The sequence below is a fragment of the Candidatus Phycosocius spiralis genome, assembly GCF_030158815.1.
Classification (GTDB): Bacteria; Pseudomonadota; Alphaproteobacteria; order Caulobacterales; family Aquidulcibacteraceae; genus Aquidulcibacter; species Aquidulcibacter spiralis.
Genome location: NZ_BPFZ01000002.1, coordinates 228,630 through 285,104, shown reverse-complemented (window position 1 = coordinate 285,104; position 56,475 = coordinate 228,630). Strand labels below are relative to the sequence as shown.

Here is a 56,475-nt window from a genome sequence, read left to right as displayed (position 1 = left end):
GTTGCCAAAAGGCGGGGTTCATAGCGGCCATATCCATCCCCATAGCGTGATTTCTGGCACCTATTATGTTAGCGTGCCCGATGGGGCATCGACATTAAAGTTTGAAGATCCGCGTTTAGCCATGATGATGGCGGCACCGACCCGTCGGCCCGATAGCGCCCAGGATTTACAGCCCTTTATCTTCCTGACGCCTGAAGAGGGGGAAGTGATATTGTGGGAAAGTTGGCTACGCCATGAGGTGGTGATGAACCGCTCAACACACAGCCGTATTTCCATCAGTTTTAATTATGCTTGGACATAGCGCCTAGGTCTTTGTACCAGCTAGATAAGATTGCGAATGACCAAAAGAGACCCCCAAAAGACCTTAAGTCATTTCCTCATCATCGATAATTAAACGAGGCTAAGCTGCTTCAGTGGAAAACCCCTGACTTGTAAAAGCGTAGATGGCAGCTGCCGATCTTGCTGAACGTAAGCCATCGCGAACATCTTGGCGACGCAGCAAGCGAGACAGCCGCGCCAAGGCTTTGAGATGGTCAGCACCAGCCTCGTCAGGTGATAAGAGCAGGACAACAACATCGGCGGCGCGGCCATCAGGGGCTTCAAAGTCAATCGCAGGGTCAAGGATCGCCAAAACCGCTTTTGGGGTATCAAGCCCTTTGAGCCGTGCGTGGGGAATAGCCACACCTTCGCCAACCCCTGTACTGCCTAGACGCTCCCGCTCTAGGGTGGATTCAAGTGTTGCTGAAAGCTCAACCCCATAGGCTTTAACGGCAGCTTCGGCCATGGCCAAGAGAACTTCATTTTTAGTTTGGGCTTTGATCCGATATACAATGGCATTAGGATGGATAAGGTCTAAAAGATCTTGCATAGTGTCTTTCTCACGCCGACCTGCGCCCCCGCACAGCTCGGCTGGGTTAGAAAAATCAGCGTCGCGGTCAGCCCGATACACCAGTGGCTGGCTCAATCCAACCAATATTCCCATCTAAACGTCTATACACAACGTTTAGACTGCCAGAACGGGGATTTCGGAACATAACCACCGGGGCTTCACCTAGTTCCAATTGCATCACCGCAGTTGCCACAGCCATTGTGCGGATCACAGCCTTTGTCTCGGCAATAACGGCTGGTCCTGCAACAGCTGTTTCATCCTGGCCATCAGCACCATCATCCATTTCAGCTGGTTCAATGACATTGTATTGGGCTTCTTCGCGCGGCATCGGGCTATGGTGGCGGGCGTGATGGTCTTTGAGGCGACGCTTATAACGACGAACCCGTGTTTCAATTTTTTCCAAGGCAGCAGCAAAAGCCCCATGGGGTTCTGATGCCTCTCCATTGGCTTCAAGTGTAATCCCAGAATCCAAATGGACAATCGCTTCGACATGATAGAGGTGACGCTGTTTATCTAACGTTACTATAGCTTCGCCATCGCGAGTAACATAACGGGCTATTCCGGCTTGGAGTTCATTTTGGATTTTGCCGCGTAATGCCTCACCTACATCAATATTACGGCCGGTGACTCGTACTGTGAGTTTGCCCATGTGAGGTGCCTCCATAATGGGTGATACTGGAAAAAGGAAACCAGACATCCATAGTGTTACATTCCATAACGGCTTTGGGAAGCGAATTATCCCTTGACTTAAAGATTTTAGGGCTGAGCTCTAGCCCGCTCTATGTGAAGCCCTGCGTCGCTGCACGGAGGAGGGTATGCGCAAAGTTTCGCGATATTTTGCAACCGTACGGCGGGCAATATCAACCCCGGTTTCACGCAAGATTTCTACGATACGGTCGTCAGACAAAGGTTCTGCCTGCACCTCACCTTCAATCAAACATTTAATCTGGTGACGAACCGCCTCAGCTGAATGCGACTCCCCGCCATCAGAAGCATGCAGGGCGGTTGTAAAGAAGTATTTTAGCTCAAACACCCCGCGCGGTGTGGAAATGAATTTATTACTGGTTACCCGAGAGACCGTAGATTCATGCATGTCAATGACGCTTGCGACATCCTTAAGGATCAGGGGGCGTAAATGCGCAACCCCATAGGTCAAAAACCCATCTTGTTGGCGTACAATCTCTTTAGCAACCTTCAAAATGGTGCGCGCCCTTTGATCCAAGCTTTTGACAAGCCAAGTTGCATCAGAATGTACTTCCGCAAGGTAAGAGCGTTCTTCCTCCGACCGTGCTGAGCGCGAAACCCGCTCGGCGTAAGCATGATTGACAAGCACGCGCGGCAAATGATCTGTATTGAGTTCAATAAGCCAGGTGCCGTGGGGGCCTTCACGAACAAATATATCAGGGATCACCGCACTAGAAGATTGTGTGCTATAGGCAGCACCAGGCTTGGGCGACAAGGCGCGGATTTCGCCGATCATGTCAGCCAGATCTGCCCCATCTACCCCACAAAGATCATAAAGGCTTTTAAGATCATGCCGGGCCAATAATGCAAGGTTAGCAACCAAGACTTGCATGGCAGGGTCATAACGGTCGCGCTCTTTCAATTGTGCCGCCAAACATTCCTCAATCGAGCGGGCACAAACACCTGTTGGCTCAAAGGTCTGTAAAGTCGAAACAATCCGCTCAAGCGCTTGGCGATCAAATCCTAAGCGCTCAGAAACTTCGTCCAGATCAGCGCGTAGATAACCACCCTCATCTACATGGTCAATCAAATAGCCTGCGACCAAACGATCAGCTGGATTTGAAAAGGCTAAGGTGGCCTGACTATCCAAGTGGTCGTGCAGAGACACCGTCTTAGTCAGCCAATTTTCAACATCCTCGAGCTGGTCAAAGCCCCTATGGCCCCCACCGGCTTGGCTCCAATCCACATTTGCACCTATGGCTTCACTGGCTGGCATATCGGCATCGGTGTGCACATCATCATAGCTGGCATCCAGCGCTGCCTCTGCATAAGGGTTAGGCCCATCGCCATACGCACCCAATTCCTGAGGGCCTTCTGATTCGGTAATGGCTTCTCGTGGATCTGTGCCGTTTAAGTCTGCAATTCCGTAATCATCAACTTCTTCAAGGCGATCAAGGATTGGATTGCGTTCTAGCTCCTGTTCGAGATAGGCCGCGAGTTCAAGGCTTGACATTTGCAAGAGCTTGATCGCCTGCTGCAATTGGGGAGTCATGACAAGGCCTTGACCCTGACGAAGCTCCATGCGCGGTGCGATAGCCATGCGTATCTTTCCTATCAAGCTTTAAAGTCCTCACCGAGATAGACCCGGCGGACATCAGCTTGGCTTAAAACTTCATCGGGAGAACCTTCAAAAAGGACTTTGCCTTCAACAATGATCGTTGCGCGATCTATAATAGTGAGCGTATCCCTCACATTGTGGTCGGTGATGAGCACACCTATGCCACGTTGCTTTAAAAAGCCAATCAAATCACGGATATCGGCAATGGCTAACGGGTCAATTCCAGCAAAAGGTTCGTCAAGTAAAATAAAAGAAGGGTCGGTTGCGAGCGCGCGCGCAATCTCTAAACGCCGTCTTTCCCCACCTGAGAGTGAGGTTGCACGTTGTTTACGCAATGTATCGATGCGCAATTCGCTGAGCAGTTCGTTAGCGCGCTCTTGCCGGAGGCTAGGGTCGTCTAAAACGGTTTCAAGCACAGCCAGCACATTATCTTGCACACTCATCCCTCGAAAAATGGAGGGTTCTTGCGGCAGATAACCTAAACCCAAACGGGCGCGCACATACATGGGCAAGGGGGTCACATCCTGCCCATCCAGAGTAATGTCACCCTTATCTGGTTGAATAAGGCCTGTTACCATATAAAAGCAGGTAGTTTTGCCAGCGCCATTGGGCCCAAGAAGACCCAAAATTTCTCCACGTTGGAGGGACAAAGATACGCCATCAACCACGTCGCGTCCTTTGTAGGATTTTACAAGTTTATTCGCGATCAGTCCACTGGTCTGGTTCGCTTCGATGCGAAGAGATCGGTGCGCGAGGTTCATGGCGAGGGCCTTAAAGTACTGAGGTCTATCATGTTGTTGTTCTTAGAAAAACGAAGTAAACAGACCCTAAAGAAATTTGCAAATTTGCTGTTTTATTCGATAGAGTTCAGCTACAAGCAGGTAAGTTGACATCGCCAGTATCAACGCTTGGATGTACCGCCTTTGGACGGTGGTGCATCATTTGGAAAAATTACCGCTTTGACCCGCCCGTCCAATCCCCGCATCGTGGACGCCCGCGTTTTGGTATTGATGGTCAGCATAGAGCCTTTGAGAACATTTTGACCTTGAACGGCCACGACATTGCCAAAAAACTGAACAATATTGGCCTGTGTATCAAAGACGGCACGGTCACCTCTGATTTTTTCGGTCGGTGTAACATAAAAGGTTTCCCCCTCTGTGAACACTTTATCGATGGTATCATTACTTCCATTTGCTGATCGCACATAAGTGATGCGAATGCGTGGTGCACGCAAAACAGCACCGTCTTGAGATACCGAAGCATTCCCTACCAATGTACTAAACCCTGCTTCTGGATCATACACTAAATCATTGGCAGAAATTTCAATCGGCCCTCCCCGGCTTGATGCTTGGGCGAAAGAGGGTGTGGACATAAAGTTAGAACCACTTAGAGCTAACACAAGCAAAATAAAAAAAGTGGGTGTTTTGGTCATCATGCTTCCATAGCTACACAGGGGTGAAATTGGTCATACATAGGGGCAACTTAATCAGCCTGACTAGTTCATCTTCGCGCGAACATTTCCAGAAAGTGTCAATCGCTTAGTTGTGGTTAAATACTCATACCGATCCGCATAGCTCAGTCCGCGATCTGAGCGGATGCTTGTATTGCCTATTCCAATAACAGTTTTTGCATCTTGGTCATAGATAGCGCGATCAGATATGGCTTGCCCGCCTTTCAATTCAATCATGGCCTGACCAATCAGAATAAATTGCCGCTGTGCTTCATACCATTGCAAGGTTTGGGCAATTGCCTTTTCCCCATCCGAAAACGTAACTTCAATGCCACCTTCGAGGGTCAGTAAAGAAGGGTTGGAAGTCCAAGTCGCCGTTGCGCCACGAGCTTTTTCGCCGCTTTTGCGAGAAAAAACTACATCACCCTCCAATGTCACCTTCTGCTGGGTTTGTGACCATATGCCTTGGTTTGCAGTCAGTGTTGATTCGTCTGCCGTCTCAATTCTAGGTTTTTCCAGACGCACGACCCCATTGGGATCTTTTACGCTACGCAATGCTCTCCGTCCGGTAACTTTAAGTCGTTTTCCTTCTTTGGTTGTTCCGATAAATTGAGGATTCTCAATCACAAATTGATTATCTTGCACCAATTTGCTGGTATCTATCCCGGCACTTTGAACACCGCGTAAGACGACACTGCCTACCAATAGGAGGGTCGATAAACCTGCGCCTGCAAGAAAAATCATGCGAATGGCTTTCACGCGAATCGAACGTCGTCGCGCAGCTTGTGGTGTTAGACGTTGGCGCAATTGGGGTCTTAATGAATGTGCTTGGCTTGTCATGAATGAGCAAAAATATCCATGTCGGACCAGCCCATTAAATCAAGTTCAGCCCGTGTCTGCAGGAATTCAAAACAAGCTTTTGCGATATCAAGCCGCCCTTCGCGTTCAAGCATGGTGATCAGGCGTTCTTTGGCAGCATGGAGATAAAGCACATCAGAAGCAGCATAGGCCAATTGGGCATCGCTCAAGGTTTCAGCTCCCCAGTCGGAGCTTTGTTGTTGTTTGTTGAGTTCGACGCCGACCAATTCTTTTACCATATCCTTCAAGCCGTGACGATCCGTATAGGTTCTAGCGAGCTTTGAGGCAATTTTGGTGCAAAAAAGCGGAGCCACCACAATATCTAAATGCCGCTTACACATGGCGACATCAAAACGCGCATAATGAAAGATTTTTTCAATTTTTGGGTTAGAAAGTAAGGCTTTAAGATTTGGGCAATCGTAATCGGGCCGCCGCAGCCTGACCACATGCGCGTGGCCATCCCCAGCACTTAATTGCACGACACATAGGGCGTCACGAGAAAGCGACAAGCCAAGCGTTTCTGTATCCAACGCCACAACCGGGCCAAGATCTAGGTGCGCCGGTAAATCGCCCTCATAAGAATGTACAGTCACTGTATTGGCCTCATTTCGTCAAAACTCTTGTATTAAAGCGGTGAACCGCTGCCCGATTATCAATTTTATTCTTCTCTAAGCTCTTTTGCGCCACTTCGCAAAAGGGGGGAGGTAAAATGGGAAAGATAATGACAAGAAGAAGAGGTGAACCTTAAACGCCCAAAAACGCCAACAAGGCTTCCCTGAGCGCTTGAGTAGACATTTTCTCAATGAGCCCAATTATGCAGGCACCCACGGCTAGAAGATGGATGATGAAAGGGTGTTGGCACCAAAACCATGGTGTCTTAGCGGGTTCAACCATGCAAGACCGTGGTGCCCAGAAGAGGACTCGAACCTCCACACCTCGCGGCGCTGCTACCTGAAAGCAGTGCGTCTACCAATTCCGCCATCTGGGCTTTGGTGCGCGATGTAGTAGACGCAGATAAAAGCGTCAATGCCTATCATGTGGTGTCATGTTGGCGCCTAGCTTGATCGCGCGCTAAAAGATCACCATGACACGATTATTGATTATGGGTGTAGCTGGGGCTGGCAAGTCCACGTTGGGCCTTGCTTTGTCACAAGCCTTGGGCTGGCGATTTTTAGACGCCGATGACGTTCACACACGCGCTGCAAAGGATAAGATTGCCCGGGGTATCCCTTTAACGGAAGCCGATCGATCCAAATGGCTAGCGGCGATCAAGCCCATATTCTTTGATACTCGCGCCTCAATTGTTTTAGCTTGTTCAGCATTGAGGGCGGCCCATCGACATATGCTAAAGCCTGACCATCTTGTTTTTCTCCACATTGAGCCGGCTTTAGCGCATCAGCGCCTGTTCGAGCGGCGCGGTCATTTTGCAGGGCCAAATCTGGTACAAAGCCAGTTTGCTACTTTAGAAGAACCTTCTCAGGGATTAAAGTTGGACGCGACAATGCGCACCGACTTGCAAGTCCAAACCATCATGGATTCATTAAGTTTGAACCCCAGCTAAGGCGTTAAAACGGCAAAGGACGCCGCTTCTTAGAATAGGCCGTATAGCCCGCATTAACCCCTGCGCGAAAGCCAATCCCTGTGCGCATCGGGGCCAATGTTACGCCTTCCGCACGCTGATATGTTACCGCTATACCAGCGATGAAAAAGGCCGCACCCTCAACACCTGGATAGCGCCGATAAATCCCGTCGGGATTTTGCAAATTATAAACCAAGGTAAATACCTTGCTCGCATTGCCGCCGGTGTCAAATCCAATTGAAGGGCCTTGCCAAAAGATCTTGCGCTCTTGCCCGTCCTTCATAATCAAATTGCCTTGGCCATAACGCACCCCAAAACCCACCGCTGCGGCGAATTCTTCACCCCTTATATAACCTACAGGGCTGCCTTGATCCTTAAATATATGCTCAACGGCTTGTCCAACATTGCCAGAAACATTGCCGAAAAAAGTTTCGGCCGCGCCGATGATTTCTTGCTCGCTAAACCCATTTTGATTGGTTGGGTTCACGGTCTCAACTGGCGGGGGTGGCGATATTTGCTCATCTTGGGAAGGACCAGTGGATTGTGCAAAAGCGGGTGCACCCATAGTTACAATCACGGCGCAGATTAAACTAGCTTTCCAATGTGACATCTTGTGGCTCCAAAATCACCCCAATTCCCATTTCAACCCTAACATGATTAGTTTATGGTTAATAGATCAGTGAGTTATAGAGCTTGAATTCAATCTATTGAAAGCTCGTAAGGCAGATGAACGGGTGGGTCATCGGTCTCATGAACAAGCCTAAGGTCGCGGGTGATTAATAGCCGACCTGTGGCTTGCGCCGTGGCCACGATCAGGGCGTCGGCTAAATCAAGTCGGCGTTCGGCGCGCAGAGCAGCAGCGTACACAGCGATGTCTGCATCTATGGGAACAAGATGAAATCGATCGAGCCATAGGCGGACCGCTGCTTCTTGGCTTGCATCAACCCCGGTCATAATTTCAACCCATGAAATGACCGATATTGCAGCCCCAAAGTGACGATTAAGTTCAACCCCTGCTTCGCAGACGCCCGCTAAATGATCGATCAGAATGTTCGTGTCGAACAAAACTTTCATTTGCTTCATCCAAAGAACGCTTTCTATTGGGCTTTGGGCCATTGGGCTTTGGGCTTTGGTTGCAAGTATTGCGATAGACAGCTGCGTTAGGAACCTCAAGTCACCGCATTCAAAACCCTTCCCCTTCGCGCTTGCGTCAGCTAAAAGCCCGCACGCAATCCCAATGCAACAGACTCACCTTAATGATAGCGAGAAAAACCCGTGGCGCATCAGCATATATTTCAAATGCAAGGACTGACCAAAGCTTATCCTGGTGGAAAAAAAGTTTTTGAGAACATTTGGTTGTCTTTCTATCCAGATGCAAAAATTGGGGTTGTTGGCGTCAATGGCTCTGGTAAATCCAGCTTGTTGAAAATTATGGCAGGTCTTGACAAAGACTTTACTGGCGAAGCGCGTCCGGCCCAAGGCACTAAAATGGGGTATTTGGCGCAAGAGCCCGAATTAGACCCCACAAAATCCGTTTGGGAAAATGTAATTGCCGAATGCCCTGAGAAGATTTTGTTTGACCGCTATGGCGCTGTATCCATGAAAATGGCGGAAGATTATTCAGACCAACTCATGGAAGAAATGACGTCTCTGCAAGAGCAAATCGATGCAGCCGATGCGTGGGATATTGACGCTAAAATCGAGATGGCGATGGGAGCTTTACGTTGTCCTGATAATAATGCTGATATTTCCAAGTTATCGGGCGGTGAAAAGCGGCGTGTGGCGCTTTGCCGACTGTTGTTGTCCAAACCAGATATGATGATGCTGGATGAGCCAACCAACCATTTAGACGCTGAATCGGTGGCTTGGCTCCAACACCATTTGGAAGAATTTCCAGGGTGCGTGATCCTAGTTACCCACGACCGCTATTTCCTCGATCAAGTAACCAAATGGACATTAGAACTCGATCGCGGCAAAGGCATTCCCTATGAGGGCAATTATTCAAGCTGGCTAGAACAAAAAGCCAAACGCGTTGCGCAGGAAGAGCGTGAAAGCGATGCCAAGTCCAAAATGATGGCAAAAGAATTGGAATGGGTTCGCCAAAGTCCTAAAGCCCGTCAAGCTAAGTCAAAAGCCCGTCTTGCCCGCTATGAAGAAATGGCAGAGGCAGCAGAGCGTGAAAAGCAAAGCTTTGCCACCATTCAAATTCCACCCGGCCCTCGCCTTGGTACCAATGTCATCCGGTTTGACAACATCTCCAAAGGCTATGGCGACAGGATGCTGATCAAAGACCTCACCTTTAAACTGCCGCAAAACGGCATTGTTGGCGTCATCGGCCCAAACGGCGCGGGTAAGTCCACCTTGTTTAAGATGATTACAGGTCAAGAAATGCCCGACGGTGGGACCATTACCATTGGGGAAAGTGTTAAGCTTGGTTTTGTCGATCAAAGCCGTGATCACCTAGATGATCGTAAAAATGTCTGGGAAGAAATCTCCGGTGGCCTTGATATCATTGAAGTTGGTGGTCGCGAAGTACCGTCTCGTGCTTATGTTGGCACGTTTAATTTCAAAGGCTCAGATCAGCAAAAAAAAGTCGGCCTTTTATCTGGCGGTGAACGCAACCGCGTGCATTTGGCAAAAACCTTGCGCTCGGGTGCTAATGTCTTATTGTTGGATGAGCCGACCAATGATTTGGATGTTGAAACCCTCTCTGCGCTTGAAAACGCGTTGGAAGTCTGGCCGGGGTGCGCGGTAGTGATCAGTCACGATCGCTGGTTTTTAGATCGTTTAGCGACCCATATTCTCTCTTATGAAGGCGAAAGCCATGTTGAGTGGTTTGAAGGAAACTTCCAAGCCTATGAAGAGGATAAAAAGCGCCGACTGGGCTTAACCGAGATCATCCCAAGCCGGATTAAATTCCAGAAATTTGCTCGTTAGTTGGTTAGTCGCTTCGATCTCTTTTTATCGCAGATTTGGTTTGCTTAGACTTGACCATTTCGTCCATCACAATAGCGCGTCGCGGGGGGTGAGGCGGTCAGGGATGCAAATCACCAGAAGTGTCATGCATAGATATGACGGTTTTAGGCTAGGCGAAGTCTGCGCAACACGATCTTGAACATTGTAACTATTGCACGGGCTGGATAGGGGCGCGCGGTAATGATTCTAGGAGGAGGGGATTCTAGAGGGGGTTGGAACGTGCCGCACTGATCATGGCGGCCTCATCCAAAAAGGCCTGCTCACGCTTGGCTTTGGATTGTTTGATACGACTGAGGCGTCGCTCCTCTAACATCTCGTATTTTTTCTGCTCTTCAAACGCGGCTTGCAGATCGTCCCGCAAGGCATCAATTTGGCGTTGAACGCCTTCTAAGGAGGCATCCAGATTTGCGCGCTGCTCTTGCAGGACTTTAGAATAAGCGACCCAATGGCTGATCATAGTTGCATCTGCTTCTGCGCGTGCAAGCTCACGCTTTTCAATGCCTAATAGTTCAATTTTCTTGCGTTCAATATCTTCGCGTGTGCGCTCAGCTGCACTGATTAATATTTGAACGCTGTCGACTTTATGCTTGGCCAATTTGATGAGCGTCGAACCGGTCTTCATTCTTGCTGTTCCCTACTTGTCGCGCAGGTCATATACCACGGGGGGTTAAGAAAACGCTCTTTTGTTGTGTAGAAAGTATAAATTGATCTTAGTCTAGCATGTTAAGGCGTTGCTGGTCCGTGTAGAATGTCGGACAAGCGCCCAAAAGTCTCCTCAAACGTTGAGCGTTCATGCTTGGCTTGTGTTAAAAAAGCCTCTAAGGGTTCGGCCAATTCGATCGCACGATCTGTGGTAGCATCGGCCCCACGCCGATATGCCCCCAAACGAATGAGTTCTTCCATATCTGCGTAAGCGGCAAGCGCACGTTTGGCGTCTTTGACTAAAAGTTGTTCTTCGGGGCTGTGACATTCTGGCATCAGTCGAGATACTGATTTTAAAACATTAAGTGCGGGAAAACGACCTCGCTCGGCTATGGCGCGCTCCAGTACCAAATGACCATCCAAAATGCCACGTACCGCATCTGCTACCGGCTCATCATGATCACCGCCATCAACCAAAACCGTGAATAGTCCCGTGATGGAACCTGCAATGCTGCTTGGATTGGGTGCACCAGGGCCTGCGCGCTCAAGAAGTTTGGGCAGCTCAGCAAAAACGGTGGGTGTGTAGCCCTTGGTGGTGGGTGGTTCCCCAGTTGCGAGGCCAATTTCGCGTTGAGCCATGGCAAAGCGTGTGACACTATCAAAGAGACATAGAACTTGGAGTCCTTGATCGCGAAAATGTTCGGCTACCGCCAAGGTGGTATAGGCAGCTTGGCGCCGTTTCAGACTACTTTCATCCGATGTCGCCACGACTACCACTGAGCGTCGCAGACCTTCAACCCCCAATGTGTCTTCTATAAACTCATTGACTTCGCGGCCCCGTTCGCCGATCAGGCCAATGACAACAATATCGGCAGCGGCCCCTTGGGCTAGTTGCGACATTAAGACGGATTTCCCTACCCCCGAGCCTGAAAAAATACCCATACGTTGACCTGTACACAGAGCACAAAAGGCATCTAAAGCACGTATGCCAGTTTCCATTCTGGTGCCAACGCGGACCCGGGTATGTGCTGGGGGTGGGATGCCCTTTAATAGGCGTGGGTGCGAACCGTCTGCCATTGGTGGGCCGCCATCTACGGGGCCCCCAAAAGCATCAACAACTCGGCCGAGCCAGGATTGGGAGGGTGAAATCATCGGTGAAGTGCCCTCAAACACCAAACGTGCCCCTGCCCTTAACCCCTCTACCGTTTCAAACGGCATGAGAAGGGCGCGACCATCACGATAACCCACAATCTCAAGCCGAGCAGCTCCTTCGGCTGCTTCGACTGTGGCGCGAGCACCCAGCGCCATAGCCTGAGGTGGACCACTGGCTTCCACCATCAGCCCTTTAACGGCAACAATGCGGCCTTCATAGCGTGTATGGTCTTGACGTGACAAGGTTTCGGCCAAATCAGCAAGCCGGCTGCGGGTCGATCCCAAATGGTGTACCTCTGGTCGCATGCGTCATCTTACTCTCAAGGGCACAAGTAAGTCACTTTTCTCAACATAATGAAGAAATCCGTGAATATGGTTGATAAACTGACCTCTGAAATGCTTCGCGTTAACCTGTCGTAAAGATGAATGCGGCAGATGTATAATCAGTAAATGGAAAAAAGTCAGGCCAACCGCAAAAACCGGTTAACCATATATAAGCAAATCAGCTTAGGTGTGGTGTGTTAGTACTTAGACCGCCCTTTTGGGCTTGTTGGAGGGGGCTCCATGCGGGTTCTGTTAATTGAAGACGATAGCGCGACATCGCAGTCGATCGAACTGATGTTGAAATCGGAAGGTTTCAATATTTACACCACAGACTTGGGCGAAGAGGGCGTAGACCTCGGCAAGCTCTATGATTATGATATCATCCTCTTAGACCTTTCATTGCCTGACATGAATGGTTTTGACGTATTGCGGCAATTGCGCAACGCCAGGGTCGGCACACCGATCTTAATTCTCTCAGGGACTAGTGATATTGATACCAAAGTACGCGGCCTTGGTGTGGGCGCGGACGATTTTGTTGCCAAGCCGTTTCATAAGGATGAGCTTGTCGCGCGTATTAATGCCGTGGTGCGCCGGTCTAAAGGTCATTCACAATCGATGATCCGCACGGGCGATATCTGTGTCAATCTCGATCAAAAGACCGTTGAAGTGAATAATCAGCGCGTACATCTAACCGGCAAGGAATATCAGATGTTAGAGCTTTTATCCCTGCGCAAAGGCACCACCTTGACCAAGGAAATGTTCCTAAATCACCTCTATGGCGGCATGGATGAGCCCGAATTGAAAATCATAGACGTGTTCATCTGTAAACTCAGAAAAAAATTGGCAGCTTCCTCAGATGGTCAACACCATATAGAGACGGTGTGGGGCCGCGGCTATGTACTGCGCGATCCATCCCCAGCTGAGCAATCGGCAGCGGCTTAAAGTACAGCACCTTTATCCCATAACCGTAAAGAGAGCCTGCCACGCGGCAGGCTTTTTTGGGGAAAAAGTGTGAATTTGGATGGATGAAAACCTACATTTTTAGTCTCGCATAATGCATGTAGGGCATTTGCAGATATCGCTTTTCACTTGAGCCTCGTTGGGGTATTTGTTATAACAAATTTCCTGCTGGAGAGCGACCATGACCCCACCGACTTTGGCTTTGCGCAATCATGATGCGGTTGAGCTACGCCGTCTAGATGTCGCTCACCATTTGCCTGCCCAAGCCGATTATGGTGAGATCCGTGATCTCGGCGGTTCGCGCATCATTACGCGTGCTGATGGTTGCCAGTTTTGGGACATTGACGGCAAAGCCTATTTGGATGGCATGGCTGGTCTATGGTGCGTGGGTGTCGGCTATGGCCGTAAAGAGCTGGCTGATGTCGCCTATGAGCAAATGCTGGAGCTGCCTTATTATAATAGCTTCTTTAAGACAGCGACCGCACCTGCCGTCCGCCTCGCCGCCAAGATCGCCGCCATTGCGGGCGGGGAGCTGCAACATGTGTTCTTTAATTCTTCGGGCTCTGAGGCGATTGATACCATGTTTCGCATGGTGCGTCATTATTGGTCGGTGCAAGGCCAGCCCTATAAGAATGTGTTTATCGCGCGGCGCAATGGCTATCACGGCTCAACCGTCGCTGGTGCCAGCCTTGGCGGCATGAGTGCGATGCATGCCATTGGGTCTTTACCGATCCCCGGCATTGAACATGTGATCCAGCCTTATTCGTTCAACGAAGGTTTTGGCGAGGATGAGGAGGCTTTTGCATGCCGATGTGCCCAAGAGATAGAGGATCGTATTGTGCAGGTGGGTCCCCATAATGTCGCCGCTTTCGTGGGTGAGCCCATTCAAGGAGCAGGAGGGGTGATTATCCCGCCCAAGGGCTATTGGCTAAAAGTCGAAGCCATCTGCAAGAAATACAATATTCTTCTGGTTGCGGATGAGGTGATTTGTGGCTTTGGTCGCACCGGCCAATGGTTTGGCCATAACACCTTTGGTTTTACCCCCGATATCATCACGACAGCCAAGCAATTGTCATCGGGCTATGCCCCGATATCTGCGACCATCGTGAGCCGCGCCATCGTTGAAGTGTTGCGCGAAAAAGGTGGCGATTTCGTCCATGGCTTTACCTATTCAGGCCACCCCATGTGTACGGCTGTTGCCGAGCGCAACCTTGAGATCATTGAGCGTGAAGACCTTGTTACCCGCACCCGCGATGTGACCGGCCCTTATCTTGCAAAAGCACTGGAGCGATTGAAGGATCACCCACTCGTAGGCGAGGTGCGCTCTAAAGGCTTATTAGGGGCGGTTGAAATCGTCTCAGAACCCGGGACCAATCATCGCTTTGGCGGCAAAGAGGGCAAAGCAGGCCCAATCGTGCGCGATGCTTGCATTCAAAATGGTCTGATGGTGCGTGGAATTCGCGATAGCCTCGTCATGTGCCCGCCTTTAATCGTGTCCTACGACCAGATCGATTTCATGATCGATACAATCGAGAAGTCACTGGATCAGAGCACAGCTGCCCTTCGCGCCATCTAGCCCTTTGCCGATGGTATCAGAGGCGCTAGAAGGGCGTCATGGAGAAGCATCATGGGATTGAGAGTCGCCGTCGTCGGTGCAACAGGTAATGTTGGTCGTGAATTGCTTGCATTATTGGCAGAGTTGAATGTTCCTGTTGCTGAAGTGGCCGCGATTGCGTCGCGCCGCTCCATGAACCGCGAAATTTCCTTTGGGAACAAGACACTAAAATGCCAAGCGCTCGACTATTTTGACTTCTCCGGCTGGGACATTTGTCTCATGAGTGCGGGCGGGAAAACATCCAAGGAATGGTCACCAAAAATCGCGGCGCAAGGCTGCATCGTCATCGATAATTCCAGCCAATGGCGGATGGACCCCGACGTGCCTTTGGTGGTGCCTGAGGTCAACCCAGATGCGGTGATGGATTACAAAAAGAAGATGATCATCGCCAATCCCAATTGCTCAACCGCGCAATTGGTGGTGGCCTTAAAGCCCTTGCATGATCTGGCTAAAATCACCCGTGTGGTGATAGCGACCTACCAATCTGTGTCCGGCACCGGCAAGGAAGCCATGGATGAGCTATGGACCCAAACGCGGGGTATCTTTGTCAATGATCCTGTCAAAACAGAAGTTTATCCCAAGCAGATCGCGTTCAACGTGATCCCGCATGGAGGCGACTTTATGGAGGATGGCTATACGTCCGAAGAGTTGAAGCTGACCGCCGAAACCAAGAAAATACTCGACCCCAAGATCAAAGTTACCGCTACTGTGGTGCGTGTGCCAGTCTTTGTTGGCCATTGTGAAGCTGTCCATATAGAGTTTGAAAGTCCGATCACAGAAGAGCAAGCGCGCGAAGCCCTAGAAGAAGCCCCAGGCCTCGTGGTTTTGGATCGACGTGAGGCGGGCGGTTATATGACACCGGTTGAATGCGTGGGCGACTTTCCTGTCTATGTCTCGCGCATCCGTACCGACCCTACCGTTGCGCATGGCTTGGCGATGTGGGTGGTGGCAGACAATTTGCGCAAAGGGGCAGCCCTAAACGCCATCCAAATCGCCCAGCTTTTGGTTGAGCGCGGGGTGTTTCAACAGCGCTTAGAAGTGGTCAGCGCCTAGGCTTCCCGTTTTGCCTTTTCCAGCGCGGTCCAATGGGCCGCGCACCTTATTTGTTTGAGTTTTAAATGTCCGATACCGCCCCTACCAAGCTGCCGTCAGCCCTTTGGGCGGCCCTGTCGGCCTATATTCTATGGGGCCTGCTACCTGCTTTTTTGCATCTATTCTCAAATATCCCGTCCTTGGAAGTCACCGCGCAGCGAATCGTATGGACCCTGCCTTGCGCCTTTATGGCTGCTTTAGCTTTTGGCGGCTTTAAGTCTTTAAAAGTCAGTCCAAGGACCTTTGCTCTCTTAGGACTTTCAGCCGTACTGATTGGTGGCAATTGGCTCTTATATGTGTGGGCGGTCGGCCAAGATAAGATCCTTGAGTCAAGCCTCGGCTATTTCATCAATCCCTTGATCAATGTTGTCATGGGTGTGGCGTTTTTCAGTGAGAAATTGACCAAGTGGCAAATTGGTGCCTTAACTTTAGCAGGGCTTGGCGTGGCCAATCAGACCTTTCTGGTTGGGGCGTTTCCCTTTGTTGCCATAGGGCTTGGCTTTTCCTTCGCGCTTTATGGTTTGATAAGAAAACTGGCCCCAGTCGGGCCTGCTTCCGGGCTATTTTGGGAATCAGCCATTCTATTCTTACCAGCCTTAACCATTGTGTTTTGGCACTTTCAAACCGGCGGACCTGTCATGGGTGGGACACCCACTATGGCAGGGCTATTGTTGCTTTTGGGCCCGGCAACCTCCATCCCCTTGATCTTATTTGCTCAAGGCGCGCGTGGGCTTAAGCTAAGCACTTTGGGTCTACTCCAATACATCGCGCCGACATTGCAATTCTGCACTGGCTTGGTATTGGGCGAGCATTTCACCCCCGCCCACGGCCTGACATTCGCTTTGATTTGGGGCGGTTTGGTGCTTTATAGTTTTGCCTCCTTGCGGGGCGAAGGTTAAACCGGCTTTTGTTCGGATAGCGGCTTCAAAATGCTAAATTTTTCGATCTATCCTTGATCGTTCAAATCATACTAATGATCAAATAGGCCGGCTTGGGGATTCGCTTTGGGTTCGGGCAAGCCGAAAAGGGCGTAGGTGCGTGGCGCTGCCGTCCTACCCCTAGGCGTGCGCACAATAAAGCCTTGCTGCATCAGATAAGGCTCGATCACATCTTCAACCCCGTCTTTGGCCTCACTTATCGCTGCGGCTAAAGTCTCAACTCCAACCGGACCACCGCCATAGGTATCAACCAAAGCCCGCAAATAGCGGCGGTCCAACATGTCCAAGCCATCGGGATCAATATCAAGGCGGGCGAGGCCGTGGGCCGCGGTTTGGGCATCAAGCGGGCTGCCAGAGGCATCGGCAAAATCACGGACGCGCCGTAAAAGCCTAACAGCAATGCGGGGTGTTCCGCGCGCGCGGCGCGCGATCTCAGTGGCTCCATCGGGGGTTAAAGCTGCGCCCAATTTCTGGGCGGCGCGCTTAAGAATGATTTCCAAGTCCGTGACACTATAAAAGTCCAAGCGGGACACAATGCCAAATCGATCCCGCAATGGTGTAGACAATAATCCCGCACGCGTCGTGGCACCAACTAAAGTAAAAGGTGATACATCAATTCGGATTGATCGGGCCGAAGGGCCTTCGCCAATAACCAGATCCAGCGCATAATCTTCCATCGCTGGATAAAGAATCTCTTCAACTGCGGCAGGTAGGCGATGGATCTCATCAATAAATAACACATCGCGTGGCTCAAGATTGGTAAGCAGAGCTGCAAGGTCGCCCGCTTTGGCGATAACGGGGCCAGAAGTAGTCTTTATACTGACCCCAAGTTCACGCGCTGTAATCTGGGCAAGGGTTGTTTTACCAAGTCCAGGTGGACCAAACAGCAACAAATGATCCATGGCGTCACCACGGCCTTTGGCCGCTTGTACAAAAACCTCAAGATTTGATTTTAACTCTGTTTGCCCAACAAATTCGGCAAAGCCAGAAGGTCGCAGCGCCCGGTCATGCGTGTCGCCGCTATGCATCATAGGTGAAATCAGCCTTTCATCATCGATCGGATTTATGCTATCGTTCACCGGCCCAATTCCTTCAAGGCAGCTTTAACCAGCTCTGACACACTGGCATTTTGGTTTAAATCACGGCAAGCACCCGCAACGGCGCGCAAGGTTTCAGATTGGCCAATGCCTAGATTGTGTAAAGCCGAAATGGCTTGACTGCGTGCCATCATGGATTGGGGACCCATTTCAGGCGCACTATAGGCCTCATCCTCCACCGGCGCTGGGCCCCCACCTTCACTAAACCCTTGCGTACTGGCGTGCCCCATTAAGCTTGTGGGTGGTGTGCGACCTTTCAATTCGGTTGCGATCCGAGCTGCCAATTTTGGGCCCACACCATTGGCGCGTGCAAGGGTGACTTTATCTTCAAGTGCTGCTGCTTCCATCAATTGGCTAGGCGTTAAAAGATCGAGGATTGACAGGGCAACCTTCGCCCCAACACCGCTAATTTCTTGCAACTTGGTAAACCATGCCCGTTCAGCATCGGACATAAAGCCATATAATTTGAGGGAATCTTCACGCAATTGGGTTTCAATAAACATATGAACAGCGCCACCTTGGCCTAATCGCGACAGTGTTCGCGCCCCAGCAAAAACCAAGTAACCAACCCCGCCAACTTCAATCACGGCGCGATCTTCTCCAGTTGCAGCAACAATACCTTTGAGCGAGCCAATCATGGGTGTTTTACCTTTAACAAACGGTTGGTTTTGCGCTCGGTACCATGGCATAAAGCCGCAGCCAAAGCGTCGGCTGCATCGGCACTGACTGTACCTGCTTGGGGCAATAAGCGGCGAACCATAAAGGCCACTTGCTCCTTTTGCGCCCCACCAGTACCAACCAATGCTTGTTTTATATGGCGGGTTGCATATTCGGTGACTCTCATTTTGTTGTGTGCCAATATCGCAAGAGTGGCACCGCGCGCATGGCCAAGCAATAAGGCTGATTGGGCGTTTTTTGCCATAAACACTTCTTCCACCGCCGCTTCTGTAGGACAATAAAAATTTAGAACGTCTTGAATGCCTTGCGACAGAACACCCAACCGCTCTGCCAATGCCAAGTGGGTGGGTGGGGTGATAACCCCATGTGCGATCCAGCTCATCTTTGCGCCTTCACAGGCAATAACCCCCCACCCAGTTCGCACAAGGCCAGGGTCAATACCAAGCAAGACTGTTTGAAGTGACATGTTCTTGGTCCCAATCCACGAATCAAACCCCTTGTTGAAGCAATGATCTTAACAGAACATAACCTGAACGGCAAAGAAGCATAATTTTCTTAGACCAAACCTATTGTGCGTGGTTTTGCTGTGTGTGCTTGCTGACATGGACCATGGAACGACCACTTGTGGATACAAATCAACCCATCAATCAGAAGGTTTGAAATTTTATGCCAGCCGCAGACGATTTGCGCACTTCAACCTTCCCTTGCTAGTGGTGTAGCATGGGGTAGGCCCGCCCCATTGGCGCGTAAACGAGTTGAAGAAAGCGGGTTCCATCGTGTGGATATATACACCCACACAGGGGGTTTTGAGCGTGGACACACCCTTGCATTATCTAGGCTTTTGCGTGCATTGGGAAAGCGTTTGGCCAAACGACCAAGCCTAGCCCGTGGCCCAGCACCAGGTCTTGATACCACACATAAGGGGATTGATCGGGCAATATCCTGCCAGCCCCGCCATTGCTCAAAGCCTGCCAGATTATCCTCACCCATCAACCACACAAAGAAGACGCCTGGAAAGCGTTTTTTTAGGGCTTTCAACGTATCGATCGTAAAGCCGGTGTGCAAAATAGTCTCAATATCCGTGACGATCATGCCTCGACCCTTGGCAACAGACTTGGCCGATGCCAAACGCCCCTCAAGCGGTGTGGAGGCAGGTTTTAAAGGATTTTGTGGTGAAACGAGCCACCACACATAATCAAGCCCCAAACGTGCGCGCGCTGTTTCTGCCACATGGGTATGGCCCAAATGGGCGGGATCAAATGAGCCGCCAAGCAACCCGATTTTCATCCCTCGATAAGCCCTAAGTGCAAGTCGCATTCTAATCGATTAGGGCAGTGTTAAAGATAGGGGAAGCCATTATGCTCACATGGACAATCGCAGATGTGGCTATGTGACACACACGATTTCACGATTGGGCTATACACTTGCTTAACTGGCGACTAGGGCGCATAAGGAATTGTCTAATGACGGTTTATGCTTGTCTGTTCACCGAAGCTTTCGGTGTTGCGCTCAAAAATATCTCCCGAAATGCTGACGTCATACACGCCTGCACATGCTGGCATAACTTTCTCTTTGAACGGAACGATTCTATGACTACCGGAACAGTAAAATGGTTTAATGGCCAAAAAGGCTTTGGTTTTATCGCACCTGATGATGGTGGCCCAGATGCCTTCGTACACATCAGTGCCGTTGAGCGCTCAGGAATGAGCGATCTACGTGATGGCCAGAAGGTGAGCTATGACCTCGTGGCAGACCGCAAGAGCGGCAAAATGTCGGCTGAAAATCTGCAAGATCGCGCCTAATCATTGGTTTTTGCTTCTCTTGTTGTCGCCGTCTCAACTTGAAAACACGAAGACCCCAGCGAAAGAAGACCCCAGCGAAATTCGATGAAACAATCTGTTGTGGCCGGTACATGCTTGGCTGGCCACAACACAAATCTTATCCTTCACCGCATTTTGGAATATCATGTGCACTAGGCTTAGAAGAGCTAGTTGTGCGCATGGGCAACATTTGACCAAAGAGCAGAAAAAAGGAAAAAGAAATCAGCAAGCAAAGGCGGTGAAATCTAAAACCGCAGCACCAAAATCCCTATTTCTAAAAGCGCTACGTCGGCTGAAAAGTTTCCTATCGGCAAAGGCTGAGGTCTTGTGCAGCGCTTCCCAATGATCATTCATGTTTAGTCAATGGGTGTTTGGTATGCCCTCGTCTTTGATGACTTTGGTGCAGGTTTGGCCTACCCCAAAGGCCTAAGTTAATTGTTTGTGGGTGAGATTACGGGTCAAGTCCGCTTTAAGTCGCCTCGCGGCAGATTTTTAGGAAAGCTGGAGTTGACGCGACGATACGCCAAAAAATCTGCATAAATCGGATTTGCATCAAACTTGCGACCAAATGCATCTAAGCTCGATAGTCAAACATTTAAGAACTTGTTTACCTGATGAATTTCATCACAATCGCGACAATGGACTACAGATTACCAAGCTTGAATGCGCCATGAGCGGGTGGTTCAGAGTTTGATCCCTGTCCAGGATCCACCCGTCGATAAGCTAAGGCTTCGGCTATATGAATGCGCTTCACATGATCTAAGCCATCAAGGTCTGCGATTGTTCTGGCGACCTTTAAAGTCCGATGATAAGCACGTGCTGACAAGCGCATGGCATCGGCCGCTTTGACCAATAAGTCCCGACCAGGACCGTCAGGGGTGGCAACACGATCCAGCACTGCGCCGCTGGCAACTGCATTGGTTGCAACAGGCATGGCATCGTCCTTATAACGATCCTCCTGAGCGTTTCGGGCCATAGCGACCCGGCTTGCAGCTTCGCGACTTCCCTCCACGCTGGCGGGCATAGAAAGGTCAGCTGCCGTGACGCCTGGAACATCAATCTGTAGATCAATTCTGTCCAAAAAGGGGCCAGAAATCCGCGCTTGATAATTCATCATGCAGCGTGGCGCTTTGCCACAGGTTCTCCCACCAGGTGCACCACATCGACACGGATTCATCGCCGCAATCAATTGGAAGCGCGCAGGATAAGTCACATGCCGATTGGCCCGCGCGACCACCACTTCACCCGTCTCTAAGGGTTGGCGTAAAGCGTCTAAGGCTTGACCTGAAAACTCTGGCAATTCGTCCAAAAATAAAACGCCATGATGGGCCAAAGAAACCTCTCCCGGTTTTGCCCGTAAGCCACCCCCGGTTAAAGCTGCCATACTGGCTGAATGGTGGGGTGCACGAAAAGGGCGTGTGCGTGTCAAGGCCCCACGTTCCAGCATACCGGCAACTGAATGGATCATGGAGACTTCCAGCAATTCCTTAGCACTTAGGGGGGGCAACAGGCCTGGAAGGCGTTGGGCCAACATGGATTTACCAGCACCTGGTGGGCCAACAAGCAGGAGATTATGCCCCCCGGCTGCGGTGATCTCCAAAGCGCGCTTGGCCTGTTCTTGGCCGCGGATATCCTTGATGTCAGCCATGGGAGATGTTTCCAATAAAGCCCCAGGCTTTGCTATCTCCAATGGTCTTGCACCACGTACATGATTGATGAATGCCATTAAGCTTGGCACCGCGATGACGCGCCCACCAGACCAAGCCGCCTCCGCCGCCGATGCCAGCGGACACATTAAGGTCAGACCCTCACCATGGGAGGCCATGGCAGCAGGTAATGCTCCCACAATGGGTTGCCAATCACCATCAAGCCCAAGTTCCCCCAAAACCGCCAATCCGTCTAGAGCGTCAGAGGGTAATACACCCATGGCTGTTAAGAGTGCCACCGCAATAGGCGCATCATAGTGCGACCCCTCCTTGGGCAAATCTGCAGGTGCCAGATTTACCAATACACGTTTGGCTGGAATCGATAGCCCAATAGCAGCAAAGGCAGAGCGCACACGTTCCCGACTTTCGGCAACAGCCTTATCAGCGAGGCCAACAATTGAAAAATAGGGGTTGGCCCCAGCTTCTGTGATTTGGACTTGAACATCCACCCTGCGGGCTTCGGCACCATCAAATGACCAAGTTACCAATCGTGCGACCATTGTTTCGCTTCCGATCTATCCACATTTCAATAAGAAACAGGACAATAACACGAACAAATTAAGAACAAAAGATGTATTTATTTAAAAACTGCTCATGACCACTTTAGCGGGCTGTGTATAAAATAACGTACTCCTATAAGTTGTCTATAGAAGTTTGCCCAAAATGGCGTCCCACATCAGGCTCACGCAATCCACGCCAGTGAATTCTTTCAAGGCTAAGGCACCAGTGGGGGAGGTTACGTTAATCTCGGTCAAGCGGCCTGCAATCACATCAATACCAACAAATAATAATCCACGCTCCTTTAAAGTTGGGCCAATGGCACGGCAAATTGCCAAATCGGTGTCACTGAGTTCAACTGGATGAGCAGTGCCGCCAACGGCGAGATTTGACCGGATATCGTTTCCTTTAGGGACGCGATTAATCGCTCCCGCCGGCTTGCCGTCTATCAAGATGATACGCTTGTCTCCTGCAAACACCCCTGGCACGAAGGCCTGCACCATAATTGGGTCGCGGCTGGTCGAAAAGAAAAGATCGAGTAAAGCGGCGAAATTGCCGTCATCGGGTTTGATTCTAAACACCCCAGCACCAGCATTACCAAACAATGGTTTAACCACAATATCCTTGTGCTTTGCTTGAAAGGCTTTGATTGCCGCTGGATCGCGAGAGACCAAAGTGGGTGGCATCAGATCAGGAAATAATAAAGGGACAATCTTTTCTGGACTAGAGCGCACCCAAAACGGATCATTCACCACCAAAGTCTTATCCTTTAGAAACTCCAAAATATGGGCTGCGGTAATATAGGCCATATCAAAGGGTGGGTCCTGACGCATGAGAATGACATCAACATCGCGTTCTAGGTCTAAGGTCACCGGCTCTCCCAAAGTGACATGATCCCCCTTGATCCGCCGCACAATAGCTGGGCGCGCATGTGCGGTGACTTGACCTTGGCACCAGCTCAAAGTTTCGACCCCATAGACCCAGAGTTCAAAACCGCGACTTTGCGCGGCTTCAGCCATGGCAAAGGTGGTGTCGCCATCAATATTGACGCGTTCAATCGGATCCATCTGGATCGCAACACGTAAGCGTTTAAGGTCTGGGACAGATTGGGAAGGGACTAAGGCCAAAGCGTTACTTTCAATTGAGTTTGTGATGCAAAATGCTTGCCCGGTTACCCTCGTGGGGTTTGCCATTGTTTAATTGGTCTGCGTGGCGTGCCCATTCAAGGGCTAATTGGATTTGACCTAAAGCCTCGGCGGCCTTGGAAAAATCATGGGCGATTTCGTGATTATTGGGTGCCAATATTGCCCGCCTTTGGGCAGTGCGAAACCAAGCTTCATCATCCCCGATGGCCTGTGCACGTACCGCCAGATTGGCTTGTAAGCGTAAGGCTAGCACGCGATCGGAAACAGCAAGAAGTATAGACTTTGAAAAGGCGCTCAACCCTGCGCGTTCCTCCAAACGGGTCACCCCCGCATCGTCAAACACAGCCCCACCCGTTAGGGAATTGATGAAGATTGGGCCTTCTTTAGTCTCCAATCGAAGCAAAAAATGGCCAGGGTTGTCCACGCCTGATACATTGGCTTGTGTCAAACGTGCAACATGACGCCAGATCACGACGCCAAGTCCAACCGGTGGACCCACACGCTTGGTCAAAATATGGATCAGGTCCGCATTGGCTGGGTCATAATTGGTGTGGCCAGCCCCTACAAACCCCAGATCACCATAGATCAATTGCCCGAGCTGTTCGGCCGATGTTGGTTTGCGTTCTTGTGCCAAACACGTTAATTCTTCTAGAGCTGTGAAGGCGCTGGTGATGTCGCGGTCTGGGTTTTCATGAATGGCACAGGCCAAAGCACAAGCTGTCAAATCAAACCTTTCATCTGGCATGTGCGCGCATAGCTTGAGAGCGCTTTGAGCCTCTGGCAACGTTTTGGGTATCATCACCGCCTCCGTCGAAACGCCATTAAGGGCCATCCCTTGTCCCACGCGAAAGCATGGGATCATTACGTGGACGCCAAGCATCGCGCATATGTACAGGCCAGCACCATTGGCGTACGATAATCAAGTCATAGCGCCAAGTAAAATGCTGTGTCCAAGGACGATTGGCACACCAGCCTGTCGCTGACTTTATGATGCGGGACATTTGACTGGAACGCAAAAGGGTAGCTGGATCACTGGCGTTTTGGCGCATCTTGACTTCAATGAAGGCCAAGACCGTGCCACGTCGCGCAATCACATCAATCTCCCCCAAGCCGGTTTGAACCCGCCGTCCCAATATCGCATAGCCTTTAAGTTGGAGAGATAGTGCCGCTAAGGCTTCAGCCCATCGTCCCGACCGCTCTGCCCTAATGCGGTGGGCAGTGCTCATGGTTTTGCGCTTCTTGTTGTGGCAATCAGTGCTAGGGCACGACCATAGACATCCTTGCGCGACAGTCCGGTTTGAAAGGCGATTGCTGCGGCTGCATCCTTAACACTCAGCCGCGTTAGGGCTTCTTTGAGTAAATCATTAACTTCAGCTGCATGTGTGATGGCTTGGTCATGAGACGCCCCTGCCACCACCACCACAATTTCCCCGCGCGGGCTGCTTGCTTTAGCATAAGTGTTGACAAGCTCTTCCAAACTACCCCGCCGAGTTTCTTCATAAAGTTTGGTCAATTCACGCGCGACACAAGCCATACGATTGCCGAAAATCTTAAGCATAGCGGCAAGACTCTCTTGTAGTCGCGGCCCTGTCTCATAAAAAATCAAACTGGCTGGAATCGTTGCGCATTCATGGAAGAAAGCCGCGCGGGCGCTAGCTTTAGCTGGTGCAAAGCCTGCGAAGAAAAACTGCTTAGAAGGCAAACCTGAGACTGTCAGTGCTGCTAAAGCGGCAGAAGCGCCGGGTATGGCGCGCACTTGAAATCCTGCGTCAATGACCCCACGCGCTAGCCGTTCTCCAGGGTCACTGACACCTGGTGTGCCAGCATCGCAACAAAAAGTAACAGCCCCACCCGCATAAAGAACTTGCAGGGCTGCTTGGAGGCCTAACTCAGTTGCGGCTTCATCGCAGCGGATAACCCGCCCTTTAATGCCATGTAAACGCATCAAGCGCTTTGTTACGCGCGTATCTTCGGCCAGCACCAAATCACAATTGTTAAGTGTCTGGGCACCTCTGGGAGAAAAGTCGCCCAAATTACCGATCGGAGTAGCGACCAAATATAATGCGGGTTCTAGAATTTTTTTGAATGCAATTTCCTGCCTTTGCGATTGCGCTGTTACGACCTCATGCCTAAAGTTTGCCGCATGATTGGGAGCGTTATTGGCCATGACATCCATTTCTAGGTGCACAGTTTTGCACAAGTTCTTAACTTTCCCAAGCTTCAAATGCCTACCAAGCCTTAAATCAGGCCTTTGCGCAAGGTTGGGGGCAATAGGGCTGCTTCTCATCACTGCATGCGCCTCAACCTCGACCCAGACAAACAGCCCTGAACAACAGCAAAGCAAACCTACTGAAGGTTCAAGCAATTCTTACTTGATCAAAGCCACCACCAAACTGTCACCCAGCCATATGGTGGGTCGAAAAGTGGTCCGTGTTGCACTTTTAGCCCCTTTTGCCAGTAGCAATCCTGCCATCCAAAATGAAGCCCTTGCCTTACATAATGCCGCCGAACTTGCCCTGTTTGAGCAAGGCGATAGCACCATGCTGCTCATGCCTATTGATTCTGGCGATACGCCAGAAAGCGCACGTACTGCTGCGATCGAAGCGATAAGGTCTGGTGCTGACTTTGTCCTGGGTCCCCTCTTTGCCAGTGGTGTTGGTGCCATCGCGCCTTATTCTAGGGCCAATAATGTTGCGATGTTTTCCTTCTCAACCGACATATCTGAAGCAGGCAGGACAATATATGTCTTGACCTTTTTACCCGAAGATGAAGCGCGAAACATCGTACGCTATGCAGGCCAGCGCGGGATCAAGCGCTTGATCGTTTTGGCGCCCGAAGGACGGTACGGCGATCGGGTAAGTACTGCAGCACGCGAAACGGCATCAGCTATGGGGCTAAAAATATTAGTCGATCAGCGCTATGATCCAAGGTCAAGTGGCTTAGACTCGGCCATAGAAGCTTCAAGACGGGTTGCGCGCATGATTGGAACTGGGCGCGAGAATGCCATTCTCATTCCCGAACGTGGACCTGTTTTACGATCCATTGTCCAAACATTGACAGAAGCTGGTGCATCTTCACGGAATGTGCGCTACCTAGGAACAGGGCTTTGGAATGATGCCGAGGTCCTCAGTGATGTTCGGATGGAGGGAGCGTGGTTTGTAACCCCAGATTTCGGGGCACGCGCTGGCTTTGAAGCCCGCTTTAATGAGGCTTATCAACAAAAACCTACCCGATTGGCTGGTATCGCCTATGATGCCACCGCGATGTTGGCCCGTATGACCAAAGGCGGGAATAAAAGCGGTGCTTCACCCCGTGCGATTGAAGCCCCGGAAGGGTTTTCTGGTGTTGACGGATTATTTCGGTTCAAAGCCCATGTGGTTGAGCGCGGTATGGCCGTGAATGAAGTCGTCGCGCGCAGAAGCAAAGTGGTGCAAGAAGCCCCTCAGTCTTTCCTACCCTAAATCGGCTATGCACCTTTCTAGATTGAGTAACGCAGTTAAAGCGGTCGCTGAAACATCATCAAGGCAGCGTTGGTTGCTTCTTCAAAGATACCATGGTCTTGGATTGCCCAAGCCGTTAACATTGCACCTTGCACGGATGAGAAGAATAAATGGGCTTGGGCCGCACTGAGTTGCGAGCCACTGCTACGGAAAGCGCGCACCAGCCAAGCTTGATTGGCCTTTAAAAACTTGTGAACTTCATCGGCAATCTCAGGACTAAGATCGGCAATGTCGGATGCAAACATTACCCCAAGGCATACCCGGTTATCTGCCAAGCATGCACGATACTGGGCAATAAAATGCGATAGCATCCCCTTTCGCGAATCATCTGTTCCTGAATACAGACGCTCGAAAAAGCTGCTGCTGTATTGTTGCATCATCAGCAAGCATAAAGCCGCTTTGGTTGGGTAATGATGGTGAACGCTGGCTGTTCTAATCCCAACGGCTTCTGCAATATCTTGAAAGCTAAAACCGTTGTAACCACGCGTTTGAGCCAACAATCTCGCCGCAGCCATTATATTTTGTTTGGTATCACTCAATTTCATGTCCCCAGACGGCACGAATCACTTAGGCTTCAGTCGTTACCAATTGTATAGATGATATAAATACGATGTTAACTTAACCTTACCATCTCAACATAGTATTCAAAATCGATCCTGCACAAGAACAACGCACATATTGGCCAATCATGCGTGTGAGTTTGAAATCTGAAATCGTCTTTTGGTCATTCAATCCCAAATCAGGTACCAAACGTGCATTGTGTTAGAGACTTTGGATTTTGTGGCCACCCTTATCGGCATACATGGCTTCATCAGCCCGTGATAAGGCACGTTCCCCGGTATCGTCTGCTTCAAGGCAATAAGCGCCAAAGGCCGCACTAATGGTGAGCCGATGACCCAAATAATCAATCTGGGTCTTGGAAATAGCATCGGCTAATTGGGTTCCTTTACGTACCGCATCCTCTGGGCTTGATTGTGCCAAGATAACCGCAAACTCATCCCCGCCTACGCGGCCAACCAAATCACTGTCGCGCACATTATCGAGCAAAGCTTTGCCAACAGCCTGTAAGATAGCATCGCCAGCAGGATGCCCAAAACGATCATTAATCTGTTTAAAGCCATTAAGGTCAAAATAGACCAAGCTGGCTTGAACCTCATAGCGTGCGGCGAAACTGATGATACGGTCTAATTCACGCACAAAGGCACGCCGATTATACACCGGAACCAACGTATCCCGATCGGCTAATTCCTCCGCCCGCCGTAGACGATCTGCCAAACGGGCACGCTCGGCTTTAAGACTTGAAACCTCATCTGCGAGATGTTTGAGAGCACGACGGACTGCGGGGGTTAATTCTGCTGCTGTCATCGCCAAAGCAGGGTGTTGACTGATAGAATCTGAGTATTGGGCAGAGGCACTGACGGTATCTAAATCGGTTTTGGAAGAACGCGTGACCGCAGATGCGGGCACTTCTTGGCTTGAATGTTGTTGTGCGAGACCCACAGCGCTAACCCCGATTTCTTCGCTTTGAACCAATGCTCAAGCGCTAATCTGTACTTTATACCGGTAAACAAACCAATCCCAAAAAACATAGATGACTTGCTAAATTTCTAAAAGATTTTTTTGATTCTATGAAGCATTGGATGCCAGTATTGGACCCTAAGGTCTTTCCTTTGTGGTCCATTTTGATTAGAAGCTCGGGCTTTCCCAATGGCTTAGGATGATCAGTCCATCCCACAGGTCAGAGCCAATCGGTGTGGTGCAAGGACATGACAACATCAAATCCCCTTATTGGCTTAATCATGGGCTCTAGGTCTGATTGGGAAACCATGGCAGAGGCCGCTCAGATTTTAGATTGTTTGGCGGTTGCCTATGAGGCCCGTGTGATTTCAGCCCATCGTACCCCCGATCGCATGGCCGCCTATGCAAAAGAGGCAAAGGGGCGCGGTTTGAAAGTCATTATTGCAGGTGCGGGCGGGGCAGCTCATCTGCCTGGTATGGTTGCGGCCATGACGACCTTGCCTGTGCTGGGCGTGCCGGTGCGTACATCATCCCTTTCAGGACAAGATAGTCTGTTGTCGATCGTACAGATGCCAAAGGGTATTCCTGTAGGGACTTTGGCAATCGGTCCCGCCGGAGCCGCCAATGCGGCGCTTTTGGCTGCGGCTATCTTAGCTTTGAGTGATGAAGGGTTAGCTGGGCGCTTGACTGCTTGGCGTCAAGAACAGACCGATCGCGTGCAGGACGATCCGCGCGGATGACCGATCCTTTGCTGCAACTCAAACCTGGTTCTAGGATCGGTATTTTAGGCGGCGGTCAATTGGGCCGTCTATTAGCGCTTTCTGCCGCTGAGTTGGGATTTGATTGTGTCGTCTATGAGCCAGAGCAGGATTGTCCAGCTGGTCGGGTTGGTGCGCGCTGTTTCCAGGCAGCTTGGGATGATTGGGAAAGCTTGGCTGCATTTGCGCAAAGCGTCGATGTGATCACCTTTGAGTTTGAAAATGTGCCTGCCGCTGCCTTGGCATTTTTGGCCGAAAAAAAACCGATCCGCCCGGGACTGAGATCTTTGCAACTGACCCAAGACCGCTTATTCGAAAAGCAGTTCTTGCACAGCTTGGGTTTGAAAACCGCGCCATTTGCGGCGGTTGATCATCTCGACGGCCTGAACCATGCGGTGGCACAGATTGGCACCCCTGCCATTTTAAAGGTTCGAACCCTTGGCTATGATGGCAAAGGCCAAGTCAGGCTGTGTACTCTAGAGGATAGTGCTGCGGCATGGTTTAAGTTAAAGGGGCAAGCATGCGTGCTTGAGGGTATTGTACCGTTTGAACGTGAAGTATCGGTGATTGTCGCACGCGGTGGCGACGGTCGTCTTGCACATTTTGATGTTACCGAGAATGTTCATCAAGATGGGATATTGCGCACATCGAGTGTGCCTGCGCGCATATCTACTTCGGTTGAGACAGCGGCCGTTGCTGCCGCAACCCAAATCAGCCATGCTTTGGACCATATTGGAGTATTGGCAGTTGAGTTTTTTGTCTTGGCTGATGGCGGGCTGATCGTGAACGAAATCGCGCCAAGGGTCCATAATTCTGGCCATTGGACCCAAGACGGCTGTGCGGCCAGTCAATTTCAACAACATATTCGCGCAATTGCACATTGGCCTTTAGCCACAACACAGCGTCTCAGTGCCCAAGTGATCATGACTAATCTGATTGGATATGATGTTGATGCATGGCCGCAACTATCACAAAAAGAGAATGGTTATTTACACCTATATGGCAAACGCCAAGTTCGCGAAGGGCGAAAAATGGGCCATATCACTGAGCTTTATGGTTTTGGCGAAGGGCCATAGCGCAAGCGTATCAGAAGACCCAAAGGGTCTGGAAGTTTGTTAAGGGACTGATTGATTTTCGCTTTGGCCCTTTCAAACTCCATAACATGACTGATGCGCCGATTTAAAAATGCCCAAGACTTTTCGTGATCATCGCTATCGTCTTGGAGGCAATAAGCCAAAGTCGCCACATGAATGCCCGATAGAATTGTGCGCTTGGAATAATAGTTGAAATCTGTGGAAGTATCACCTATCGCCATCCAAGCAAGATCGGCCGCCCGCCACGCCATTCTTAGCCCGTGAGGAATATGATTGGGTGCAGCCAGATAAAGCACGGCACGGCGCAAGCTTTCTTTGTGAGGTAATAAAGCCTCTAATCGCACGCGAACTGCCAGCGTCGCTTTAGTGCGGATTTTGGTTGCAGGCTCACACCCAGCCAATGCGCGCACCATGGTCCGCTCAGCGCGGTAAAACCAAGCGTCAATCAGATCAATGGCACCACGTGGTGCCGCCAGCATCGCTTCGCCTACACTCAAGCCAGCTTCCACCCGCGCCCGCTCTAATCCACCCCCAAACCAGCCTGAAAACGCGGCTTCTTCCAAAGCGGCATCTAAATAGCGCTCCTTGAAGGCCTGGACGGGGTCATTGAGACAACAAGTGTCATTTGGTGAGGTGGAACTGATCATGCCGACAAGATAAGTCAAGCCTAGGCATAGGTCCACCTTTGTTTTGCTTACTGACATGAACCGTCACCGTGAGGTGGACAAAGGCATAGGTTTTAGGTATTAGCGCGCCTCACCTTTTCTAGGCCGTGCATTCTTAACAATGTAAGGTCGTTCGAGCAATCATAGGGGGCGTCCCTGGTTCAGATCCTTGTGCGCGATAACAACGTCGATCAGGCGTTGAAAGCACTTAAAAAGAAGATGCAGCGTGAAGGTACCTTCCGCGAGATGAAGCGTCGCAATCATTTTGAAAAGCCTTCTGAAAAACGTGCGCGCGAAGATGCTGAAGCCGTGCGCCGGATGCGCAAGTTGCAGCGCAAGCGTGCGCAGCGCGAAGGCTTGGTTCTCAAGCGCTGAGTGTCCATGCACACTATAGTTGAAGCCGCCGCTTGGTTTGCCAAGGGCGGCTTTTGTGTTTTAGGGGCAAGTATTTGGGGGTTTGAACGTGCAGGACTGTGCCACCAGCGGCCGCTTTGAAGGGCGAACTCATTTATTACCGGTGCGGATTTATTATGAGGACACCGACATGTCTGGCATTGTCTATCATGCCAATTATCTGCGGTATTTTGAGCGCGGACGGTCTGATTTTTTGCGCCTTGCCGGCATAGAGCACACCCATTTATTAGAACGCGACCCACCTTTGGCCTTTGCCATCACTGGCATGGATATCGCCTTCAAGCGCAGAGCGAAAATTGATGATAGCTTGCTTGTACAAACCCAATACAACCACATCAACGGCGCTCGCCTTCTTATCTCTCAAACCATTGTCCGAAACGGCCACACTATTGGGTTAGAGGTCATCGCGACAGCAATGGTTGAAGCAGTTACCATAGACTTGCAAGGACGGCCTAGGCGACCAATACCAGAATTAGTCACCAAACTGAGACCTTATCTCCTTCATCAAGCCACATAGGATAGTTCTGGTTTGGTAGGTCATCTGCCCCAATTGTTCAACCTATATACTTGATGCGACAGGCTGGCCTACATCATGAAAAGCGTGCTTTTGAACCATGAGGCAGCAAATCCACAACCCAATTCTTGTAGCATCATTTTCTTGGCTGAAAGTGCCACTCCACTCTTCTTTAAGGTGAGATGTGGCAGGCGCAAGCTCTGGATGTCAATTTCGCAGCTTGTTTTCAACAAAACTGAGAAGGGCGTGCAGTGACAGGCCCATTAGAGCCAATAAGAATAGGGCTGCAAACATGGTGGCTGTCTCAAGCCGGTTACCCGCTTCAACCAAACGCCAAGCAAGGCCTCCCGTAGCGCCTGTACCTGCCACAAATTCCGCCACCACAACCCCAACCAGCGATAGTCCTGCTGCAGTTTTGGCCCCTGCCAGCAAAAATGGCGCCGCTGTTGGTAATTCCAGCCGCAAAAACCGTTGGCTGCTGGTAGCCCGGTGTAAGGTGAACAAGCGGTCTAAACCCGGGTCCACAGCCTTAAGCCCCGCAAGTGCAGCCGTCAGAACTGGGAATACGGCCACAATAATCGCAAGAATTAAAATTGCGCGACGCGGGTTTTCTATGCCAGTCCAGATGATCACCAAGGGGGCAATCGCAACAATTGGTGTTGCTTGCAGCACCAAGCTATAGGGAGCAAGCCCACGCTCCAACACTGGAAATCGCGCGAAGAGTAAAGCTATCGCGGTGCCAAGACTGATGGAGATCACGAGCGCTAACAGCGCTAAACCCAAGGTTATGCCAGCTGCGGGCAGCAACACAATACTTCGATCGATCAAAGCCATTCCAATAGCGCTGGGTGGTGGTAGGATCACATGGGGTAGGCCAGAAATCCGCGTCAGACCTTCCCAAAGAGCCAAAATGTAGATCCCAGCAATCAAAGGGGCGAAGTCGATCTTGCTCATCTTTATGCTTCTTTCAGGTTTAAACCAGTGCAGGCACCAGCGCCCGGCGAGCTTGTGCTGCAACTTTGGCATACGCAGTGGAAGTCAAAAACTCTGGACCACGTGCATAAGAGGGTACAGTGATTTCCGTCACGATCCGACCGGGCCTTGGGCTTAAGACCAAAATGCGGTCTGCTAAATAAACCGCCTCATCAACCGAGTGGGTGACAAACAAAATGGCGATATTTTGATCATTTTTCGCCTGCAATACCAAGTCGTCGAGTACCCGGCGCCCCAATTCATCAATAGCGGCAAAAGGCTCATCCAAGAGTAAAGCTTTGGGATCATTGACCAAGGCACGGGCCAAAGCGACCCGCATCCGCATGCCTCCCGACAAGGTTCGCGGAAACGCATTGGCATAAGCCAAAAGTCCAACCCGCGTCAGGGCAGCTTGTGCGCGGGCACGCTGCTCTGCCTTTTCAACCCCAGCCAGTGCCAAGGGCAGGGCGACATTATCCAACGCGCGCGCCCAATTCATTAAGTTTGGTTCTTGAAACACAAATCCCGGGATGGCACGGTTAGGGGTGTTCTTGGGCGCTGCATAATCATGTCCATCAAAGGTTACCGATCCACTGGCCAAAGGCTGTAAGCCTGCCAATGCCGACAATAACGTACTTTTACCGCAGCCTGAGGGCCCTAATAATACCACACATTCCCCGGCCTTAACGGCTAAGTCTATCGGCCCAAGGGCCAGTAAATTCCCATAGGAAACAGAAGCTTGATTGGCTGATATAAGGATCGGTTTAGGTGGGATTGAGGTATATGACATCAAGTGGCTTTGGGCAGAAATGATAGGTCAATCCCAGATTCCCAATTCATATCTTTTGGGTAGATACCCGCCGCAGCCATCATCGAAAAAAATTCCCGCCAGCGCTTTAAAGTCATTGTCCCAATTTCACCGGCGGGAGTTTCTACAATGCCATAAGCCAATAATTTATCTCGTGCTTGGGCCAATAGGTCATGTGTCATGTCTGGATTGGCTGTGATAATTAACCCATCACCGGGGGCTGGATCAAAATGGAGGTAGTCTTGCCAGCCTGCTATCGTGGCTTCGACAAAGTCACGCACAGCTCCGCCATCGCGCGCGATAAATCTCTCGCTCACCAAAGTCATGGCCGCATAACCAGGATAGCCCGCATCAGCCAACAAAAAGACCTGCGGATCGATCTTGCCTTGCTTCTTGAGCGTATAGGGTTCGCTGGTGATATAGCCTTGTTGGATGGCGTTGGGGTCGGCAAGAAATGGGGCTGAGTTAAATGTATATTTGCGGACTTGGGCATCACTAAATCCATATTTGGCTTTCAACCACGGCCAAAAGGCGGTGATGGATGCATCGGCCAGCATGATTGGCTTGCCCTTCATATCAGCCAGTGATTTGATGTCTGCGCGTGGATGGGTGATCAATACTTGGGGGTCTTTTTGGAAGGAAGCCATTACTGCGCGTGCTTTCGCGCCTGCTTGAACCATACTCAGCACGATTGGGGCGTTAGAGCCAAGGCCCATTTCAATGGCATTGGCAGCTAAAAGCTGGGGTATATTAACGCTCGGCCCACCTTGGATCAACGTGACATCCAAGCCCTTATCGGCATAAAAGCCCCGCGCCAAGGCCTGATAAAAACCACCTTGTTCGGCCTGTGCGCGCCAATCAGTCGCAAAGCGGATTTGTGTCTTCCCCCCAGCGGATTGTGATTCTTGCGGCCCACATCCGGCCAAGGCCATGGGCGCAACCAAACCAGCCCCCACAATAGATCGACGAGAAATCAACCCCAATCTCCTGTTCGCTTTTCAGCTAATTTGTGTGGCCTTACATTGTGGTGGAAATATATGCACAGGCAAATGATTTTCTCGGGCAAATGATTTTCTCCTGCAATTGAATATTACAGGTAAAAGATTTTACTGTGCAACTCACTCCATCACTTTGACAAAGCCAGATGCGTTTTGGTTGTGCCAAGAGCAAAATGTCCTTGCTATGGACCTTTATTTTACGACAATATAATCAAACAACCCCATCGTAACCTTACGCATGACGCACTAAGCTGTGCAGGAAACAAACATGCAGACCCAGTTGATGCCCAAAATCCCAGTAACGGTCCTGACAGGCTATTTGGGGGCTGGTAAGACCACTTTGCTCAATCATATTTTAAGTGCACCGATTAGCAAAAAATTTGCGGTTATCGTGAATGAATTCGGCGAAATCGGCATTGATCATGATTTGGTTGTCGATGTGGATGAAGAGATTTTTGAGCTAAACAACGGGTGTGTCTGTTGTTATGTGCGTGGTGATTTGATCCGAATGATGGGGGCCTTGTTTAGGCGAGGTCATGTTTTTGACGCCATCTTGATTGAGACCACTGGACTGGCTGATCCTGCCCCTGTCGCACAGACTTTTTTTGCAGATGATGAGATTAGCAATCGCGCCTATTTAGATGCAGTTATTAGCGTCGTGGACGCAGTCCATATTGTCAAGCAGGTACAAATGAGCCGTGAAGCGGTCGAGCAGATCGCCTTTGGCGATGTCATCCTTCTCAACAAAGCTGATGTCGCGAGCCCCATTCAGCTTGAGACCGCCAAAGGGGTTATCCGCCAGATCAATCCTGGGGCTAAAATTATGATCACATCACGTTCTAAAATTGATCCTGAAAGGCTATTCAATCTTGGTGCCTTTTCGTTAGATCGCGCATTAGAACTCGATGCGAATTTCTTAGAAGGGGTAAAGTTCGATCTGGGCCAAGCTCCTGACCATAATCATGGCCATCAACACAAGCACGACCTCTCCCATCATGATACACCCCATTATGCCGGAATTGCCACGATTGGGTTGCGGGTAAAACAACCTTTGTCTGAAGCTTTGTTTGATGCATGGATCTCTGACCTCGTGGACAGACGTGGCCTTGATATCTTGCGCCTTAAAGGAGTTCTAAACATGCAAGATGATCCAAGGCGCTATATCATTCATGGGGTGCATATGATGTTGGAAGGGGGGTATCAAAGGGCTTTTGCCCCCCATGAACCGCGTGAAAGCCGATTCGTTTTGATCGGTCGCAACTTGCATGAACCGACGGTTCGCGCAGAAATTGAGGCTGGATTTAGGGCTTGCGTCGCATAAGATTACACAATTGGCAGCTGAAGAGGCGATTTATCAGCAGATTTGCACCGATCAGGCATATCTCCACCCTTGACCTTTGATCGCGAAATGCCATTGCTGCCCTATGCATGCCTTGGCGCTTCAAGGCATGCGGCAAGCCACTTTGGATTGGACAATCAAGGTGGCCAGAGATTAAGGAAATGACAATGAGTAAAAAAGATTTAATCGACGCAGTCGCCAATGCCGCAGAAATCACCAAAGATAAAGCAAACACAGCTATCGATGCTTTGACAGCTGCCATAGTGAAAACCTTGAAATCGGGTGAGGAAGTGACTTTGGCCCCGCTAGGCAAATTCAAAGTCACCTACCGTGAAGCCCGTCAGGGCCGCAACCCCTCAACAGGTGCTACAGTTCAAATCAAAGCCGCAAAAGTGGCAAAATTTCAAGCTTCTAAAGCATTAAAAGACGCCTTGAACTAACTTGTGACCTCTTAGTGACCCTGAACGCGCTTGACCTGACTAAGCCTGACGCGTTCAGGGATTTAACGTTTTAGAATTGGCATGGGTGATCGCCTCACTGCCTAGCGGATTTGAGAAGGGCAAAAAAAGCTCTTGCCCACGCACCTTGGCCCAATCTTTGAGTGCCCAATAGCCTGTCGGGAATGCAAGGTCATCCCAAGGGATTGTCTCATAGTCAAACCAAGCCGCTTCCAAGCTTTCAGGGCCAGCGCCAAACTCATCGCCAATCAGCACGCCCCGATACATGAAATGGACCTGACTGATGCGTGGAACCTCATAAATGCCCAATAAAGCGTCGATGTGAACCTTTGCCCTAGCTTCTTCCCAAACTTCGCGTAACGCCCCTTGGCTGGTTGTTTCACCTTCTTCCATAAAGCCCGCTGGAACCGTCCAAAAACCGAGACGAGGCTCAATCGCCCGCCGACACAAGAGGACGCGACCGCATGCATCGCCAACAACCACGCCAACGACAATTTTTGGATTTTGATAGTAAATGAACCCGCAAGTGTCGCAAACCTGACGCAAATGGTCATCACCTATTGGCCGTTGTAATGAAAATTTGGCTGGCATAGCTGGCATAGCTGGCATAAATGTGCTCTTCGTTGCAGGATATCAATGCATTTATCTGTGTCGCAAAGCATATAAAAATCAAGTGTAGAAAAATATGGATGGTTAATTGACCCTTATGAAATGTGCATGAAGGTAGGTATCAGAATGAGTGACTTAAATCAGGGCACACCAAAGACCAAACCAGCAAAACTTGAAGAGCAAGCCATTGGCTCATTGATCAGTTATAATCCCAATGAGTCGCCCAGCCATTTGTTACACAGGGCCCAGCAATTTGCAGCAGAACTCCATATTGCCGCCTTGGGTGCCCAAGGCCTAACGCAAAGGCAATTGGCCGTCTTGGCGGTATTAGCGCACCAAGATGGGGTTTCTCAGAGCGATCTGGTTGCCAAAACGGGCATTGATCGATCGACTTTAGCCGAAATGGTTGCACGTATGGTCACCAAAGGTCTTGCCACGCGGGTGAGATCCCAAAGTGATAGCCGGGCTAATGCTGTATCCTTGACCGAGCTTGGACGAACTGTCTTTGAAGCCGCGCTTCCTAAACTTGCCGATAATGATGCCGGTGTACTCGCCCGGCTGCCTTCAAGCAAGCGTGCCTTATTTGTCGATTTACTCAAACGCTTAGCCCTACCCGATCAGACACTTGTTGCTCCAGCTAAGGCTGACAAAAAGAAAAAAGACAAAAAGAAAAAGAAGAAAAAAGACAAACGCTCCAAATAGATTAGCGTTTGATCCATGCCCTTGGTCTGCATAGGGCCGCACGCGCACGCATGCTAAGCCTAATTTGCGCGTGCGATATCCTTGTTATGCGACTTCTAGCCTCTGCAGCTAATACAAGGCTTGGGCCAAATAGAGGTGATGGGGAATGGGGTCTCAAGCTGGTTGAACAGAACTTAAGCCATTGCGCAACTTGATGAAAGCTTGGGCAAAATCTAGCCGTGTTCATATCAATAATCTGTCACTGATATGCAATGCGCATGACAAACTTCCAATCTAACCCCAGCTCCAACGTCGCTGCGGCGTATCGTTTAGGGGATTATGATGGGGCATATGATTTTGCTACGGGGGCAATCATTGGTATCTGCTATGGCTTTAAACCTAATGGCAGGCGCTGCCTTTGCGGATGCTACCGAACCTAAGACCTTCCAAGATAAAGATGCCGACAAGGTGGTGGTTACGGCCCAAATCTCAACGCGGTCAGCCATTTCGATTCAGGCGGTTGAGATCCAAAAAATTATTCCAGGCGTTAACCCACTCAAAGCCATCCAGACCCTACCAGGCGTGCTTTTTGTCACCGCCGATCCCTGGGGCAATAATGAGCAGAACATGTCCCTGTTTGTGCATGGGTTTTCGACCCAGCAATTGGGCTATGCCATGGATGGGGTACCCCTCGGCGACCAGCAATATGGCAATTATAACGGACTTAGCCCCTCGCGCGCCTTGACCAGTGAAAACGTTGCTCGGGTCAATCTGTTCTCTGGCGCAGCAGCCCTTGGCGTGCCCTCGACCAGCAATCTGGGTGGCGCGATTGAGACTTTTTCCCGGGCACCTGCCGCCAATCGCATCTTTACGGTCAACCAGACCCTAGGCAGCTATGAGGCGACCCGGACGTTTTTGCGGTTTGATACGGGCCGGTCCGACGGCGGAGGCAGTGCCTTTGTATCTTATCTGCACCATGATGCCAGGGCTTGGGATTTTGACGGCCACCAAAAGGCAGATCAGATCAATGTGAAATATGTCCATGATGCCGGTCAGGGCAGGCTAACGGCCTATTTCAATGCCCAGAAAAAGGTCGAGCCGAATGAGGACGCAACCGCCTATGGCACTGCCCAGACTGCCAGCTCAACCTATTTTCCTTATACGCGCAAATTCATCTATCCCGACCTGACCGCCTGTAAGAACAATCTGACCAATGGCACGCCGCCGGCCTATCAGGGCAATAATTTCTCCAATTGTTTCAGCGCTGCCCAGCGCGAAGACCTGCTGACCTATGTCAAATATGAGTTCGATCTGGCACCGAAGCTAACCTGGAGCAATCAGGTCTATTATCATTATAATTATGGACGCGGCATTGTGGCGGGCCCGATCAATACGGCGGGCCTGCCCGGCCTATTTGCCGCCTATTATCCAAACCTCGTGGTTGGCGGTGCGACCTCAGCCCAGACCTTGCAAAACATTTCAGCCCTATTTGGCGGTTCCGGTTATGCGGTGCGGACCACGGAATACCGGATTAATCGCAGCGGCGGCCTTTCGACCCTGAATTGGGAAATTGGCGATCACAAGATCGATGCTGGGGTCTGGATTGAGCATAATGAGCCAGCCCAACACCGGGTCTGGTATCCCATGACGGCGGCCAATAATAATCTGTCACCTTATGATGTGCCATCGGGCCCGAAGGCTCTCACCCAATATCACGCCGAGCATTTTGTGAATATTATCCAGCTGCATGCCCAGGACCAGTGGCAGATTCAGCCCAAGCTTCTTTTGCAATACGGCTTTAAGTCGAGCCAGCAATGGGCCAACGGCAAGTTCCCGGTCAATCAGGTCAATCTGCCCACCGCCACCGTGCCCGTGCATTTTCCAAGCGGACGTTTGCAGTCTGGTGAATGGATCTTACCCCAAGCCGGTTTGGTTTGGGATCTAACCGATCAAGAGCAGGTCTTTGTGAATGCTCAAAAAAACCTGCGCCAATTCCTGACCTATGGTGCTGGCAGCGGCTTTTACGGCTTTACGCCTTGGAGCCTCGGAACACAGGCGGCTTTTGATTTGTTCAAAGATACGGTCAAGCCAGAAACTTCCTGGACTTACGAGGTCGGTCTGCGCACCCGCCGCGATCTTGATCTTGGCCCAATCACTGCTATTGAGGGCCAAATCAATGCCTTCCATGTCGATTTCCAGAACAGGCTTTTGAACATTGCGCCCTTTAACTTCATCAACCCGGCCCCAGCTATCCTGGCCAATGTCGGTGATGTAAAAACCGATGGGGTTGATATTGCTGCAACGTTGGATTTTGGCCCTCATTACCGACTTTATAATGCGATCTCCTTTACTGATGCCCAATATGCGCAGGACTATTTGAGCGGCACAAGGGTGGTCAATGGCGTGGTTGAGCCTGTCACAGTGGCCACGGGCGGCAAGTCTGTGCCCCTATCGCCGAAATGGATGAACAAGACGGTGCTAAGTGTCCGCTATGGCGCATTTGAAGGCCAGCTGACCGGAGACTATGTCGGGCGGCGCTATGTAACCTATCTGAACGACTTATCGGTTAAGTCCAATTTCCTAATCGGTCTACAGGCCAGTTGGAACCTAGAGGCGGTCAAGCCTAACTGGGCCAAGGTTGCCAAGATCAGCGCTAATGTCTCTAACCTGGGCAATGTGAAAGGGATTTCGACGGCGGTTGTGACTGGCAATTCGGGCGGCTATCAGGGCTTCCCGATCCCATCGCGCATGGTGTTTGTCACCCTCTCGGCGGATTTTTAAGCTTTACCTTCAAGCTTTGGGGTCGGCACGGCCCAAAGTCTATCCAGACTTCATCCAAAGTGCATCTTGTCTCAGCTTAGCGCATGCACGCTAGGTAGGTACCCAAACTTAGCCGCATTAAGTTGGGTCATGTCATCTTTGTCCTTAATACAGCTCTACTAACGCACTCGACCGATCCACCTATCTCACGATTCACCATCTAGCGCCCGCGTGTGGATGGCTTCTGCAATAGCAAAAGTGCGCTGCGCCATTTCGAGGTGGAGTAATTCGGTCATTTTACCATCGACTTTCAATACCCCCTTACCGGCATTGGCGGGGTCCGCAAAGGCTGCGATGACGGCGCGCGCATGGGCAACTTCTTCCGCGCTCGGCGCAAAAATAGTGTTGCAGGTTTCAAGCTGGCTTGGATGGATGAGGGTCTTGCCGTCAAAGCCAAAATTAAGGCCTTGCCAGCACATTTCCGCAAATCCTTCCACGTTTGAGATATCATTATAGACGCCGTCGATAATCGTCAGACCGTAAAGCCGTGCTGCCGTCACACTGGCAGACAGCGCATAATGAAAGGCGGTTCGATCTGGCGTTAGCCGCGCACGGGTTTCTTTGGCCAGATCATTGGTGCCCATCACAAAAGTTGATAAGCGTGTATCCGTGCTGGCAGACGCAATAGACGCGATTTCCAAGATCGCGCGCGGGGTCTCAATCATGGCCCAGAGGTTCATCGAGGGACGCGCGCCCAAAGCCTCCATCGCCTCATGGGCGGCAATTACCTCTAGGGAGGTGGATAGTTTGGGAAACAAAATCGCGTCTGGGCCAGCTTCAATTGCCGCTTCCAAATCCGCAGGGCCCCAAGGCGAGTTCAGCGCATTAACCCGAATGATGACTTCGCGATTACCATAGCCACCTGCCTTTACCATTCGGGCAACAGCGACGCGCGCCTCTTCTTTGGCTTCTGGGGCAACGGCGTCTTCAAGGTCCAAAATCACGCCATCGGTGGGCAGGGTCTTGGCGCGTTCAAGCGCTTTGGCATTGGTTCCAGGCATATAGAGGATGCTGCGGCGCGGGCGGGCAGTGATCAGGGTCATGGAAGGCCTTTAACGTCAAGTGGGTGTCACCTTCTAGCCACAAGGCCATAGGGGCCGTAAAGAGATAAACATGCCTTTGGTGTTGATTCTTGGGTCGCATGTTGCGGGAAGTCGGGTGGGCGGAACAATCGCCAATCTGGCCATTGGCCTGTCGCCGATGAAGATCGATCCCGTGCATGTTCCCACCACCTTGTTTGGCCGCCACCCTGGCTGGGGGCCGCCCGGGGGTGGACCGGTTGATCCGGCCCTTTTTGAAGGTATGCTCGAAGGCATTAAGGCCAATGGCCTGTTTGGGCTGGTGGACGGAGTTCTCACCAATTATTTTGCAAGTGCCGATCAGGTTCAAATTGCCGCACGCGCGATTGATGCGATTAAAGCCGCTAATCCAAAGGCGATTGTTTTTGTCGATCCGGTATTAGGCGATGCACCAGCTGGGCTTTATGTGCGCCAAGAAACGGCTGATGCTTTGATCGGCGAGCTGATCCCGCGCGCTGACCTCCTCAGCCCGAATTTGTGGGAATTATCCTATCTCACCAACCAACAAGCGAGCGACCCCATTGAGATCGCCAAAGCCGGGATGGGAATGGGTCGGTCCTGCTTGATTTCCTCGGTTGAGACGCAAGCGGGCATTGGTGGCCTGTTGGTCGAAGGGGATAAAGCTTGGTTGGCTCTACATGGGAAAATAACTCACCCGCCGAAAGGGACGGGCGATCTACTCGCTTCCATGATGCTGGCCCATCGGATCGATGGAAAGACTGCACCACAGGCGATGGCGTACGCATTAGCGGGTGTGGCTTATGTCCTTGGCCGCGCGCAAGAATGGCAAGCTCCAGAATTACCTCTTGTCGCCAGCGCTTATGAAGCGTGGCGGGTCCCACCTTTGGCCTTGACCAAGCTCCTTTAAAAGGGTCACAAGGAGCGATGATCGATCTTATACATTCTTATGTCGCCACGGGCTTTGAGCCTGTTTTAGACGCATTTCGTGCTAATTTTAAGGAGGACCTTGAGCTTGGTGCCGGGTTTTGTGCGATCTTAGAAGGCGAGATTGTGGTCGATTTGGTGGGTGGCTATCGCGACCGCGCCAAAACCCAAGCTTGGACCCAAGAGACATTGGTTCCAGTTTACTCCACCACCAAGCCCATCGCCGCTCTCGTGATTGCGCGCCTGCATGATCAAGGCCTCCTGCAGTTCGATGATCCGATTGGAAAGCTTTGGCCTGAATTTAGTGTTCATGGAAAAGACGTTTCGATCGCGCAGGCTTTATCGCATCAAGCAGGCGTTCCGGGTTTCCCTGACCCGATTGATCCAGACCTTTGGCTTGACCCACACGCGTTGGCCGTGGCGTTAGCACAGCTCGTCCCCTTGTGGCCGCCCACGACCGCAAGCGGCTATCATCCATTGACCTATGGCTATATTGCAGGTGAACTTGCGCAGCGTGCGCATGGTACAAGCCTCGGCACTCAATTGCGCAAGGATGTGTGTGATCCCCTCAACATTGATTTTTGGATTGGTCTGCCGCTCCAACATCATGCGCGCTGCGCGGACATGAGCCGCCCAAAAGCGATGCCAAACCTCGGACAGATCACTAACCCCCGCAGAGTGGCTTTTTTAACGCCGTGGGCTTCACCGACTCGCGGTGGAGCCGATTGGCGCCTAGCGGAAATCCCTGCCGCCAATGGCCATGGTACTGCGCGCTCAGTCGCGACTTTATACGGCGTGTTTGCCAATGACGGGAAGATTTGCGGCCACCAGATTGTGTCACCTGCGACCATGGCCGAATTCACCAAGGCGCGTATTCGGGGTCAAGATCTTGTTGTGCCCTATGAAATCGAATGGGCGAGCGGTGTGATGCGCAATAATAATTTGCGCTATGGACCTAACCCCACCACTTTGTGTCACTCCGGCTGGGGCGGGTCAGGTGGTTTTGGCGACCCAGACAAGCGGCTATCTGCCGCTTATGTTATGAACAAACAATCCCCCGCTTTGATGGGCGATGAGCGCGCTGCTCGTTTGATCGAGGCGCTTTACCGCTGTCTTTAGTGGTGAAGGGCGATACACATTTGTTGGGGCTACTATATTATTCTTTTGTCTAGGAAGGCTTTGGTACAGGCCTTACCTAACCCAAGGGCCTCAGTTGAGTGTTCATGGGCGATTTTGACGCAAAAATCGTCCGGTGATCATCGATAAGCGGTTCTGGGCCAGAATGGGTACCAAATGCGCGTCCCAGAATTTCGGGATTGGCTTCAAAGTCGGGATGCCAGAACGCTTCGACAAATTGGGCCGCCTTTAGCCAAGGCCACGATGTTCGCGCAAAGCCTGTTCAGCCCCCAAGCGCGCTTGGGGGTCGCCAATATGCAGCCAAGGCCCATCGAGCACCAAGCCAAACAGGCGCCCTTTGGGGCACCAATCGTCAAACCAAGTCCGCGCTAAAGATCGTTTGGTGGCGGGCTTGTCTCGAAACAGGGCCGCATTTGTAATCTGCACACCGGCATAGGCATAGGGTGCTGATGGGGCGCTTCCCCGTGGTGTTAGACGCCCATCTTGATCTATAAAAAAGTCGCCCGGGCCATCAAAGCCCTGCGACTGATCAAGCCGCGCCAGCAATAACAAGCCGTCCATTCGGGCCGGATCATAGGCATCGGCCAAACGTTGAATCGCATGATCATCCAGCCAGATCGCGTCTGCATTACAAGTCAGGATCGGCCCTTCTGGAAGATGCGCCATGGCATGAATGAGACCGCCTTCGGTCTCCAAAGGCTCAGGCAAGGCGTCTTCGCGTGAGATGATGATTGTGGGCGATTTACCTGCTCGGTTCGCCAAATGGCTGACTAGTTTATCGGCAAAGTGAAACGCATTAACGACGGCATAGCCCACACCCGCTTCCCCCAAACGGTCCAGCATGTGATCGATCAGAGTGCGGCCATCGACTTCCACCAATGCCTTGGGCCTGTCCAAGGTCAAGGGCCGCATGCGGGTGCCAAGGCCCGCCGCAAATACCATTGCATGGCTGGGTATGTCTGCCATTAGCCCGTTACCGCCAAAAAGTTTTGTAGGGGGGCATTTAGCTCAATCCATTGCTTAAGATCGGATAAGCGGGGATGGCTTAGCACAGTCTCCAAGTGGCGCGCTTCGCGGGGCATGAATTGCCGATAGCGCTGTTTGCCATCGCGACCAATCAAGCGAGAGAATATGCCCAAAATGCGTAGTGCATTAATCGCGCCTTGGATCGCCAGCTCTTCGTCAAAATCATCGCGGCTCGCCCCAATGGCATCCAGATAAGCACGAACAGCAGCTTCATGGGCATCCGCGCTGACATCGCGGCGGGCATCGTGCAGCAACATGGAAAAATCCCAAGCCCGAAAGCCTTTCACCGCATCTTGAAAATCCAAGAGGCCGACACGCGCAATGCCGTGCCGTTCTGGCAGCCACACCAAATTCTCCGCATGAAAATCGCGCAAAGTAAAGGCACGCGGATGGGTCAAAATCTCCCCAATTAGCGCATCGCGTATACTGGCCCATTGGGCTGTCTCGCTGGCGCTAAACGGCGCGCGACCCAAAAAATGTGGGGTCCAGTTGAGAAATAGATCAGCATTTTCGCGCAATGCAATCTGGTCAAACGCCAAAATCGGCCAAACCCCCATTGGGGAAGCTAGCTCTTCTGGGATGGTGATTTGATGCAAAGCCGCCAAAGCTTCCCCAGCACAGCGATAGAGCTTTACTTCGACTTCGGGCTTTGCCGCGATGACGTTGGCATAAAGGTCATCGCCTAAATCCTCCAGCACCGCCAAACCTAAGGGGGCATTGACTGCTAAGGTCGCGGGTGCAGAAAACCCATGCGCGCGCAAATGCTGGCCCACGGCCACAAATGCTTCTACCCGCGACGCTGCCAACCGCGATAAAGCGTTCCAGCCCAATGCTTTTCGTTCGGCTTCATTAGCCAAAGGCGGGCAGGGCGGATCCTCATTGCCCGGAGGTGCGCGCATCAAAATTGCGGTTTTGCGGTCAAGGCTTAGACGCTCATAACTGCGCGTCGATGCATCTTGGTCAAAGGATTGACGCGTTGCGCCACCAAAGCCCGCCTCGCGGATGACAAGTTCAATGGCCGCCTCAAAGGTCGGAGCCAAGCGCGCTTGAGGGTCAGAAGTCATGCAAGCGTTCTTTCCAAACGGAGGTGGCAGGGGCAGAAAAACACGCGATGCGGTGATTGCCTTCAAATTTGATCTCAATGTCAAGGTGATCGGCGGGCAGGTGTGGACCGGCTTTTTGTGGCCACTCAACCAAGGCGATGCTGGCGCCAATTTCCTCCCACCCTAATTCCCAAATGTCGTCTGGGTCTTCCAAGCGATAGAGGTCAAAATGCATTAAATCCTGGCCGTTATGGGATGAGATCAAACCCGCCTCATAGCGCTGCACCAAGGTAAAGGTCGGACTTGGCACCTCGATTTCCTCACCCATGAACGCACAAATCAGCCCCCGGGCTAACGTCGTTTTTCCCGCCCCCAATGGCCCGCGAAGGGCAATAAAGTCCCCCGGTTGCACTAGAGATGCCAAGCGCGCACCCAAAGCTTGGGTTTCAGCTTCTGTTGGGAGGGAAATGGATTGCAGGTTCGCTAGCATGGCCGCATCGATAAAAGAGGTTGGCTCCAGCGTCAAAACCACGCACTGTTGAAATCAGCTAAACCTGAATGAGCCGATGATAATTTTTTTGTGTACAGCCCTTTTCTTATGCGCGACGGGTGAATCACCCCCGCCCCAAGCACCTGAAGCGGGCCTAGTTCAAGAGGCACCAATTGAGACCCTTATTGTGCGTGCAGAGCGTTTGATCGGGGGTCGCGTTGCGCGTCAAAGCCTGACAGCTACCCAATTAGAGCAGGCAAGCGGGTCGCGTTTGGATGAAGCGCTGCGCGCTATGCCCAGCGTGGGCCTGTTTCGGCGCACCCCAAGTGGATCGGCCAACGCCACCATTCAAGGCCTATCACTTCGCCCCATCGCGCCCAATGGCGCGGGTCGGGCTTTGGTTAGTTTAGATGGGGTGCCGCAAAATGATCCGTTCGGCAGTTGGATTGTCTGGGCGCGTTATGACCCATTGTTTTTAGAGCGCGTCGATATCCTGCGTGGTGGCGCTGGTGCTGGCTTTGGGGCTTTGGCCTTAACTGGAACCTTAGACCTGGTGGAGGCGCGCGGCGGTCCTTCAAAGCTGCGCCTCACGGCTGGTGGCGCAGGCAGCCGCGCCGCAGCGGCGCGCGCGAGTGCACAAGCCGGACCCGCCGTTTTGACCGGCATGATTTCCTATGAGCATAGGGATGGCTTTATACCCGTCATTCCTGCCAGCCGGGGCCCTGTCGATATTGGTGCGGGGTTTGAAGTAGCTACAGTAACCATTGTCAGCGAAGTGCCTGATGCACAGGGGAGCTGGGCTTATCGCGTTTCAGGATTTTCTGAGGAAAAGGGGGCTGGCACAATCGGTGCTCAAAGCAAAAGTCTTGGCGCTGATTTTAGTCTCGCCCGCCGATGGGAGGGGGCTTGGGGGCAGGGCCGTGTGCAGATTTACAGCCAAGTGCGCGATTTCTCCAATCAAACCAATGCGATTAGCGCCGACCGGACCAGTCAAGATCCTGCCGTGGATCAGTTTGAAACCCCAGCTTCGGCTTTGGGCGGTTCTTTAGCCTTCGCACCGCAGTGGCAGGGCCTTCACCCGCGGCTCACACTCGATTGGCGTCATAGCCAGGGGCAAACCAGTGAATTGTTTCGCTATCAGCGTTCTGACTTTACGCGCAGCCGCCTTGCAGGGGGCTCCCAAAATTGGCTTGGCGGGAGCCTAGAAGTGCCTGATCTGATCACAGATGCGGATCAGGGGACTGGCTTGGATATGGTCGTGCGCCTTGATCGTTGGGCTAATTTCAGCGCCAGACGTTATGAATTTGATCGCACAACTGGGCAAAGCACCTTGCGTGAAAATGGACGCGATGTCCAAGGGTTGGTACCAACGGGCCGCTTGATTGCTTATGCTGGGCAACGCACAGTCGAGTTGAGTGCTTATCGTAGCTTCCGCCCGCCCAGCCTCAATGAGCTCCATCGCCCATTTCGCGTCGGTAATGATGTCACCGAACCCGATCCTGCTTTAAAGCCTGAAATTCTCGAAGGCGTGGACCTCGATTTGAAGGGCCAGTTTCGTGGTTTTGGCGTTGAGACGAGCGCACTTTTAACCCTGTATGCCAACCGCCTTTATGATCCGGTGGCAAATGTAACCCTTGCATCTGGCCCCGGCGTTTTTGACAGAGTTGGCTTTCTGCCGGCTGGTGGCACGTTGCGCCAGCGGCGCAATGTGGGCCGCATCGACGCAACAGGCATGGAAGCTTCGCTCACTTGGGTTGCTGAAACGACCTCTGACGCATCTGGGCGAAAACCGAGCGGAAGGGTGAGTGTCTCATTGACTGATGCGACGGTGGATGGCGCGGCTCTTTTGCCGCAACTAACCGGCAAGCGACCCGCCCAAGCCGCCCCTTGGGCGGTCTATATCGATCTCAGCCTTCCAATTGGGGCGCGAACCTCGTATGAGTTCACCTTGCGCGGAGAAGGGGCGCGATTTGAGGATGATCTCAACACGCGTAAGCTCAAAGCCTATCATGCTTTTGATGTGCGGGCGCAGTTGGACTTAGCGCCCGGTCGGCAGCTCTTTGTTATTGGCGAAAACATCGGGGGTAGCCGTATTGCCACTGCCCTATCGGGTACAGGGGTTTTGAGCGAAAGCCAAAACCGTCTTTTGCGGATCGGTATTAGTCTTACGCAATGATGGTGCGTTTGATCTCATTGACGATGGTTTGCTCGATAGCACCAAGGCCATCAATTTCGCAGCGTACAAGGTCGCCAGCTTTCAGATAAACGGGTGGCGTGCGCGCAATACCAACCCCTGCCGGGGTCCCAGTAAAGAGGATGTCTCCGGGCAATAAGGTAAAGGCGGTACTCAAATGGGCGATCATATCTGGGATTTTAAAGATCAGATCGCCAACACAGCCGTCCTGCATCAGTCTACCATTGACATAAGTGCGCAGGCGCAGCGCGTCTACATTCGCAATCTCATCTGGTGTGGTCATCATAGGCCCAAATGGCGCATGGGTGTTAAAGCCTTTACCCATGATCATGGTGGGTGTGGCCTTTTGCCAGTCGCGCACCGAATAATCACAGCCGACACAATAGCCCGCAATCACTTCGCGTGCTCGATCTACCGGGACATGACGCGCGATTGCACCAATGATGACAACCAATTCAACTTCAAAATCCAGCATATCCGACACAATGGGCTTTTCGACATCGTCGTAGGGCCCGTTGACGGCGGTAATCTGTTTCATGAACCAGGTTTGACTGGCCGGTGGCGCGCGCCCAGTTTCGGCGGCATGGTCTGCGTAATTGAGGCCAATGCCAAAAATACGGGGTGGCTTTGGGACAGGGGCAAGGAACTGAGCTTCGTTCAACTGGATTGATGTAATCCATTGGCGTCCGCTGGCCGGGCCGCGCACAGCCGAGACCACTCCCAACTCATCTGCGGAGCATGCCATGAAATGTGCCGTTTCGCCAATAATTTGGGCGATATGGGATTTGCCTTTGTATACAAGAGTGGCAAGTTTCACGCTAAGACCATCCAAATCTGCCGCTTGAGATAATTGTGACGAATTCGCAACATGAATAATGTGTCATTTGAAATTGCAGTAAGGCGCTCTCGACCCAAGGGTCAACTATGTTTATAGTTTTAAAGGTTGCGAGGAATTAACGGCTCAGATTAGACCATTTGATTTCTGTAACGGCCAATCCTGAGAAATCGGGCCACAACGAATATTACAAGCAATCAAATCTCTGGGAGAGAAACATGAATCTGCATACAATCGGCCGTAAAGGCCTCTGGTTAGCGGCGTGCGCAACTTCTGTTTTTGCAGTGCCAGCATTCGCTCAAGAAACTAGTGTATCATCAGAAGTACGCCCTGTCGATGAAGTGATTGTGACTGCAACCCGGCGCGAGACAACTTTGCAAAATGTTGCCGTTGCGGTGACTGCGATCGGTGCGCAGGCGATTGAATCAGCAGGTGTTAAAGACATTCGCGATTTAACCCAATTAGCGCCTTCTTTGCAGGTCCCCGTTTCAGAAAATTCCGGTTCAGTCAGTGCACGTATTCGTGGCATTGGTACCCAAGGATCGAACCCAGGGTTAGAATCCTCAGTTGGTGTCGTGATTGATGGTGTTTTCCGGCCACGCAACGGGGTTGCATTTGGCGACCTTGGCGAAATTCGCGCGATTGAAGTCCTACGTGGCCCACAGGGGACATTGTTTGGTCGCAATACTTCGGCGGGGCTCATTAATGTCACTACCAAAAAGCCAAGCTTTGAATGGGGTTCCTCAGGTGATGTCACCTATGGCAATTATGGTCTCGGCGGCGCAGGACTTGGCATCACGGGGCCGCTGATTGAGGACAAATTGGCCGGCCGCCTCTATGTGACCGCGCGCGCCCGCGATGGCTATGTTCATGTCAATAACGGGTCGGCGGAAACGGATTCTAACGACACAAGTTATTATGCGGTACGGGGGCAATTGCTCTATACTCCAACAGATACGTTTGATGCCCGATTGATTTTTGATCGAGCTCAGCGCGCAGAAGCTTGCTGTGCCGCCGTCGTCCTAGTCCCAGACACACGTGTACCGTCAACAACAGCCATTCTAAACAAAATATCCCCCAATGCGCTGCAAACCAGCCAAAATTTAAAGCGCTATCTAGCAAGCGCAAACCGGACCTATGATCAAGATATAGAAGATAGTGGCATTAGCCTTGAAATGAATTGGGAGGTAGGTTTTGGTCGTCTGACTTCTTTGACTGCTCAACGCAACTGGGAACGTACGGCCGGACAAGATATTGATTATTCAGGTGCTGATGTTGTGTATCGCTTAAAATCCGATGGCGGTGGTACGAGCTTCGATAATTTCAGCCAAGAATTGCGCTACGCCGGTACGATTGGCCAATTAGACTGGTTGGTTGGCGGTATTTATGCCCAGGAAACCATTGAACATCGCGATCGATTCCGCATTGGTACTGACTATCAAGCCTATATAGGTGGATTGTTGGGGCCTGCTTTAGCCCTAGTTAGGCCTGCGCTGGCAGTCAATCCGCTCAACCCGAACGTTACCAACACCCAATTGGCCGGTGTGGTATCAACATGGCAGGGCATTCTAGGTGTTACGCCAGCCAGTATTGGCGCTTTAGCCGCTGGCGGCGGAACGACTGATGATTATGTGCAAGATTCTAATTCATGGGCAATTTTCACCCACAATATCTATCAGTTTAACGATGATTTTAGTGTAACGCTGGGTCTTCGTTACACCAATGAAGAAAAGAATTTTAGTGCTCGTTATAAAACGGAAGGCAATAGTGCGTGTACGGCGATCGAAAATCGGTTGGGCCTTGATGCGGCTCGAAATGCTGGTGCCTTGGCAGCAATTGTAGGTGCCATTTGTGCACCATGGATGCGCTCTGCCTTGGACGGGATGGATCATCGCCAACACAATAGAGAAAAAGAATGGTCTGGCATTGCTTCGGCAGCTTATCGATTTGCCCCCAATATCAATACTTACGCCTCTTACTCACGCGGCTATAAGGCTGGCGGATTTAACTTGGATCGGGCCTTCTCCGATCTACAAAACAATGTCGTGACATCGATCGTCTCGCCAGGTGCTGGTAACCGGACTGTCCGCCAACCTGATACGTCCTTTGCGCCAGAAACCGTCGATGCCTATGAAGTGGGTCTGAAAACGCAATGGTTTGACAAGGCATTGACGGCCAATTTCGCGCTCTATCATCAGACGTTTGAGAACTTCCAGCTCAACACTTTTACCGGTGTTTCGTTTGTTGTGACTTCGGTGCCTAAGGTGGTTTCGCAAGGGGTTGAGTTCGATTATGTGTTGCGTACCCCCTTAGACGGTCTGACCCTGACAGGTGGTGCATCATATTCGATGACTGAATATACCAAGAAGTTGGGGGCCGCTGATCAACCCAATACTTTCTTGGGCCAGAACCCCAATCTTTATTGGTTGCCAGGCAGCCAGTTAACCAGTTCGCCTGTTTGGTCTTATGGATCTGCGGTCAATTATGAATGGCCAATCTTGTCGGATACAGCTACATTTAATGCCTATTTAGATTTCCGTACCATCACCGATTCGGTTACGGGTTCCAATCTAGATCCCCGCAAAACCCAGCCAGGCTATACTTTGTTGAATGGCCGCTTGGCTGTTAGCACCAAGGATGAGCGTTGGACCATCGAATTGTGGGGCCGCAATTTAAGCGATGAGCGTTATGTACAAATCGCCTTTGATTCGCCGCTTCAAGGTGACGCACCAGCCCTAACCAATCAGCCCGCATTGGGACGGTTCGCGCCGCGCCCTGTCACCAGCCAGATTAACGGCTTTGTTGGTGAACCCCGCACCTATGGCGTGACTTTACGCTGGAATTATTAAGCTAAATGGCAAGGCGCGCCTGCTGCTCGATGGAGTAGGCGCGCCAAAGCTTACCAATGTAAAGCAGATCAGGTTGCAACCGGTTGGATCTTGTGCGCGTATAGGTTTATGACCCTAACCCATAAATGCCTGATCCCTTTGACTCTGCTCCTCATGATCTTGGGCGCTTGCGGAGCGACTGCACCACAAGCCCCGGCATCCTCAACACAACGAGGGGCGACAGCGCCAGCCCCCACGCCCACCTTATTGGCAACAGCGATTTTTGCTGGGGGTTGTTTTTGGTGCATGGAAAAGCCGTTTGATCAATTGTCGGGCGTTGTGGCGACGATTTCTGGCTATACAGGCGGCGACTTAGCCAATCCTAGCTATGAGCAAGTTAGCGGCGGGGGAACCGGTCATTATGAAGCCGTACAAATCATGTATGATCCAGAACGGATTAGCTATCAGGAATTGTTGCGTACCTATTGGCGGCAAGTGGATCCGTTGGATGGCAAAGGTCAGTTTTGCGATAGGGGAGATAGCTATCGCCCCGCCATCTTTGTTGCTAATCTTGCCGAAGAGAAGGCCGCACAAGCATCACTTGCTGAAATCGCGAAGCTTTTTGAGCGCCCAGTTGCTGTGCAAGTCCTTCCAGCTAAAGTCTTTTATGCAGCCGAAGACTATCATCAGAATTTTTATCAGAAAAATCCCTTAAGATATGCCTATTACCGAAGTGGATGCGGCCGCGATGCGCGATTGCGAGCCGTTTGGGGACCTTAATCATTTATCAGTTTTAAGATCTCGCCTCTGTAATCCTGTCTGATCGTCCTCTTTACAACAGATAGGCCAACAGGCTAACCTAGCGGTAAGTTCGATCTTGGGGTCGAACTTAGGTGTCCGGCCTTGCTTGTTGCGCTTCTTAGGTGCGCAGACAGGTTGGCGCTCCCTGAGCATCGCCTTGCGGTGGGGCCATAAGCTCCACCGTTTTTTTAAGGCGAAAACCATAAGTAGGGCACAAATCCAGAGCCCAAAGAATCCAAAGCTCAAAGAATCCAGAGCCTTAAGAAGCCTAACATCCAAGAAAATCCCTAAGGCCCAGAGAAATCAGAAGCCTCAAGATGTTGCTGCCGTTAGCGTCACCCGCCACACCCAAAAATGTAGCAATGATGCCACTGAATGTATTCTTCATTTGGGATAACTTTAGGCCGCCATGGGCTTAGGTTTTGGTCTGCGTCATGAAACTGTTACAAAAAAGTCGCAGAGGCGTAGTGCTTTAAGGTTAGTTGACCCCAACTATGCATCCCTCATTGGGTTGCAGTCCATTAATTGATCAGGGTCCACACATGTCGAACATCTCCCGCCTATCAACAGGCGTCGCACTTGCCGCATTATCCATGGGTCTAATGGGCTGGAGTGCTCCCGCACAGGCGCAATCAACAGGATCTCAACAGGTCGAAGAGGAGGTCATTGTCGTTATCGCAGCGCGCAACCGCTCCACCGGTGGCTTGATCATCAATGAGAAGGTCGCCAAAACGCGCTCCACCATCACGGCGGAATATCTTGCGATCCAGCCTAGCGGTCAAACCGTTTTCCAAAGCTTGAATTTAGTGCCCGGCCTCAACTTCACCAATAGCGACCCTTATGGTTCGTCGGGTGGCAATGTGCGTCTGCGTGGTTTTGACGGCAGCCGTATTTCTTTGACTGTTGACGGCATTCCATTAAATGACACAGGCAATTACGCCATTTATACGAACCAGCAATTAGATCCAGAATTTATTGCCAAAGCCACAATCAATACTGGCACAACCGAAGTCGATAGCCCCTCTGCATCTGCGACAGGGGGCACGATCAATGTGCTCATGCGCAAGCCTGATAACACTTTTGGTCTGCGCGTTTCCGTATCGACAGGTTCCTACGCCTATGGTCGTGGGCTTTTGAGCGTTGATACTGGTAAGTTAGGCCCTTGGGATACAACCGCGTTCGTAGGTGGATCCTATCAAAAATATAGCAAATTTAAGGGCCCAGGTGAGCTTGAAAAGCAGCAATATAATGCCCGCATGTATCAAAAGCTTAACGAAACGGATTTCTTGAGTGTCTCTTTCCACTATAATGAAAACCGTAATGCATTTTATCGCAACGCCACATTGGCTCAGTGGGCATTTTACGGCCCTAAGTTTGACAATCTCGAAACCTGTACCCGGGTAAAACCCGTTGCCGGCACGGCGCAGAATGATGGTCAAACCATTGTTGCTTCCAATCCCGATTTCTCAAGCTCTAGTGACAATCCAGCAAACCCAGCTAGCTGCACCAATTTTTATGGCCTGCGCATTAACCCATCTAATACGGGCAATATTCGCGGCAGCTCCAGCTTTCAATTGGCGCATGGCTTACGTTTGACGGTAGACCCAACCTACCAATATGTCTTGGCCAATGGTGGTGGCACGACGGTAATCAGCGAGACTGACCGCCGGTTGCGTGGCCCAGGTTTAGTCACCACTGGGGCTGGTGCAATATCATCAGGTGTCGATTTGAATGGGGATGGCGATGTCTTGGATAGCGTTCGTCTCTATACACCCAACACCACTAATACCAACCGCTTAGGCGTGAATGCGTCTCTCATTTGGGATATGAATGAAGCCCATCGGTTACGCTTTGCCTATACATTTGATTATGGCCGTCACCGTCAAACAGGAGAGTTCACCCAATTAGACGCGACTGGCAAGCCTTTGGATGTGTTTGGTGGACGCAATGGTCCGAAAGTATTTGGCGCAGACGGCAGTTTCTTGCGTGGTCGGGATCGCTATTCAATCGCTCAGTTGAACCAAATAGCGCTCGATTACAGGGGTTATTTTTTCGACGATAAGTTGACCGTGAATTTGGGCGTTCGGGCACCGTTTTTTGAGCGTCAATTGGACCAACGTTGTTATACTCTAAATGGTAGCTCGACTGTCTTATGCACAACAGAGACGCCTAATGCGACTTTGGCCAATCAAAATGTTACCTTTGCTTCAACAGGGACTTCCCAATATATTGCCCCATTCAAAACTAAGCGGAACTATGATGCAGTTTTGCCAAATATGGGTGCAAGTTATGAAATCTTTGAGGGCAATTCGGTCTATGTCAGTTACGCAGAAGGCTTCTCTGCACCGCGCACGGATAACCTCTATACTGTGGTGCGCGCTACCGACAACACGGTGATATCCAGTCCAGCCGTGCCTGAAACCACCAAAACCTTTGACATAGGTTATCGCTACCAAAAGCAACATATCACAGCCTCATTAGCCTTTTGGACAACTATGTATAATGACCGGATTGTATCTTCATTTGATCCAGATCTTGGTTTCAACGTTGACCGCAATGTCGGCAATGTAGATCTACGTGGCATTGACCTCGAACTCGGCTATCAACTCGGTCAAGGTTTGACCATCTACAGCTCGGCATCATTTATCGAGAGTGAAATCAAGCGCGATGTGCCTTTGTCGGCTACCACCCTTTTGCCTACGGCTGGCAAGAAATTGGTTGAAACCCCTGATTCGACTTATGGTGTAAGGTTGCAATATAGTGTGGATGGCCTGATCTTGGGCATTCAAGGCAAATATGTCAGCTCGCGTTACTCAACCGACGTCAATGACGAAGAATCTCCCGCCTACACTGTCGCCGATGTTGACTTGAGCTATGATTTTGAACAATTGGGTATCAAAAACACGGTCATTCAATTGAATTTCATCAATTTGTTTGGTGAGGATTATCTAGGTAACATAAGTTCAACGACCAACGCCAAGACCATTGCCAATGTTTCAACGGTGACAGGCACCATCGTGCCGCGCGCAGGTTTGGCCCCAACCTATTCTTTAGGCGCACCGCGTACTGTTCAATTATCATTGAAAACAAAGTTTTAAACACAAGCATAGGCTAGACGAAACAATAGGGCGGTCTATGCGGGCCGCCCTATTTTATTGGTGATGGTGGGGCTACAATAAGAGAGAGCCCCCTATTTAGATTGAGAAGGTTGAACCTCATGAGCATTGATCCAAAGCGGCGCCTATTCCTCAATGCGTGGGCAATGGGGGCGGCGGCAGCGTCGATTTC

Annotated in this window: 57 protein-coding genes and 1 tRNA gene (2 of these 58 running past the window's edge); 24 read left to right on the top strand and 34 right to left on the bottom strand. The window is 51.1% G+C overall.

All coding sequences use genetic code 11. The features are described from left to right. Nucleotides 1–301 carry the end of a TIGR02466 family protein gene (locus PsB1_RS03060; protein WP_284358977.1) on the top strand. Its footprint begins 320 nt before the window's first position, so the window shows 301 of its 621 coding nt (coding positions 321–621); its start codon lies off the left edge, out of view; it ends in the stop codon at nt 299–301. 99 nt (nt 302–400) lie between these two features. Here the strand turns inward: PsB1_RS03060 and PsB1_RS03055 are convergent, their stop codons facing one another. The 8 genes from PsB1_RS03055 to PsB1_RS03020 all read right to left on the bottom strand — a co-directional run bounded on the left by PsB1_RS03055 (nt 401) and on the right by PsB1_RS03020 (nt 6,487). Then, nucleotides 401–982, bottom strand: coding sequence for a PTS sugar transporter subunit IIA (locus tag PsB1_RS03055; protein WP_284358976.1), 582 nt, complete (start codon nt 980–982; stop codon nt 401–403). Continuing rightward, nucleotides 936–1,538: a ribosome hibernation-promoting factor, HPF/YfiA family gene (gene hpf / locus PsB1_RS03050; RefSeq protein WP_284358975.1), complete on the bottom strand. Its 603-nt coding sequence runs from the start codon at nt 1,536–1,538 to the stop codon at nt 936–938. The genes PsB1_RS03055 and hpf overlap by 47 nt, the downstream gene beginning before the upstream one ends. A gap of 120 nt (nt 1,539–1,658) precedes the next feature. Further along, nucleotides 1,659–3,173 carry an RNA polymerase factor sigma-54 gene (gene rpoN, locus PsB1_RS03045; RefSeq protein WP_284358974.1) on the bottom strand — a complete coding sequence of 505 codons (1,515 nt, stop codon included), beginning with the start codon at nt 3,171–3,173 and terminating at the stop codon, nt 1,659–1,661. 14 nt (nt 3,174–3,187) lie between these two features. Then, the gene (gene lptB / locus PsB1_RS03040; protein ID WP_284358973.1) at nt 3,188–3,952 is read right to left on the bottom strand and encodes an LPS export ABC transporter ATP-binding protein; all 765 of its coding nucleotides are present in this window, start codon (nt 3,950–3,952) and stop codon (nt 3,188–3,190) included. A gap of 140 nt (nt 3,953–4,092) precedes the next feature. After that, complete coding sequence (locus tag PsB1_RS03035; RefSeq protein ID WP_284358972.1) at nt 4,093–4,626, bottom strand: LptA/OstA family protein; 534 nt, start codon at nt 4,624–4,626, stop codon at nt 4,093–4,095. Nucleotides 4,627–4,686: 60 nt separating this feature from the next. Further along, nucleotides 4,687–5,481, bottom strand: a complete 795-nt coding sequence (gene lptC / locus PsB1_RS03030) for an LPS export ABC transporter periplasmic protein LptC (protein ID WP_284358971.1) — start codon at nt 5,479–5,481, stop codon at nt 4,687–4,689. After that, complete coding sequence (locus PsB1_RS03025; protein WP_284358969.1) at nt 5,478–6,092, bottom strand: ribonuclease D; 615 nt, start codon at nt 6,090–6,092, stop codon at nt 5,478–5,480. Before PsB1_RS03025 ends, lptC begins: the two co-directional genes overlap by 4 nt. 310 nt (nt 6,093–6,402) lie before the next feature. After that, nucleotides 6,403–6,487 (bottom strand) — tRNA-Leu (locus tag PsB1_RS03020). Between the two features lie 96 nt (nt 6,488–6,583). Between PsB1_RS03020 and PsB1_RS03015 the strand changes: the two genes are divergently transcribed. Further along, nucleotides 6,584–7,060, top strand: coding sequence for a gluconokinase (locus tag PsB1_RS03015; RefSeq protein ID WP_284358967.1), 477 nt, complete (start codon nt 6,584–6,586; stop codon nt 7,058–7,060). Nucleotides 7,061–7,064: 4 nt separating this feature from the next. Here PsB1_RS03015 and PsB1_RS03010 read toward each other — a convergent pair whose 3' ends face one another. Further along, nucleotides 7,065–7,688 (bottom strand): DUF1134 domain-containing protein, encoded by a 624-nt coding sequence (locus PsB1_RS03010; protein WP_284358966.1) that lies wholly within the window; start codon nt 7,686–7,688, stop codon nt 7,065–7,067. A gap of 89 nt (nt 7,689–7,777) precedes the next feature. Next, nucleotides 7,778–8,152 carry a PIN domain-containing protein gene (locus PsB1_RS03005; RefSeq protein ID WP_284358964.1) on the bottom strand — a complete coding sequence of 125 codons (375 nt, stop codon included), beginning with the start codon at nt 8,150–8,152 and terminating at the stop codon, nt 7,778–7,780. Between the two features lie 201 nt (nt 8,153–8,353). Here PsB1_RS03005 and ettA point away from each other — a divergent pair, with 201 nt between their 5' ends. Then, on the top strand, nt 8,354–10,015 hold the full coding sequence (gene ettA, locus PsB1_RS03000; protein WP_284358962.1) for an energy-dependent translational throttle protein EttA: 1,662 nt from the start codon (nt 8,354–8,356) through the stop codon (nt 10,013–10,015). 241 nt (nt 10,016–10,256) lie between these two features. Here ettA and PsB1_RS02995 read toward each other — a convergent pair whose 3' ends face one another. Then, nucleotides 10,257–10,676: a flagellar export protein FliJ gene (locus tag PsB1_RS02995; protein ID WP_284358958.1), complete on the bottom strand. Its 420-nt coding sequence runs from the start codon at nt 10,674–10,676 to the stop codon at nt 10,257–10,259. 101 nt (nt 10,677–10,777) lie between these two features. Beyond that, on the bottom strand, nt 10,778–12,154 hold the full coding sequence (fliI, locus tag PsB1_RS02990; protein WP_284358957.1) for a flagellar protein export ATPase FliI: 1,377 nt from the start codon (nt 12,152–12,154) through the stop codon (nt 10,778–10,780). 258 nt (nt 12,155–12,412) lie between these two features. Here fliI and ctrA point away from each other — a divergent pair, with 258 nt between their 5' ends. The 4 genes from ctrA to rarD all read left to right on the top strand — a co-directional run bounded on the left by ctrA (nt 12,413) and on the right by rarD (nt 16,738). Next, a complete protein-coding gene (gene ctrA / locus PsB1_RS02985; protein WP_284358956.1) occupies nt 12,413–13,114 on the top strand; it encodes a response regulator transcription factor CtrA in 702 nt (233 codons plus the stop codon). A gap of 199 nt (nt 13,115–13,313) precedes the next feature. After that, nucleotides 13,314–14,708 carry an aminotransferase gene (locus PsB1_RS02980; protein ID WP_284358954.1) on the top strand — a complete coding sequence of 465 codons (1,395 nt, stop codon included), beginning with the start codon at nt 13,314–13,316 and terminating at the stop codon, nt 14,706–14,708. A gap of 51 nt (nt 14,709–14,759) precedes the next feature. After that, nucleotides 14,760–15,800: an aspartate-semialdehyde dehydrogenase gene (locus PsB1_RS02975; protein ID WP_284358953.1), complete on the top strand. Its 1,041-nt coding sequence runs from the start codon at nt 14,760–14,762 to the stop codon at nt 15,798–15,800. Nucleotides 15,801–15,865: 65 nt separating this feature from the next. Next, complete coding sequence (rarD, locus tag PsB1_RS02970; RefSeq protein WP_284358952.1) at nt 15,866–16,738, top strand: EamA family transporter RarD; 873 nt, start codon at nt 15,866–15,868, stop codon at nt 16,736–16,738. 71 nt (nt 16,739–16,809) lie between these two features. Here the strand turns inward: rarD and ruvB are convergent, their stop codons facing one another. The 4 genes from ruvB to PsB1_RS02950 all read right to left on the bottom strand — a co-directional run bounded on the left by ruvB (nt 16,810) and on the right by PsB1_RS02950 (nt 19,869). Continuing rightward, nucleotides 16,810–17,808, bottom strand: a complete 999-nt coding sequence (gene ruvB, locus PsB1_RS02965; protein WP_284359007.1) for a Holliday junction branch migration DNA helicase RuvB — start codon at nt 17,806–17,808, stop codon at nt 16,810–16,812. Between the two features lie 44 nt (nt 17,809–17,852). Then, the gene (gene ruvA, locus PsB1_RS02960) at nt 17,853–18,512 is read right to left on the bottom strand and encodes a Holliday junction branch migration protein RuvA (protein ID WP_284358951.1); all 660 of its coding nucleotides are present in this window, start codon (nt 18,510–18,512) and stop codon (nt 17,853–17,855) included. Next, nucleotides 18,509–19,018, bottom strand: coding sequence for a crossover junction endodeoxyribonuclease RuvC (gene ruvC / locus PsB1_RS02955; protein ID WP_284358950.1), 510 nt, complete (start codon nt 19,016–19,018; stop codon nt 18,509–18,511). The genes ruvA and ruvC overlap by 4 nt, the downstream gene beginning before the upstream one ends. A gap of 227 nt (nt 19,019–19,245) precedes the next feature. Continuing rightward, entirely contained in the window at nt 19,246–19,869 is a 624-nt protein-coding gene (locus PsB1_RS02950; protein WP_284358949.1) for a nicotinate-nucleotide adenylyltransferase, read from the bottom strand. Nucleotides 19,870–20,141: 272 nt separating this feature from the next. Between PsB1_RS02950 and PsB1_RS02945 the strand changes: the two genes are divergently transcribed. Then, the gene (locus tag PsB1_RS02945; protein ID WP_085340588.1) at nt 20,142–20,354 is read left to right on the top strand and encodes a cold-shock protein; all 213 of its coding nucleotides are present in this window, start codon (nt 20,142–20,144) and stop codon (nt 20,352–20,354) included. A 661-nt stretch (nt 20,355–21,015) separates the two neighbouring features. Here PsB1_RS02945 and PsB1_RS02940 read toward each other — a convergent pair. From PsB1_RS02940 to rsmI, 5 genes are all read right to left on the bottom strand, one after another. Then, nucleotides 21,016–22,578, bottom strand: a complete 1,563-nt coding sequence (locus PsB1_RS02940; protein WP_284358947.1) for a YifB family Mg chelatase-like AAA ATPase — start codon at nt 22,576–22,578, stop codon at nt 21,016–21,018. A gap of 144 nt (nt 22,579–22,722) precedes the next feature. After that, nucleotides 22,723–23,703: a glutathione synthase gene (gene gshB / locus PsB1_RS02935; RefSeq protein ID WP_284358946.1), complete on the bottom strand. Its 981-nt coding sequence runs from the start codon at nt 23,701–23,703 to the stop codon at nt 22,723–22,725. Between the two features lie 10 nt (nt 23,704–23,713). Then, nucleotides 23,714–24,553: a transglutaminase family protein gene (locus PsB1_RS02930; protein WP_284358945.1), complete on the bottom strand. Its 840-nt coding sequence runs from the start codon at nt 24,551–24,553 to the stop codon at nt 23,714–23,716. Beyond that, a complete protein-coding gene (locus tag PsB1_RS02925) occupies nt 24,543–24,947 on the bottom strand; it encodes a YraN family protein (RefSeq protein ID WP_284358943.1) in 405 nt (134 codons plus the stop codon). Before PsB1_RS02925 ends, PsB1_RS02930 begins: the two co-directional genes overlap by 11 nt. Continuing rightward, on the bottom strand, nt 24,944–25,888 hold the full coding sequence (rsmI, locus tag PsB1_RS02920; RefSeq protein ID WP_284358942.1) for a 16S rRNA (cytidine(1402)-2'-O)-methyltransferase: 945 nt from the start codon (nt 25,886–25,888) through the stop codon (nt 24,944–24,946). The genes PsB1_RS02925 and rsmI overlap by 4 nt, the downstream gene beginning before the upstream one ends. Between rsmI and PsB1_RS02915 the strand changes: the two genes are divergently transcribed. After that, nucleotides 25,887–27,182: a penicillin-binding protein activator gene (locus PsB1_RS02915; RefSeq protein ID WP_284358941.1), complete on the top strand. Its 1,296-nt coding sequence runs from the start codon at nt 25,887–25,889 to the stop codon at nt 27,180–27,182. The two genes, rsmI and PsB1_RS02915, sit on opposite strands and share 2 nt — an antisense overlap. A 35-nt stretch (nt 27,183–27,217) precedes the next feature. Here the strand turns inward: PsB1_RS02915 and PsB1_RS02910 are convergent, their stop codons facing one another. Both PsB1_RS02910 and PsB1_RS02905 read right to left on the bottom strand, forming a co-directional pair. Then, nucleotides 27,218–27,766, bottom strand: a complete 549-nt coding sequence (locus tag PsB1_RS02910) for a TetR/AcrR family transcriptional regulator (RefSeq protein WP_284358940.1) — start codon at nt 27,764–27,766, stop codon at nt 27,218–27,220. A 217-nt stretch (nt 27,767–27,983) separates the two neighbouring features. Beyond that, a complete protein-coding gene (locus PsB1_RS02905; RefSeq protein ID WP_284358939.1) occupies nt 27,984–28,754 on the bottom strand; it encodes a GGDEF domain-containing protein in 771 nt (256 codons plus the stop codon). 233 nt (nt 28,755–28,987) lie between these two features. On the opposite strand from PsB1_RS02905, the gene purE reads away from it, so the two are divergent. Further along, nucleotides 28,988–29,479, top strand: coding sequence for a 5-(carboxyamino)imidazole ribonucleotide mutase (purE, locus tag PsB1_RS02900; RefSeq protein WP_284358938.1), 492 nt, complete (start codon nt 28,988–28,990; stop codon nt 29,477–29,479). Next, the gene (locus PsB1_RS02895; protein WP_284358937.1) at nt 29,476–30,573 is read left to right on the top strand and encodes a 5-(carboxyamino)imidazole ribonucleotide synthase; all 1,098 of its coding nucleotides are present in this window, start codon (nt 29,476–29,478) and stop codon (nt 30,571–30,573) included. The genes purE and PsB1_RS02895 overlap by 4 nt, the downstream gene beginning before the upstream one ends. On the opposite strand, the gene PsB1_RS02890 is transcribed toward PsB1_RS02895, so the two are convergent. Next, the gene (locus PsB1_RS02890; RefSeq protein WP_284358935.1) at nt 30,549–31,295 is read right to left on the bottom strand and encodes a COQ9 family protein; all 747 of its coding nucleotides are present in this window, start codon (nt 31,293–31,295) and stop codon (nt 30,549–30,551) included. The two genes, PsB1_RS02895 and PsB1_RS02890, sit on opposite strands and share 25 nt — an antisense overlap. A 117-nt stretch (nt 31,296–31,412) precedes the next feature. Here PsB1_RS02890 and rpsU point away from each other — a divergent pair, with 117 nt between their 5' ends. Both rpsU and PsB1_RS02880 read left to right on the top strand, forming a co-directional pair. After that, complete coding sequence (gene rpsU, locus PsB1_RS02885; RefSeq protein ID WP_085340600.1) at nt 31,413–31,631, top strand: 30S ribosomal protein S21; 219 nt, start codon at nt 31,413–31,415, stop codon at nt 31,629–31,631. An 88-nt stretch (nt 31,632–31,719) separates the two neighbouring features. Further along, the gene (locus tag PsB1_RS02880) at nt 31,720–32,187 is read left to right on the top strand and encodes a YbgC/FadM family acyl-CoA thioesterase (protein ID WP_284358934.1); all 468 of its coding nucleotides are present in this window, start codon (nt 31,720–31,722) and stop codon (nt 32,185–32,187) included. Nucleotides 32,188–32,391: 204 nt separating this feature from the next. Here PsB1_RS02880 and PsB1_RS02875 read toward each other — a convergent pair whose 3' ends face one another. From PsB1_RS02875 to PsB1_RS02865, 3 genes are read right to left on the bottom strand one after another with little or no spacing between them, the layout of a single operon-like run. Then, nucleotides 32,392–33,138 carry an ABC transporter permease gene (locus PsB1_RS02875; protein WP_284358933.1) on the bottom strand — a complete coding sequence of 249 codons (747 nt, stop codon included), beginning with the start codon at nt 33,136–33,138 and terminating at the stop codon, nt 32,392–32,394. Nucleotides 33,139–33,157: 19 nt separating this feature from the next. After that, nucleotides 33,158–33,946 (bottom strand): ABC transporter ATP-binding protein, encoded by a 789-nt coding sequence (locus PsB1_RS02870; protein WP_284358931.1) that lies wholly within the window; start codon nt 33,944–33,946, stop codon nt 33,158–33,160. Beyond that, nucleotides 33,946–34,941, bottom strand: a complete 996-nt coding sequence (locus PsB1_RS02865; protein WP_320412713.1) for an ABC transporter substrate-binding protein — start codon at nt 34,939–34,941, stop codon at nt 33,946–33,948. Before PsB1_RS02865 ends, PsB1_RS02870 begins: the two co-directional genes overlap by 1 nt. Nucleotides 34,942–35,230: 289 nt before the next feature. Between PsB1_RS02865 and PsB1_RS02860 the strand changes: the two genes are divergently transcribed. Both PsB1_RS02860 and PsB1_RS02855 read left to right on the top strand, forming a co-directional pair. Next, nucleotides 35,231–36,283, top strand: a complete 1,053-nt coding sequence (locus tag PsB1_RS02860) for a CobW family GTP-binding protein (protein ID WP_284358929.1) — start codon at nt 35,231–35,233, stop codon at nt 36,281–36,283. Between the two features lie 185 nt (nt 36,284–36,468). Beyond that, a complete protein-coding gene (locus tag PsB1_RS02855; RefSeq protein WP_284358928.1) occupies nt 36,469–36,741 on the top strand; it encodes an HU family DNA-binding protein in 273 nt (90 codons plus the stop codon). Nucleotides 36,742–36,795: 54 nt separating this feature from the next. On the opposite strand, the gene PsB1_RS02850 is transcribed toward PsB1_RS02855, so the two are convergent. Further along, nucleotides 36,796–37,368, bottom strand: coding sequence for an NUDIX hydrolase (locus PsB1_RS02850; RefSeq protein WP_284358927.1), 573 nt, complete (start codon nt 37,366–37,368; stop codon nt 36,796–36,798). A 126-nt stretch (nt 37,369–37,494) separates the two neighbouring features. Between PsB1_RS02850 and PsB1_RS02845 the strand changes: the two genes are divergently transcribed. Together PsB1_RS02845 and PsB1_RS02840 are read left to right on the top strand one after the other, a co-directional pair. After that, a complete protein-coding gene (locus tag PsB1_RS02845) occupies nt 37,495–38,070 on the top strand; it encodes a MarR family winged helix-turn-helix transcriptional regulator (protein ID WP_284358926.1) in 576 nt (191 codons plus the stop codon). A 366-nt stretch (nt 38,071–38,436) separates the two neighbouring features. Continuing rightward, on the top strand, nt 38,437–40,830 hold the full coding sequence (locus tag PsB1_RS02840) for a TonB-dependent receptor (RefSeq protein WP_284358925.1): 2,394 nt from the start codon (nt 38,437–38,439) through the stop codon (nt 40,828–40,830). A gap of 185 nt (nt 40,831–41,015) precedes the next feature. Here PsB1_RS02840 and PsB1_RS02835 read toward each other — a convergent pair whose 3' ends face one another. Then, entirely contained in the window at nt 41,016–41,912 is an 897-nt protein-coding gene (locus tag PsB1_RS02835) for an HpcH/HpaI aldolase/citrate lyase family protein (protein ID WP_284358924.1), read from the bottom strand. A gap of 70 nt (nt 41,913–41,982) precedes the next feature. On the opposite strand from PsB1_RS02835, the gene PsB1_RS02830 reads away from it, so the two are divergent. Then, entirely contained in the window at nt 41,983–42,816 is an 834-nt protein-coding gene (locus PsB1_RS02830) for a bifunctional hydroxymethylpyrimidine kinase/phosphomethylpyrimidine kinase (RefSeq protein WP_284358923.1), read from the top strand. A gap of 17 nt (nt 42,817–42,833) precedes the next feature. After that, nucleotides 42,834–43,952: a serine hydrolase domain-containing protein gene (locus tag PsB1_RS02825; RefSeq protein ID WP_284358920.1), complete on the top strand. Its 1,119-nt coding sequence runs from the start codon at nt 42,834–42,836 to the stop codon at nt 43,950–43,952. A 102-nt stretch (nt 43,953–44,054) separates the two neighbouring features. Here the strand turns inward: PsB1_RS02825 and PsB1_RS02820 are convergent, their stop codons facing one another. From PsB1_RS02820 to tsaE, 4 genes are read right to left on the bottom strand one after another with little or no spacing between them, the layout of a single operon-like run. Beyond that, the gene (locus tag PsB1_RS02820) at nt 44,055–44,186 is read right to left on the bottom strand and encodes a hypothetical protein (protein ID WP_284358918.1); all 132 of its coding nucleotides are present in this window, start codon (nt 44,184–44,186) and stop codon (nt 44,055–44,057) included. A gap of 12 nt (nt 44,187–44,198) precedes the next feature. Then, nucleotides 44,199–44,936, bottom strand: coding sequence for a nucleotidyltransferase family protein (locus PsB1_RS02815; RefSeq protein WP_284358917.1), 738 nt, complete (start codon nt 44,934–44,936; stop codon nt 44,199–44,201). Then, nucleotides 44,936–46,060: an aminoglycoside phosphotransferase family protein gene (locus tag PsB1_RS02810; RefSeq protein ID WP_284358916.1), complete on the bottom strand. Its 1,125-nt coding sequence runs from the start codon at nt 46,058–46,060 to the stop codon at nt 44,936–44,938. Before PsB1_RS02810 ends, PsB1_RS02815 begins: the two co-directional genes overlap by 1 nt. Then, the gene (gene tsaE / locus PsB1_RS02805) at nt 46,050–46,529 is read right to left on the bottom strand and encodes a tRNA (adenosine(37)-N6)-threonylcarbamoyltransferase complex ATPase subunit type 1 TsaE (RefSeq protein ID WP_284358914.1); all 480 of its coding nucleotides are present in this window, start codon (nt 46,527–46,529) and stop codon (nt 46,050–46,052) included. Before tsaE ends, PsB1_RS02810 begins: the two co-directional genes overlap by 11 nt. Before the next feature lie 76 nt (nt 46,530–46,605). On the opposite strand from tsaE, the gene PsB1_RS02800 reads away from it, so the two are divergent. Beyond that, nucleotides 46,606–48,705, top strand: a complete 2,100-nt coding sequence (locus PsB1_RS02800; RefSeq protein WP_284358912.1) for a TonB-dependent receptor domain-containing protein — start codon at nt 46,606–46,608, stop codon at nt 48,703–48,705. Here PsB1_RS02800 and PsB1_RS02795 read toward each other — a convergent pair. After that, a complete protein-coding gene (locus PsB1_RS02795; protein ID WP_284358911.1) occupies nt 48,695–49,540 on the bottom strand; it encodes a fumarylacetoacetate hydrolase family protein in 846 nt (281 codons plus the stop codon). The genes PsB1_RS02800 and PsB1_RS02795 overlap by 11 nt on opposite strands. A 236-nt stretch (nt 49,541–49,776) precedes the next feature. Between PsB1_RS02795 and PsB1_RS02790 the strand changes: the two genes are divergently transcribed. From PsB1_RS02790 to PsB1_RS02775, 4 genes are all read left to right on the top strand, one after another. Further along, nucleotides 49,777–52,407, top strand: coding sequence for a TonB-dependent receptor (locus PsB1_RS02790; RefSeq protein ID WP_284358909.1), 2,631 nt, complete (start codon nt 49,777–49,779; stop codon nt 52,405–52,407). A 153-nt stretch (nt 52,408–52,560) separates the two neighbouring features. Then, nucleotides 52,561–53,166: a peptide-methionine (S)-S-oxide reductase MsrA gene (gene msrA, locus PsB1_RS02785; RefSeq protein WP_284359001.1), complete on the top strand. Its 606-nt coding sequence runs from the start codon at nt 52,561–52,563 to the stop codon at nt 53,164–53,166. A gap of 563 nt (nt 53,167–53,729) precedes the next feature. After that, on the top strand, nt 53,730–56,285 hold the full coding sequence (locus PsB1_RS02780; protein WP_284358907.1) for a TonB-dependent receptor: 2,556 nt from the start codon (nt 53,730–53,732) through the stop codon (nt 56,283–56,285). Between the two features lie 119 nt (nt 56,286–56,404). Beyond that, a protein-coding gene (locus PsB1_RS02775; protein WP_284358906.1) for an alkaline phosphatase D family protein crosses the window boundary here: on the top strand, nt 56,405–56,475 show its start. It continues 1,513 nt past the right edge of the window; the window shows 71 of its 1,584 coding nt (coding positions 1–71); the start codon lies at nt 56,405–56,407; its stop codon lies beyond the right edge, outside the window.

Coding starts and splice junctions, on each gene's coding strand:
- PsB1_RS03055 (WP_284358976.1), bottom strand. CDS start 982: ATGGGAATATTGGTTGGATTGAGCCAGCCACTGGTGTATCGGGCTGAC.
- hpf (WP_284358975.1), bottom strand. CDS start 1,538: ATGGGCAAACTCACAGTACGAGTCACCGGCCGTAATATTGATGTAGGT.
- rpoN (WP_284358974.1), bottom strand. CDS start 3,173: ATGGCTATCGCACCGCGCATGGAGCTTCGTCAGGGTCAAGGCCTTGTC.
- lptB (WP_284358973.1), bottom strand. CDS start 3,952: ATGAACCTCGCGCACCGATCTCTTCGCATCGAAGCGAACCAGACCAGT.
- PsB1_RS03035 (WP_284358972.1), bottom strand. CDS start 4,626: ATGATGACCAAAACACCCACTTTTTTTATTTTGCTTGTGTTAGCTCTA.
- lptC (WP_284358971.1), bottom strand. CDS start 5,481: ATGACAAGCCAAGCACATTCATTAAGACCCCAATTGCGCCAACGTCTA.
- PsB1_RS03015 (WP_284358967.1), top strand. CDS start 6,584: ATGACACGATTATTGATTATGGGTGTAGCTGGGGCTGGCAAGTCCACG.
- PsB1_RS03010 (WP_284358966.1), bottom strand. CDS start 7,688: ATGTCACATTGGAAAGCTAGTTTAATCTGCGCCGTGATTGTAACTATG.
- PsB1_RS03005 (WP_284358964.1), bottom strand. CDS start 8,152: ATGAAAGTTTTGTTCGACACGAACATTCTGATCGATCATTTAGCGGGC.
- PsB1_RS02995 (WP_284358958.1), bottom strand. CDS start 10,676: ATGAAGACCGGTTCGACGCTCATCAAATTGGCCAAGCATAAAGTCGAC.
- fliI (WP_284358957.1), bottom strand. CDS start 12,154: ATGCGACCAGAGGTACACCATTTGGGATCGACCCGCAGCCGGCTTGCT.
- ctrA (WP_284358956.1), top strand. CDS start 12,413: ATGCGGGTTCTGTTAATTGAAGACGATAGCGCGACATCGCAGTCGATC.
- PsB1_RS02980 (WP_284358954.1), top strand. CDS start 13,314: ATGACCCCACCGACTTTGGCTTTGCGCAATCATGATGCGGTTGAGCTA.
- PsB1_RS02975 (WP_284358953.1), top strand. CDS start 14,760: ATGGGATTGAGAGTCGCCGTCGTCGGTGCAACAGGTAATGTTGGTCGT.
- rarD (WP_284358952.1), top strand. CDS start 15,866: ATGTCCGATACCGCCCCTACCAAGCTGCCGTCAGCCCTTTGGGCGGCC.
- ruvB (WP_284359007.1), bottom strand. CDS start 17,808: ATGATGCATAGCGGCGACACGCATGACCGGGCGCTGCGACCTTCTGGC.
- ruvA (WP_284358951.1), bottom strand. CDS start 18,512: ATGATTGGCTCGCTCAAAGGTATTGTTGCTGCAACTGGAGAAGATCGC.
- ruvC (WP_284358950.1), bottom strand. CDS start 19,018: ATGTCACTTCAAACAGTCTTGCTTGGTATTGACCCTGGCCTTGTGCGA.
- PsB1_RS02950 (WP_284358949.1), bottom strand. CDS start 19,869: ATGCGACTTGCACTTAGGGCTTATCGAGGGATGAAAATCGGGTTGCTT.
- PsB1_RS02945 (WP_085340588.1), top strand. CDS start 20,142: ATGACTACCGGAACAGTAAAATGGTTTAATGGCCAAAAAGGCTTTGGT.
- PsB1_RS02940 (WP_284358947.1), bottom strand. CDS start 22,578: ATGGTCGCACGATTGGTAACTTGGTCATTTGATGGTGCCGAAGCCCGC.
- PsB1_RS02930 (WP_284358945.1), bottom strand. CDS start 24,553: ATGGCCCTTAATGGCGTTTCGACGGAGGCGGTGATGATACCCAAAACG.
- PsB1_RS02925 (WP_284358943.1), bottom strand. CDS start 24,947: ATGAGCACTGCCCACCGCATTAGGGCAGAGCGGTCGGGACGATGGGCT.
- PsB1_RS02915 (WP_284358941.1), top strand. CDS start 25,887: ATGACATCCATTTCTAGGTGCACAGTTTTGCACAAGTTCTTAACTTTC.
- rsmI (WP_284358942.1), bottom strand. CDS start 25,888: ATGGCCAATAACGCTCCCAATCATGCGGCAAACTTTAGGCATGAGGTC.
- PsB1_RS02910 (WP_284358940.1), bottom strand. CDS start 27,766: ATGAAATTGAGTGATACCAAACAAAATATAATGGCTGCGGCGAGATTG.
- purE (WP_284358938.1), top strand. CDS start 28,988: ATGACAACATCAAATCCCCTTATTGGCTTAATCATGGGCTCTAGGTCT.
- PsB1_RS02895 (WP_284358937.1), top strand. CDS start 29,476: ATGACCGATCCTTTGCTGCAACTCAAACCTGGTTCTAGGATCGGTATT.
- PsB1_RS02890 (WP_284358935.1), bottom strand. CDS start 31,295: ATGTCAGTAAGCAAAACAAAGGTGGACCTATGCCTAGGCTTGACTTAT.
- PsB1_RS02875 (WP_284358933.1), bottom strand. CDS start 33,138: ATGAGCAAGATCGACTTCGCCCCTTTGATTGCTGGGATCTACATTTTG.
- PsB1_RS02870 (WP_284358931.1), bottom strand. CDS start 33,946: ATGTCATATACCTCAATCCCACCTAAACCGATCCTTATATCAGCCAAT.
- PsB1_RS02860 (WP_284358929.1), top strand. CDS start 35,231: ATGCAGACCCAGTTGATGCCCAAAATCCCAGTAACGGTCCTGACAGGC.
- PsB1_RS02855 (WP_284358928.1), top strand. CDS start 36,469: ATGAGTAAAAAAGATTTAATCGACGCAGTCGCCAATGCCGCAGAAATC.
- PsB1_RS02850 (WP_284358927.1), bottom strand. CDS start 37,368: ATGCCAGCTATGCCAGCTATGCCAGCCAAATTTTCATTACAACGGCCA.
- PsB1_RS02845 (WP_284358926.1), top strand. CDS start 37,495: ATGAGTGACTTAAATCAGGGCACACCAAAGACCAAACCAGCAAAACTT.
- PsB1_RS02840 (WP_284358925.1), top strand. CDS start 38,437: ATGGCTTTAAACCTAATGGCAGGCGCTGCCTTTGCGGATGCTACCGAA.
- PsB1_RS02835 (WP_284358924.1), bottom strand. CDS start 41,912: ATGACCCTGATCACTGCCCGCCCGCGCCGCAGCATCCTCTATATGCCT.
- PsB1_RS02830 (WP_284358923.1), top strand. CDS start 41,983: ATGCCTTTGGTGTTGATTCTTGGGTCGCATGTTGCGGGAAGTCGGGTG.
- PsB1_RS02825 (WP_284358920.1), top strand. CDS start 42,834: ATGATCGATCTTATACATTCTTATGTCGCCACGGGCTTTGAGCCTGTT.
- PsB1_RS02815 (WP_284358917.1), bottom strand. CDS start 44,936: ATGGCAGACATACCCAGCCATGCAATGGTATTTGCGGCGGGCCTTGGC.
- PsB1_RS02810 (WP_284358916.1), bottom strand. CDS start 46,060: ATGACTTCTGACCCTCAAGCGCGCTTGGCTCCGACCTTTGAGGCGGCC.
- tsaE (WP_284358914.1), bottom strand. CDS start 46,529: ATGCTAGCGAACCTGCAATCCATTTCCCTCCCAACAGAAGCTGAAACC.
- PsB1_RS02800 (WP_284358912.1), top strand. CDS start 46,606: ATGATAATTTTTTTGTGTACAGCCCTTTTCTTATGCGCGACGGGTGAA.
- PsB1_RS02790 (WP_284358909.1), top strand. CDS start 49,777: ATGAATCTGCATACAATCGGCCGTAAAGGCCTCTGGTTAGCGGCGTGC.
- msrA (WP_284359001.1), top strand. CDS start 52,561: ATGATCTTGGGCGCTTGCGGAGCGACTGCACCACAAGCCCCGGCATCC.
- PsB1_RS02780 (WP_284358907.1), top strand. CDS start 53,730: ATGTCGAACATCTCCCGCCTATCAACAGGCGTCGCACTTGCCGCATTA.